This window comes from Microbispora rosea (genome assembly GCF_044460045.1).
Classification (GTDB): domain Bacteria; phylum Actinomycetota; class Actinomycetes; order Streptosporangiales; family Streptosporangiaceae; genus Microbispora; species Microbispora rosea.
In genome coordinates this window covers 283,012-337,557 of sequence record NZ_JBITJO010000005.1, presented here as the reverse complement: position 1 = coordinate 337,557, position 54,546 = coordinate 283,012, and the positions used below count along the sequence as shown (strand labels likewise).

The window sequence follows — 54,546 nt, the reverse complement described above, 5'->3', positions numbered from 1 at the left end:
GCGCGCAGATAGCGGTAGCCGGCCTCGCGGCCGATGAAGTCGACCGTGTCCGGGCGGCGGAACGTCCAGTCGTCGTAGGCCAGGCCGTCCTCGCGCAGCATCTCGACCTCGATGCCGGACAGCTGCTGGTGCAGCCGCGCGAAGGCCAGCTTCATGCCCGACCCCTCCGGCCCCGGATGCCCGGCGGCGAGTTGCTCGCGCAGCCGTAAGGCGGTCAGCCGCATGACCTCCGAGTCGACCCACAGCGCGAGCAGCCGCTGGTGCAGGTCATGGGTGCGCAGCTCGGGGCGGGAGCGCCAGGTCTCGGCGACGACGCCCATCATCGTGCGCCGGCTCGGCGTGCCGCCGATGGCGACCCGCTCGTTCATCAGCGTGGTCTGCGCGACCCGCCAGCCGTCGCCCACCTCGCCCAGCCGCAGCGCGTCGGGCAGCCGCACCCCGGTGAGGAAGACCTCGTTGAACTCGGCCTCACCGGTGATCTGGCGCAGCGGGCGCACCTCGACGCCGGGCGCGTGCATGTCGCACACGAAGTAGGTCAGCCCTCGGTGCTTGGGCACGTCCGGGTCGGTGCGGGCCACGAGGATGGCCCAGCGCGCGGTGTGCGCGCTCGACGTCCACACCTTCTGGCCGTCCACCACCCACTCGTCGCCCTCGCGTACGGCCCGGGTGGCGAGCGTGGCGAGGTCGGACCCGGCCCCGGGCTCGCTGAACAGCTGGCACCACACCTCCTCGCCCGTCCACAGCGGCCGCAGGAAGCGCTTCTTCTGCTCCTCGGTGCCGAACGCGAGGATCGTCGGGGCGGCCATGCCGAGGCCGATGCCGATCCGGCCCGGCTGGTTGTCGGGCGTGCCCTTCAGCTCCCGGTCGGCCACGGCCTGCAGTTCCCTGGACGCGCCGAGCCCGCCGAGGCCCTCGGGGAAGTGCACCCAGGCCAGCCCGGCGTCGAACCGGGCTCGCAGGAACTCCAGGCGGTCCGTGGCCGCCGGGTCGTGCTCCGCGAGAAAGGCTCTGGCGCGCTCGGCGACCGACGCCTCATCCCATGTCACCCGCACATCACCCCATGTATTTCTTGAGTTCGCGATAGGCCAGCGACCGCTTGTGGACCTCGTCGGGGCCGTCGGCGAACCGCAGCGACCGCGCGCCCGCCCACAGCGCCGCCAACGGGAAGTCCTGGCTGATCCCGCCGGCGCCGTGCGCCTGGATGGCCTTGTCCAGGATCCACTCCACCGTCGCCGGACCGGCGATCTTGATGGCCTGGATCTCCGTGTGCGCGCCCTTGTTGCCGACCGTGTCCATCAGCCACGCCGTCTTCAGCACCAGCAGGCGCAGTTGCTCGATGCGCACCCGCGACTCGGCGATCCAGTCCTGGATCACTCCCTGCCGGGCCAGCGGCTTGCCGAACGCCTCCCGTGTCAGCACCCGGCGGCACATCAGCTCGACCGCCCGCTCGGCCATGCCGATGAGCCGCATGCAGTGGTGGATGCGGCCCGGCCCGAGCCGTGCCTGGGCGATGGCGAACCCGCCGCCCTCCTCGCCGATGAGGTTGTCCACCGGCACCCGTACGTCCTCGAACACCACCTCGGCGTGCCCGCCGTGGTCGGCGTCGTCGTAGCCGAAGACCGTCATGCCGCGCCGTACGGTGAGACCGGGGGTGTCCCTCGGGACGAGCACCATGCTCTGCCGGCGATGCTTGGGCGCCTCGGGATCGGTCTTGCCCATCACGATGAAGATCTTGCAGTTCGGGTTCATCGCGCCGGTGATGAACCACTTGCGGCCGTTGACGACGTACTCCCCGCCGTCCCTCCTGATGGAGGTCGCGATGTTCGTCGCGTCGGAGGAGGCGACGTCGGGCTCGGTCATCGCGAAGGCCGACCTGATCTCTCCGGCCAGCAGCGGCTCCAGATACTCCTTGCGCTGCCACTCGCTGCCGAACTCCGCCAGCAGCTCCATGTTGCCGGTGTCGGGGGCGGCGCAGTTGGTGGCGGACGGCGCGATGGCGGGCGACCTGCCCATGACCTCCGCGAGCGGGGCGTACTGGATGTTGGTCAGTCCGGCGCCGTGGACACCCGGGAGGAAGAGGTTCCACAGGCCGCGTGAGCGGGCCTCGGCCTTGAGATCCTCCAGCATCGGCGGCGGGCCCCAGGCGCGCTGGGTCGCCTGCATCTGGGCCGCCTGTTCGTGGAAGGCGTGCTCGGCCGGGTAGACGCACTCGTCCATGAAATCGAGCAACCGGTCGCGATAGCGGTTCGTGGTCGCGTCGAACCCGAAGTCCATCAGACCTCCATCAGCCCGCGGGCGACGATCGGGGCGACCTGGTCGCCGACCTCGGCGAAGCCCTCCCCCACCGTGAGCCCCTTCGTGTATCGGAAATGGATGCCCTCGGCGATCACCGCGAGCTTGAAGCAGGCGAGGCCGACGTACCAGCCGAGCCGGGACAGGTCGCGGCCGGACGCCTCCCCGTAGTGGGCGGCGAGCTCGGAGCCGGGCGGCACCTCCCCGGCCGCGCCCCGGTCGAGCGAGGAGACCTCGCCGTAGAGGAGGAACAGCGCGAGGTCGGTGAGCGGGTCTCCGAGCGTGGACATCTCCCAGTCGAGCACGGCCCGCACCTCGCCGCCCGCGATGAGCGTGTTGCCGAGCTTGAAGTCGCCGTGCACGATCGCGGGCGGGCCGGAGGCGGGCACGTCGCGGGCGAGCCGCTCGTAGAGGTCGTCGATGCCGGGCACCTCGCGGCTGCGCGAGGCGTCGAGCTGCCGCTTCCACCGGGCGACCTGCCGCTCGAGGAAGCCGTCGGGCCTGCCGAAGTCGCCGAGGCCCACGCTCTCGGGGATGATCGAGTGCAGCGCGGCCAGCACGTCCACCAGCCCGTGGGCGAGGTCGGGGGTGAGCGGCGGCTGCCCGCCCTCGACATGCTCCATGACGTAGAAGGGCGCGCCGACGACCTCGGAGTCCCGGCAGAGGTGGTAGGTGCGGGGCACCGGGACGCCGGTGTCCTGGAGCGCGCTCATGACCCGATGTTCACGGCCCATGTCGTGCGCCGTCGCCAGGACGTGCCCGAGCGGCGGCCGCCGCACGACGTACGTGCGCGTGCCGTCCCTGACGACGTACGTCAGATTGGACTTGCCGCCGACGATCAGCTCCGCCGTGAGCGGCCCTTCGGTCAGGCCCTCGCGCTGGAGGTGCTCGGCGAGGCGGGTGAGATCGAGGCCGGGCGGGTCAGGAGTCACGCCGTCAGCGTACCGACCAGACGGTATGTGTGTCGACACGGTCACCCCGAAGTGGTCCTCGCCGTTCCGCCCGAAGTGGCCATCCGCTCGCCCGCCGGACCGGCGCTAACGTCGGGCGCATGACCGCGAAGATGCCCACGCCGGCCGTGCTCGACGGCCACGTCGTACGCCTTGAGCCGCTCGCCCCCGGCCACGCGCCCGACCTGTTCCTCGCAGCCCAGGACGAGGAGGTCTGGCGTCACCGGCCGGAACCCATGCCGCATACCGAGGACGACACGCGCCGCCTGGTGGACACGCTGCTCGCCGACCCGCGCACCACCCAGTTCGCGGTGGTCCTCAAGGAGACCGGCCGGGCGATCGGCTCGACCGGCTACTGGGACGTCGGCGGCTTCGACGAAAGCGTGGAGATCGGCTCCACGTGGTACGGCAGGGCCTACTGGCGCACCGCCGTCAACACCGAGTGCAAGGTCCTGCTGCTCGACCACGCCTTCGCCCTGGGGTTCGTCCGCGTGGTGCTGAAGACCGACATCCGCAATCTGCGGTCGCAGGCGGCCATCGAGCGCATCGGCGGCGTCCGGGAGGGCGTGCTCCGGCGGCAGTACCGCCGCGCGGACGGCACCTGGCGCGACAGCCCTCTGTATTCGATCCTCGACGACGAGTGGCCGGCCCACCGCGCCCGCCTCCTGGCCACCCGGCGGTGACACCCTCTGCGCCTGTCGATCCGGCGGCCTGTCGTTCGTGTAGGGGGTGAGACCGACGGACGACGGTGAAGGAGACACGGCATGGGCAAGGTCATCGCGATCGAGCACCTGACGCTTGACGGTGTGATGCAGGCGCCCGGAAACCCCGAGGAGGACCTGCGCGGAGGCTTCCGGCACGGCGGCTGGGCGAGCCGGCACCAGGACCCGGCCATGCAGGAGGTCATGGGCCGCCACATGACGAGCGCGTGGTCCCTGCTGGCCGGCCGGACGACCTACGAGCAGTTCGCGGGCTACTGGCCCAAGCAGCCGCCGAACCCGTTCAGCGAGGCTCTCGGCCGCGCCCGGAAGTACGTGGCGTCCACCACCCTGACCGAACCCCTCGCCTGGGAGAACTCCGTGCTCCTCGGAGGCGACGCCGCTGACGCGGTGAGCCGTCTGAAGGAGGAACTGCCGGAGAACCTGGTGGTGTTCGGCAGCGGGGTCCTGGTCCGGTCGCTGCTGTCGCGCGACCTCGTCGACACACTGCTCCTTCTCGTCTACCCGCTTGTGCTCGACTCCGGCCGCCGGTTGTTCCCGGACTCGGGCTCGAACCTGCCGGCCTTCCGGCTGGTCGAGTCGACGGCGACCGGGTCGGGAGTGATCATCACCGTGTACCGGCCTGCCGGACGGTGACCCCGGGTATCCGCGCGATCGCTTTGGGGGCGACCGGCGGCCGGCAGCCGGACGCTTCGGCGAGGCCGCCAGGGCTCACCGGCCGGAGACGACCCGGAGCAGTTCCCGGAAGGCGGCGCCGAGTTCGTCGAGGGTCGGCACGTCCCCCGCCCCCACGATCGCGTCGAACAGCATCCCTTCGACGTAGGCGACCATCTGCCGCCCGTGCCGCACCGGATCGGGCGAGCCGGCGGCGGCCAGCACCGCGGCGGCCAGCTCCCGGAACCGGCGCCCCACCTCGTCGTAGATCTTGCGCAGCTCGGGGCGCCGGGTCGCCTCCAGCGCCAACTCGTACCGCGCGATCGTGGTCTCCCGGTGCACGGTGATCGCCGCGTGGATCGCCCTCGCCAGGAGATCCGCCAGCCGGGCCACCTCGCCCGCGCCCTCGGGCATCCCGCCGTCCGGTGGCGTCGCGGCGGTGAACACTGCCTCCTCGCGCTCGGCGAGCCGGGCCAGCGTGAGCTCCAGCAGCGCCGCCCGGGTGCGCGCGTGGTTCGAGGTGGAGCCCGGCGGCAGCCCCGCGGCCTCGTCCACCGCCCGATGGGTGAGGCCGCGCATCCCCCGCTCGGCCAGGATCGCGATGGCCGCGTCCGCGACGACGACCGCACGCTGACTGCTCACCCCCTCATCGTAGGGGCGGACTACAGCTGTAGTACGCTCACTACAGGTGTAGTAACAGGAGGCGGGCATGGCGCACGCGGTGGTGGTGGGAGCGGGCATCGGCGGACTGACGGCGGCCCTCGCGCTGGCGCACAAGGGCTGGGAGGTGACGGTCCTGGAACGGGCGGCCTCGATCGAGCCGGTGGGCGCCGGGCTGGCGGTCGCGCCCAACGCGCTGCGGGCGCTCGACGTGATCGGCGTCGGGGACGAGGTGAGGAAGCTCTCCGCCATCCAGGGCCGGGGCGGCATCCGGCTGCCGGACGGCCGATGGCTGGCGCGGACCACCGCCGAGGACGCCGCCGCCCGGTATGGCGACCCCATCGTGCTGCTCACCCGCGCGGCACTGGTCGGCATCCTCGCCGGACGCCTGCCGCAGGGCGCGCTGCGGGTGAACAGCCGGGTCGAGTCCGTCGACCCCGCGACCGGCCGCGTCGCCGTGCGGGGGACGGCGGAGACGATCGAGGCCGACCTTGTCGTGGCTGCCGACGGGATCCGGTCCCGCACCCGCTCCGCGCTGTTCCCCGGGCATCCCGAACCGGTCTACGCGGGCGTGACGAGCTGGCGGGCGATCGTGCCGCTGGCCGGAGAGACCGGCGCGTCCGAGACTGTGTTCGCCTCCGAAACCTGGGGACGCGGGCTGATCTTCGGGGTCATGCCGCTCGCGGGCGGTCAGGTGTACTGCTACGCCACCGCGGCGGTCCCGCCGGGCCTGCGCGCGGCGGACGAGAGGGACGAACTGCTCCGGTTGTTCGGCCGCTGGCACGACCCGATCCCGGCGCTGCTGGACGCCGCCGACCCCGCGGCCGTGCTCCGCCACGACATCCACAGCCTCGACACCCCGCTGCCCGCCTTCCACGCGGGACGGGTCGCGCTGCTGGGCGACGCGGCCCACCCCATGACGCCCAACCTCGGGCAGGGCGCCTGCCAGGCCATGGAGGACGCCGTCGTGCTCGCCGACCGCGTCTCCCCCGGCGACCCGGCCGCGGGGCTCGCCGTCTACAGCAGGGAACGGCTGGCGCGGACGACGCCGATCGTGCGGCGGTCGCGGTCGATCGGCCGGCTCACCCGGTGGCGCAACCCGCTTGCGGTCGCCCTGCGCGACGGCGCGATGCGGGCGGTGGGCCGGTTGGGGCCCGACGTCGCGTCGCGTCAGGGCGACCGGGTCTTCGCCTGGTCGCCCCGGAGTTGAGGAGGTCAGGCCGCCTCGGACGCGACCACCGAGCCGCCGATCCTGTCCGGCTCGGCCGGTACGGCGGCAGGCTTGGACTGGTCGGGGGTGAGGCGGCCGAGCGTGACCGTCCCGGCGATGAGCAGCCCGGCGGCGAGCAGCGCGGGGACCGCCTTGCCCGCTTCGGTGGGCAGCGACTCGCCCAGCAGCACCGCTCCGGCGGTCACCGAGGTGATGGGGTCGACGACCTGGACCCCGGCGTAGGCGATGCCGAAGTAGCCCACGGCGTACGACTTCTGCAGCAGCACCACGGCGCAGACCAGCAGCACCGGGATGGCCAGGGTGAACCAGTGGAGGAGGTGGCCGAGGTCTCCTTGGAGCCCTCCGCCGACGACCCGGACGAAGGTGGACACGGTAGCGGTGACCGCTCCGGCGCCGACCGCCATCAGCAGCGCCTTCGCCGGGCCCTTCAGCCGGCGGGCCGCGGTGAACGTGACGGCGACCACGAGCGCGACACAGCCGATCAGCTCCAGGGCGTGCGCGTCGGACAGGACCGGGGTCACGTTGTGCGCCGGGACCAACAGCATCAGGCCGAGCAGGCCGACCGCCACCGCGATCGACCCGGCGATCTCGGCCCGGCGCGGACGCCTGCCGTGCAGCGTCGCGGCGAGCGGCACCGCGAACACGAGGGTCGCCACGCTCACGGGCTGGACGACGACCAGCGGAGCCAGGCTGAGCGCCACCGCGTGCAGGGACGCCCCGGTGAAACCGATGACCCCGCCGATCCACCAGCGGGGCCTTCTGACGAGAGCGAGGGTCGCCCCCTCGCTCACCGCTTCGAACTGCTGCAGCGCCGCGCCCAGGGCGTATCCCAGCGCGCCGACCAGGGCGATGGCCACTCCCACCCAGGTCATGCGCGCCCGCCGGTGTGTCGAGAAATCACCACGCAAGCTTAGTGGGACGCGGCACGCGCCCCGGGAGCCCGCGACATAAGTGGGGCTTTACGGGCACCCCACTGGTGATCCTCTGACCGGGGTCCGCTCCCTGCCGTCACACCGGCTTCAGGACCTCTCGGGGCACACGCAGAAAAGGTGGCCCTCCGGGTCGGCGAGCACCACCCAGTCGCCCGGCTGGAACTCCGGCTTGGTCGCCCCGAGGGCGATGTACTCCTCCACCGCCTTGGCCACGTCGGGCACCCGGAAGTCGAGGTGGAACTGCTTGTCGGGGCCGGGCCAGGAGGGGGCCTTCCGGTCGGGCACGCGCTGGAAGTAGATGCTCGTCGCGCCGTCGCCGATCCCGGCGTACTCCTCCTCGGCGTACTGCACGGGGAATCCGGTGACCTGGGAGTAGAACTCGGCGAGCTTCTTCGGCTCGGCACAGTCGATGGTCACGGCGATGAGCTTCGCGGTCGTTGTCATGAACCCCATCGTGTCGCGTATACCTGTCAGGGAGTGTCAGGTAGCCCCTCGCGGAAATCGACGCCGATAGTGGGACCATGAACCGGGCATGTGGAACCAGTCCGGCAAGCGAGTCGTTGGAGCGGATGTGGCACGGGTAGGCGAATGGATCAGGCGGTTTCTGGACAAACCAGGAAGCGTCGATCTGGCCCCCTTCCAGCGGGTCGTGGCCGCGGCGGGCGAGCTGGAGAGCGAGGTCACCCGGCGCGCCGATCTTCGCCCCGCCGCCGTCGATCCCGGCTGGGTCGGCTCCGCCGACTTCTGTGCGGTGATGCGGGAGGCCGCCCACCGGGCGCTCGGCCAGCGGCCGTACGACGTGCAGCTCGTGGGCATGCTCGCCATGCTGGAGGGCCACGTCGTGCAGATGGCCACCGGCGAGGGCAAGACGCTCGTCGGCGCGCTGACGGCGGCCGGGTTCGCGTTGCGCGGCGTCCGGGTCCACGCGGTCTCGGTCAACGACTACCTCGCCCGCCGGGACGCCGAGTGGATGGGCCCGCTGTACGAGACGCTCGGCCTCACGGCCGGGTGGATCGCCGAGACCTCGGCTCCCGAGGAGCGCAGGGCGGCGTACGCCTGCGACGTCACGTACGGAGCCGTCAGCGAGCTGGGGTTCGACGTGCTGCGCGACCGCCTGCGCACCGACCCGGCCGAACTGGTCGTGCCCGCCCCCGAGGTCGCACTGGTCGACGAGGCCGACTCGGTCCTGGTGGACGAGGCCCGCGTGCCGCTCGTGCTGGCCGGCGCGGCCGACCCCGGCACGGCGCTGCCCGAGATGGCGGCCCTCGTGCGGCGGCTGTCGCGCGGCTACCACTACACGATCGACGAGGAGGGCCGCAGCGTCTTCCTCACCCCCAAGGGCACCGACACGGTCGAGAAGGCCCTCGGGATCGATCTCTACGAGCACCCCGGCGTGGTGACCCAGGTCAACCTCGCCCTGCACGCCCACGCGCTGCTGACCAGGGACGTCGACTACATCGTGAGGGACGGCCGGGTCCATCTGATCAACACCTCGCGCGGCCGGGTCGCCGTGCTGCAGCGCTGGCCGGACGGGCTGCAGGCGGCCGTCGAGGCCAAGGAGCACCTGCCGGCGTCGGAGACGGGCGAGATCCTCGACTCGCTCACCGTGCAGAGCCTCATCCGCCGCTATCCGCGCGTGTGCGGCATGACCGGCACCGCCATCGCCGTCGCCGAGCAGCTGCGCGAGTTCTACGACCTCAGGGTCGCGGTCATCCCGCCCAACAAGCCGTGCGTACGGGTGGACGAGCCCGACCGGATCTTCGCCACGCTGGAGGACAAGGAGCGGGCGCTGCTGGAGGAGATCGAGACCCGGCACGCCACCGGGCAGCCGATCCTCGTCGGCACGCTCGACGTCGCCGAGTCCGAGCGCCTGGCCGAGTCCCTGGAGGCCAGGGGGCTGAGCGCGGCCGTGCTCAACGCGAAGAACGACGCCGAGGAGGCGCAGATCATCGCGAAGGCCGGCCGGCGCGGCGTGATCACGGTCTCCACCCAGATGGCCGGGCGCGGCACCGACATCCGGCTCGGCGCGGGCGACCCGGACGAGGAGCAGGACGTCGCCGCGCTCGGCGGGCTCTACGTCATCGGCACCGGCAAGCACGAGAGCAGCAGGCTGGACGACCAGCTGCGGGGCCGTGCCGGGCGGCAGGGCGACCCCGGCGGCTCGGTGTTCTTCGTCAGCGGCGAGGACACGCTCCTCACCGCGTACGCACCGGACCAGTCGCTGCCCGCGGCCGGCCGCGACGGCGTGGTGCGGGACGCGAACGCCGCCGGGCTGGTGGCGCACGCCCAGCGCGTGGCCGAGGGCGTCAACCTGGAGATCCACCGCAACACCTGGCGCTACACCCGGCTGCAGGAGCGCCAGCGGGCGGAGGTGCTGGATCAGCGCGCCCGCGTCCTGTACGGCGACACCGGGGCACGTGCCCTGGAGCAGGCCTGCCGGGAGCGTTACCGCGAGCTGTGCGAGACGGCGGGCGAGGAGGTGGTCGAGCGGGCAGCCCGGCAGATCGTGCTGTATCACCTCGATCGCTGCTGGACCGAGCACCTCGGCTTCCTCGCCGACCTCCGCGAGGGCATCCACCTGCGGGCCCTCGGGCGGTTGAACCCGCTCGACGAGTTCAACCGCGAGGCCGTTCCGGCCTATCGGGCGATGCTCGACGAGGTCGAGCGGCGTTCCAAGGAGACCTTCGAGAAGGCCGACGTCACCCGGGACCTCGCGGAGCAGGGCCTCAAGAGGCCCACGGCCACCTGGACCTATCTGGTGCAGGACAACCCGTTCGGCTCGGAGTGGGACCGCGTGCTCAAGCGGGTGGCCGGAGCGCTCAAGCGCCGCAAGCGGTAAAGGTCCGCGGGCCCCGCGGGGGGAGCTCCGGCCCTCGTGAGGCCGCACCGCTCCCCCTGGCCGCCCTCGGCGTGGCGGGGCGGCCGGAGTCCCTACGACTTGCGGTGGCGGCCCGGCTGGTGCGCGGCGGCGTGGGCGGGACGGCTCAGCGCGGCCTTGGCGCCCACGGCGACGAGCGCGCAGACCACGATCGCGACCGAGAAGGCGGGAACGGCCGCCTCATCCGGCTGTCCGTCCACGGCCGACGCGGGGGTGAACGCCGGGGAGGCCAGCACCTCGCCGGACCTCGCCGCCTTCGCGGTCCCCGTGCCGGTCTTCTGAGCGGCCCCGGGGGCGGCCTTGGTGGCGGCCTTCGGGGCGGTCTCGGCGGTCGCGGCGGCGGTCGCCCGTGCCGTATCCGAGAGCGGGAACATCTGGGCCGCCGCCGCCTCGGCCTGCGCGCCCGGCGAGGCAGGCGTGGTAGGCGGGGCGGGCGCCTCGGAGGGCGAAGCCACGGGGGCCTGGCTCTCCTGGTCCCCGGTGGCCGGAGCAGCGTCCTGCGGCGCGGCCGGAGCGGCGGAGGGAGCGGGAGCCGCGGTGGGGCAGGGCGGCGGGGGCTTCGGGTGGTCCTTGACCCCGTACGCGCCCGTCGAGAACGGCTTGGGCGCGCCGGTCTTGCCGAGACCCTTGCCCCACTCGGTGATCACGTACTTCACCGGGATGTGGCCGAGCCCGCTCGCGTCCTCGACGGTGAGCGAGTCGTGGTCCCAGGAGCCGCCGGTCAGTTCGGCGAACGTCTTGCCGTCGAGGTCGAGCATGACCCCGCTGCTCGAGGGAACGCCGGGGCCGCGGTCACCGACGAAGAAGTCGGCCTTCTTCCCCTGGTAGACCACGTAGCCCTTGGTGCCCATCGGCCAGCTCGGGCTGGCGGCCAGGCCCTTCTGCATCGGCTTGCCCGACGCGGGGGCGCCGGTGTCGCCGTTGACGCCCGACCCGTCGTCCCAGAAGTACGACGCGGTCGTCTTGCCGGAGTAAAGGACGGTCTTGCCTTCGGCGGTCGGGCAGCCGACGTGGGGAACGACGGGCGCGGTGGCCTCGTCGGCGCCGTCGGCGGGGATGTGCTGGGAGCCCGCCGGGACGGGGCGGGCGGGGGCGTCCTGCCGTTGCTGGGGCACGGCGGCCGCGTGGTGCGTCTCGCCCACTGCCGGGCTTGCCTGCTCCCGGAGGGCGTTGCTGGGGTCCGCGTAGCTGGAAATGGGGGATCTCCTGACTGGTCACGGCTGGGTAACCGGACACTAAGCCAAGAACACCCCAAATCTCGACATCTCGGACGAAAATTTTACTTTTTGGACTAACCGCCCATGAGGTGGCAAAGTCAGAGGTGACGAGCCCCCCTTCCCAGGGGGGCTGAAGGGAAGGAGGGCACGCCACGTTTCGGGATCAGGACGACAGCAGGCGAGCCCGCAGCCCGGCGCCGAAGGCGGTCGGGGTGCCGTTGTAGTCGCTGATCAGGGACGGACCGGTGGAGCAGTCCCAGGCGTTCCAGGTCCAGCCGAGGTAGGACGCGCCCTTCGCGTCGAACCAGTTCATGACCTGGTCGATGAACCCGTGCGAGCAGGTGTTCTCACCGATCTCCCCGGCCACCAGCGGGACCTGGGCGGCAACCGGCGCGAGCTGGCTGTCCCAGCACGAGGTGCTGACGCAGGAGTTGAAGTTGTACACGTGCCACGCCGCGGCCAGGTTGTTCCGCGAGTCCGCGGGCTTGTACTGCAGCCACTGCGACAGGTCGTTGGAGTAGGCCAGGCCGCCCAGCATGATGATGTTGGTCGCGCCGGTGGCCCGCACCGCGTTCACCAGCGACTGGAAGCCCGCCACCTGATAGGGGATGCCCGAGCAGGTGCCTCCGTCGCGCCAGCAGGCCCACCCGGAGGCGGCGCTGCCGGTCGCGCGCTCCGGATAGGGCTCGTTGAACAGGTCGAACACGACCTCGTCACGGCCCTTGAACGCGTTCGCCACCCCCGTCCAGAACTGCGGGGCGTACTGCGCGTCCGGCATCGGCTTCTGGCAGGAGGCGTGGACGTCGGAGCAGCCCGAGGAGTTGCCGGTGTACTGGCCGTAGTTCCAGTGCATCTCGACGATCGGGGTGATGCCCTTGGCGACCAGCCGGTCAACGTACGCCTTGACCTCGGTCTGGTAGGCGGCGCCGCCGTACGAGGACTGGATGTTGCTCAGGCCGAGCCAGCACTCCTCGTTCAGCGGGACGCGGACCGCCCGGACGTTCCACGCCTTCATCGCGTCGATCGCCGCGTTGTCGACCGGGCCGTCCCAGATGCCACGGCCCTGGACGCACATGAACTCGCCGCCCGACCGGTTCACGCCCAGCAGCCGGTACGGCGTGCCGGTCGCGGCGTTCACGATCCTGTTGCCCGACACCTTCAGCTTCGGGGCCGCTGCCGCCCCCGTGGACGGGCTGGGCGACGTCGAGGGCGAAGGGCTCGGCGACGGGCTCCGTGAAGGGCTCGACGAGGGGGAAGGCGAGGGCGAGCGCGAGGGGGAAGGCGACGGGGACTGCGACGGCGTGCTGCCGTTGCAGGCGACGCCGTTCAGCGCGAAGTCGGCCGGCGCCGGGTTGGCTCCTGACCAGGATCCGTTGAAGCCGATGCTCGTCGAGCCGCCGGTGGACAGGGACTTGTTCCAGTCCATCGCCGTCGCGGTCACGGTGCTGCCCGACTGGCTCCAGGTGGCCGACCACCCCTGGGTGACCTTCTGACCGCTGTCGGGGAACGTGAACGTGAGCGTCCAGTTGTTCAGGGCGTCGCCCAGGTTCTGGATGCTCAGGTTGGCGGACATGCCGCCCTGCCACTGACTGGCCGTGTAGGTGATCTTGCACGCCACCGCGGCCTGGGCCGCCGGCGTGTTGCCCAAGGCGAGTCCGCCTGCGGCCAGCAGCCCCAGTGCGGTGAGGATCGCGCCTCTCCGTCGCATGCTCCGTCCTTCCATAGAAGACCGGAGCGAAGCGTCGTGAACTATACCGGTTAAGTCAACGGCGTGCCGCGCGTCACCCCCGCTGAGCTGGGCGCACCCGCCGCGGACAGGTGAAATTTTCAGCTCCGCGCCCTGCTCGCCGCCAGGCGGCTATGCGTGGTCACCGCGCAGGACGGCGGCGGGGATCGGGATGGCCGGGAAGGGATTGTCCGGCAGGAGGATCAGCCGGCGCGGCGCGGCGGCGCGCTCCGTGGCGTCCAGGTGCAGCAGGGCCGTCCCGATGCCGGCGGCTCCCACCATGTATCCGGTGTCGGCCGTGACCTCTCCGGGACGGAGCCGCCGATACGCCTGATACCAGCGGAAGCCGGCCTCGTCGCCCGCGGTCGCCCGCCCGATCAGGTCGATCGCGAGCGTGCGCGCGAAGCCGAGGTACGGCTCGTGCCCCGTGGCGGCGTACAGGCCCACGAAACACTCGATCAGCCCGGCGGTGCCGCAGCACAGGCAGGCCACGTCCCAGTGCCCCGAGGGCCGCGCCCCGGGCACACCGCTCTGCATGATTCCGTGCGCGAGCCGTTCCATCCAGTCGAGATCGCCCGGGTCTCCGGTGACCCGGTGCAGCTCGTGGAACATGCGGGCCACCCCGGCGGAGCCGGAGCAGAAGCCGAGGTAGTTGAGCCGCCGCCCCTGCGGGATGTGGTGCGGCACGAGCGCGCATCTGTCGGTGACCACGCTGACCGTGCGGACGAAGTCGGCCCCCCTGCGGGCCCCCGCGAGGAACCGGGGGTCGCGGGTCACGCCGTAGAGGCGGGCGAGCAGGAACGCGGTGCCCGCCGTTCCGGACAGGAACCCGGGCGTGACGGCGTCCACGGGCAGGTCGGGGGCGGCGTCGCCGCCGAAGCGGTGCCCGGGGACGGCGAGAGCCGCGATGCGCTCCCCCGCCTCGATCGCCACCTCCTCGTACGCCGGGACGCCGAGGATGCCGGCCGCGTGCAGCAGCGCGAGCACGATCCCCCCGTCGCCGCGCTGCGCGGGGTCGCCGGTCCAGCCGATGCCGTCGCCCAGGGGGCGGGCGGCGCGGACGAGGCGGTCGGCGGCGGCGCGGGCCGCCCCGAAGACCTCCTCGTCGCCCGTCGCCCACCCCGTCTCCGCCATCGCGAAGACCAGACCGGCGAGCCCGTGGTAGAAGGTCGGGTCGCGCTGCTCGGGCCAGGTGACGGCGAGCCTGCGGGCGCCCGCGAGCGCGTCCTCCAGGTACACCTCGTGACCGGTGGCGGCCGCGAGTTCGAGGAAGAACAGCACGACGCCGGCCGCACCGGCGTAGAGGGACGAGGCGTCACCGGCTCCGGCCGACCGCCCCCGGGGATCGGGGTTGGCCCGCCATCGCCGTCCCAGCTCGTCGTCGGCCGCCGCCGACCGCACCCAGCGCGCGGCCGCGACGGCGGCGGTGACCGGTGTCTCGCGGGGCCAGGCGCTCATCACCCCAGTCTCCCACATATCTGGTAGGAAATTAAGGCTAACGTTCTTCCACTCGGAAGCCTACGGGCAGTCGCGTACCGATCACACCGTCCGGGCGGGAACGTCCGGGTGACGCGCCCCGGAGACCGGGGCCGGCGGCGGCGCGGACCGGAGTCCGAGCAGTGTCCTGGCGTGGGCGATCGCGGCCGGCGTGTCCGGGAAGACGAGCCCGTCACGGCGGAGGTGATCGGCCACTCCCAGCCCGTCGAGGACCTCGTCGTGGCCCGGCCGGATGCCCGACAGCAGCACGGTGATCCCCTTTCCCTCCAGCCGCGTGATCGCGTCGCCGAGGACGCCCGCGCCGGTGGCGTCGATCGTGGACACCCGCGACATCCGCAGGATGACCACCCGCACGTCGGCGACCTCCGACAGCTCCAGCAGGAAGCGGTGGGCCGCGCCGAAGAACAGCGGGCCGTCGAACCGGTAGGCCACGATGTGCTCGGCCAGCAGGCGCCGTTCCTCGTCGCCGTGATCGCCGGTCTCCAGCGGGACCTGCTCGATCTGCGCGCTGCGCGCGACGGCCCGCAGGGCGAGCACGATCGCGACGCCGACGCCGACCGCGACCGCGGTGACGAGGTCGAAGGCGACGGTGACGGCGAAGGTGAGGACCATCACCGCGGCGTCGCCCCGGGTGGCGCGGGCGATGGCGCGCAGCGAGCCGACCTCGACCATGCGGACCGTCGTGGCCAGCAGCACGCCGGCCAGCGCGGCCAGCGGGATCCGCCCGACGAGGCCGCTCGCGCCGAACACGATGACGGCCAGCACGACGGCGTGCGCGAGGGCGGCCAGGCGGGACCGCGCGCCCGAGCGGACGTTCACCGCCGTACGGGCGATCGCGGCGGTGGCGGGGATGCCGCCGAAGAGCGGGGAGACGACGTTCGCCAGGCCCTGCCCGAACAGCTCGCGGTCGGGGTCGTGCCGCTCCCCCACGCTCATGCCGTCGGCGACGGAGGCGCACAGCAGGCTCTCCAGCGCCCCGAGGGCGGCCACGGCGAGGGCCGCGGGGAGAAGCGAGGTGACGGCGCCCGGATCGAGGAAGCTCACCGACGGCGCGGGCAGCCCGGCCGGCAGGGTTCCGATGCGGGCGACGTCCAGCCCGGCGGCCTCGGCCACGACCGTTGCGGCCACGACCGTGAGGAACGAGAACGGCACCGCGGGCCGCCACCGCGCGCCCAGCAGCATGGCCCCGGCGACCACGAGCGCCATCGCGATCGGCACCGGACTCGGGTCTCGCGCGAAGTTCGCCACCGCGTTCCCGGCCGCCTGCCACACCCGCTCCCCCTCGCCGGTCACGCCGAGCGCGGCGGGCACCTGCTGGAGCGCGATGACGACGGCGATGCCCGCCGTGAAGCCCTCGATGACGGGAGTCGGCATATAGCGGGCGTACCTGCCGACCCGGGCCAGCGCGAGGACGACGAGCACGATGCCGGCGAGCAGGCCGACCGCGAGCACCCCACTCGGGCCGTGGCTGTGCACGATCGGCACGAGGACGACGGTCATGGCCCCAGTGGGGCCCGACACCTGGAGGTTGCTGCCGCCGAAGACCGCGGCGATCGCGCCCGCGACGACGGCGGTCGCCAGGCCGGCCTGCGCGCCCAGCCCTGAGCCGACCCCGAAGGCCAGCGCGAGCGGCAGGGCCACCACCGCGACCGTGAGCCCGGCGATCAGGTCACGGCCCGGGCTGCGGCGGGCCGGTCGCCAGTCGGCGGGCGAGGGCAGCAGCCCCGCGACCCGGCCGTACAACTGCCTGGCCACGCCGGTCACTCGGCCGCCTCCGCCTGGAGCTCGGCCAGCAGCTCACCCTGGCCGGTGATCATGTCGGTGAGGATCCGCCGGGCCGCCGCGAGCAGGTCCACGATGTCGGGGGTGGCGAGGGAGTAGACCACCGAGCCGCCCTCCCTGACCGCGCTGACGAGGCCGGTTCGGCGCAGCACGGCGAGCTGCTGGGACAGGTTCGACGCCTCTACCTCGATCTCGTTGAGTAATTCGCGGACCGGGCGGGGGCCGTCCCGCAGAAGTTCGAGCACGCGGATGCGCACCGGATGTCCCAGGGTGCGGAAGAAGTCGGCCTTGGCCTGATAGAGCGGGACGGGCATCGGGCTCACTCCGCCTCTCCCGCCGTCTCCGGGCTGATCCCGTGGTCGGCGGCCAGGCGGTTCAGGTTGTCCAGACGGCCCAGGGCGACCTGGACGCCATGCTCGTCACCGCTCTCCCGCGCTCGCCGTAGCTCCTCGCGCGCCTCCGCGAGCCGGGTGCGCAGCTCCGCCGTGAACTCGTGCATGTCGTACCTCTCCTCCGTCGGCGGAGCCAGCATATTCGCAATATGAAAAATTCTTCAATTCAACAGGTCACAGGCGCGTGGCGCGGCCGGAGCCGGGCTCAGGCGGGGCGCGGCGTGAAGGAGCGGTGGTCGCGCCGCAGCGGGTGGCCCTCGGGGATCTCGACCAGCACGATCGGCAGCCCGTCGGGATCCTCGATCCACATCTCCATCAGCCCCCACGGCTCCAGCCTGGGCGGCCGGGACACCCGTACCCCGGCCTCCACCAGCCGGTCGTGCTCCCTCTGGACGTCGCGCACCTGCAACCAGAGCGCCGCGCCCTCCTGTTCGGCGCCGGAGGCACGCGGGGAGACCTCGAGGAGCCCCTGCCCCAGGAAGAACACCACCCCAGGGTCCTCGGCCGGCCCGAACTCCCTGCTCACGGCCAGCCCCAGGACGTCGCGGTAGAAGCGGCGGCTCGCGGCCCGGTCGGCCGATCGCAGGAGTATGCGGCTGCTCAGCACTTCCATGTGACGTGCGTGCCCATTCGGGGCATGCGGCTAAAGGATGGATTACGGCAAGCGGCGGCCAAGGCTTCCCGGGCCCTTAGTCCCTCCGTTGTGCGACGGACGTCGGTGCCGCCGGAGGGACGGGGACGGCAGACTGATCGCCGATGCCCTTGACGATCATTGTGGAGGTCCGAATGACCGAAGACACGGCTCCCGCCGGCATGCCGCGCCTGGAGAAGCTCGACCACGAGGAGTGCCTGCGGCTGATCTCCCCGGGCGGCGTGGGCAGGGTCGCCTTCAACAATCCGACCGGGCCCGTGATCCTGCCGGTCAACTACACGATCGAGCAGGGCGCCGTCTTGTTCCGCACCGCTCTCGGCGGCCCGATGGACGCCGACCTGCGCACGGGGATCGAGGGGGCCGACTTCATGGTGGCCTTCGAGGTGGACCACATCGACGAGAGCACGCGGGAGGGCTGGAGCGTGCTCGTGCGCGGCGGGGCCCACCACATCACCGGCGACGTGAACAAGACCGCCGTGGAGTCGTGGCCGGGCGGCGACCGTCCGCTCTACATCCGGATCTCGCCCATCGAGATCAGCGGCCGGCGCATCCGGCACGCGTGATGGACGCCTGGGTCGTGGCCCGGCCGGGACCGGTCGCGACGCGGCCGCTGGAGCGGGCCGTGCTGCCGGACCCCGTGCCCGGGCCGGGGGAACTGCTGGTCCGCGTCGAGGCGTGCGCGGTCTGCCGCACCGACCTGCACCTCGCCGAGGGCGACCTCCCCCCGAGGCGTCCCCGTACGGTTCCCGGGCACGAGGTCGTGGGACGCGTGGCCCGGCTCGGCCCGGACACGCCGGGGCCGCCGGTCGGCGCCCGCGTGGGGGTGGCCTGGCTGCGCTCGACCTGCGGCCGGTGCCGCTACTGCCTGCGCGGCGCGGAGAACCTGTGCCCGGCGTCCACCTACACGGGCTGGGACGCCGACGGCGGGTACGCGGAACTGCTGACCGCCCCCGCCGCGTACGTCTACCCGCTGCCCGAGGACACCCCGGCCGAGACGCTCGCCCCGCTGCTGTGCGCGGGGATCATCGGCTACCGCGCGCTGGTCCGCGCCGACCTGCCCCCGGGCGGTCGGCTCGGCATCTACGGGTTCGGCGCCTCGGCCCATCTGACCGCCCAGGTCGCGATCGCCGAGGGCGCGACCGTGCACGTGATGACGAGGTCGGCGGCGGCCAGGGAGCTCGCGCTCCGGCTGGGCGCGGCCTCCGCGGCGGGCAGCGCCGACCCGCCGCCCGAGCCCCTGGACGCGGCCATCCTGTTCGCCCCGGTCGGCGATCTCGTGCCGGTCGCGCTGGCCGCGCTCGACCGGGGCGGCACGCTCGCGGTGGCGGGGATCCACCTCACCGACATCCCGGTGCTGAACTACCAGCGCCACCTGTTCCAGGAGCGGACGCTGCGCAGCGTCACGGCCAACACCCGCGACGACGGACGGGAGTTCCTGCGGCTGGCGGCCCTCCACCACCCGCGGGTCACGACGACGCCCTATTCCTTCGGCGCCGCCGACCAGGCGCTGGCCGACCTGGCGGCCGACCGCGTCGAGGGGGCCGCCGTCCTGCTCATGGACGGGTGACGGCGCTCATGGTCTCGGCGCTCATTGGCCCTCCCCGCTCTCAACCGGGCCGGTCCGCCGGGGCGCGCCCGCGGAGACGGCCCGGTCCACGTCGTCCGTCTCGAACGTGATGGAGGAGTCGACGTCCACCACGCCGTCCACCTGCCAGACCTCCTCGATCATGGCGAAGAGCTGTGAACGCCGCGCCACGCCGCCGACGAGGTGGACGATCCCGTCCTCGACGCGTACGGCGCAGCGCCGGGAGTAGCGCGACACCACCTCGACGACGTCGTCGCGGATGTCCTCCGGGGGCCGGCAGAAGGCTCTGATCAGGTCCGACTGTTTGACCAGCCCGGTGATGCGGCCGGTCTCGCCGTCCACGACCGGCAGCTCCTTGATCCTGTTGCGGTGCATCAGACTGGCCGCCCGCCGCAGCGTGGTGTCCTCGGTGACCGTGATCGCGGGGCTGCTCATGATCTGGGCGGCGGTGCGGCCGCTCGCCTTCCTGCGCTCCCTGCGCCGGGACGGCCCCTCGATGATCACATCGCCGGGCCGCCTGTCGAGGTCCTTGAGCAGCAGGTCGCTGTCGCTCACCATGCCGATGACGCGCCGCTCCCCGTCCACGACGGGGACGGCCCCGACATGGAACCGGCACATCGCGGTGACCACGTCGGCGAACGAGGCCGTCGCCTCGACGGCGACGACGAACCTGTTCATGACGTCGCGTACGGTCATCGGCATGGCGGCCTCCCTCGTCTCCCCCAGCCTTCGCCACGACCGGCCACGGGGGCGACCGGCGAACGTCCCCCCGCGGTGGGACCTATGTCCCGGGGGTGCCGATCAGCGAAGACCCGCCAGTACGGTGTGAGTTGTGCAGAATGCCGCGATCCTCACCGTCGACGACGACCCTTCCGTCTCCCGGGCCGTGGCTCGTGACATCCGCCGCCGATACGGCGACCGCTACCGGGTGATCCGAGCCGAGTCCGGCCCCAGCGCGCTCGACGCGCTGCGCGAGATCAAGCTGCGCGGCGAGCAGGTCGCCGTCCTCCTGGCCGATTACCGGATGCCGCAGATGAACGGCATCGAGTTTCTCGAAGCGGCCATGGACGTCTTCCCGCTGGCGCGCAGAGTGCTGCTCACCGCGTACGCCGACACCGACGCGGCCATCAGCGCGATCAACATCGTCGATCTCGACCACTACCTGCTCAAGCCGTGGAACCCGCCGGAGGAGAAGCTCTACCCGGTGCTGGACTCGCTGCTGGAGGCGTGGCTCGCCACCCCCGCGGTGACGATGCCGGAGACCAAGGTCGTGGGTCATCGCTGGTCGGCGCACTCGTTCACGGTGCGCGACTTCCTCGCCCGCAACCTCGTGCCGTACCGCTGGCTGCGGGCCGACGAGTCCGAGGGCGTGCGCCTGCTGACCGCCGCCGGCATGAGCGAGGCGGACGTGCCGGTGGTGATCACCACGGACGGCAAGGCCCTGGCACGACCCACGGAGGCCGACCTCGCCGCGCACGTCGGCATGGCCACCACCCCCGCCTCGGATGTCTACGACCTCGCCGTGATCGGCGCGGGACCCGCCGGCCTCGGCGCCGCCGTGTACGGCGCGTCCGAGGGGCTGCGCACCCTGCTCGTGGAGCAGCGGGCCACCGGCGGCCAGGCCGGCCAGAGCAGCCGGATCGAAAACTACCTGGGCTTCCCCGACGGGGTCTCCGGCGCCCAGCTCACCGACCGCGCCCGCAGACAGGCGCTGAAGTTCAACACCGAACTGCTCACCACCCGGGAGGTCGTCGGCCTCGAACGGAGCGGCTCGGCCACCCTGCTGCACTTCGGCGACGGCACCGCCGTGACGGCGCACACGGTCGTGCTGGCGACCGGCGTGTCCTACCGGCTCCTGGACGCGCCCGGCCTGGCCGACCTGACCGGCCGGGGCGTCTTCTACGGCGCGGCCGCCACCGAGGCCCCGAGCTGCGCCGGAGAAGAGGTCTACATCGTCGGCGGGGCGAACTCGGCCGGACAGGCGGCGGTGTACTTCTCCCGCTATGCCAGCAAGGTGCACGTCCTCATCCGGGGAGAGGACCTCACCCGGTCGATGTCGCGGTATTTGATCGATCAGATCGAGGCCATTCCCTCGATCGAGGTCCATCCGCGCACGCAGGTGGTCGGCGGCGAGGGCTGCGACCACCTGGAGCGCCTGGTCCTGTGCGACGGAAGGACCGGCCGGACGACCGCCGTACCGGCGTCGTGGCTGTTCGTCTTCATCGGGGCGGAGCCGCGCACCGACTGGCTCGGCGACGTGGTCGCCCGCGACGGAGGCGGCTACGTGCTGACCGGCTCCGACCTGCTCGCCGACGGCCGCCGCCCGGCCGGGTGGGCACTGTCCAGGGACCCCTATCACCTGGAGTCGAGCATGCCCGGCGTCTTCGCGGCGGGCGACGTGCGGGCCGGGTCGGTCAAGCGCGTCGCCTCGGCCGTGGGCGAGGGCGCCATGGCGGTCTCGCTCGTCCACCGTTATCTGGAGGCTCCATGACCGACCATCCCCATGAGCCGACGCTGCCCCCCGACGAGCTGCGCACGCTGTTCCTGTTCGAGTCGCTGAACGACGCGCAGCTCGCCCGGCTGTCGGAGGCGGGACGGGTGGAGCGGCGGCTCGCCGGGACCCGTGTCTACGAGGAGGGCGACCCCGCCACCTGTTTCTTCGTGCTACTGAGCGGCACGGTCGCGATGAGCAGGCGGGTGCAGGGCGACGACGTCGAGGTGAGCCGCACCGGCCAGCGCGGCGTGTACGGCGGCGCCACGCAGGCGTACATCACCGGCGAGTTCTCCCAGCTCTACATGAACACGCTGACCGCGGTCACCGAGGCCGAGTTCTTCGTGGTGCCGGCCGAGGTGATCGCCACGTGCGTACGCGAGTGGTTCCCGATGGCGATGCACCTGCTGGAGGGGTTGTTCCTCGGCATGCGCGCCACCCAGACGATCGTCGGCGAACGGGAGCGGCTGCTCGCGCTCGGCTCGCTGTCGGCCGGCCTGACGCACGAGCTGAACAACCCGGCGGCCGCAGCCGTACGGGCGACGTCGGCGCTGCGCGAGCGGGTGGCGGGCATGCGGCACAAGCTCGCGATGATCGCCGACGGGCGGCTGGACGGCAGCCAGCTGCACGACCTCGTGGAGCTCCAGGAGGACGCGGTCAAGCGGTCGGCCTCCGCCCCCGACCTGACGCCGCTGGCGCGCTCCGATGCCGAGGACGCGGTCGCCGACTGGCTGGACGACCACGACATCGTCGGCGGCTGGGAACTCGCGGCGACGCTGGTGGCCGGCGGCCTCGACGCGTGCTGGCTCGACCAGATCGCCGGGGCGGTGGGCGAGGAGAACCTGGAGTCCGCGGTCCGATGGCTCACCTACACGGTGGACACCGAGCTGCTGATGTGCGAGATCGACGACGCGGTCAACCGGATCTCCGGCCTGGTCGCCGCCGCCAAGCAGTACTCCCAGCTCGACCGCGCCCCGCACCAGACGGTCGACGTGCACGACCTGCTCGACGCCACGCTGACGATGATGCAGGGCAAGATGCCCGCGGGCGTCCGGACGGTCAAGGAGTACGACCGGTCGCTGCCGCCCATCCCCGCGTACGCGGCCGAGCTGAACCAGGTGTGGACCAACCTCATCGACAACGCGCTCGGCGCGATGGACGGCACGGGCACGCTGACCCTCCGCACCCGGCGGAAGGACGGCCACGTGATCGTCGAGGTCGGCGACACCGGCACCGGCATCCCGCCCGAGGTCCGTCCCCGCATCTTCGAGCCGTTCTTCACCACCAAGCCCGTCGGCGAGGGCACCGGCCTGGGCCTGGACATCTCCTATCGGATAGTGGTCAACAAGCACCACGGGGACATCCGGGTGGATTCACGTCCCGGCGACACCCGGTTCCGGGTCTACCTTCCCGTGGACCAGGCGGCCCCGGAGGCCGTTCGATAAAGCCGCCCGTACGGCCTGGCCGTACAGTGTGGACATGGGCATGGTCAGCACCGTGGGTCTCGTCCTGCACCCGCAACGCGACTCCAAAGAGGCGATCGACACGATCGTCGAGTGGGCGCGCAAGCGGGACTGCACGGTGCTGGGACTGCCCGACGAGGTCGGGCGCATCGACTGCAGCGCCATCGCGGTGGACGCCCAGACCCTGGTGAGGCGGGCCGACCTCCTCGTCAGCCTCGGCGGCGACGGCACGATGCTGCGCACGATGCGCCTGATCGCCGGGCGGCCGACCCCCGTCCTCGGGGTCAACCTCGGACGGCTCGGCTTCCTCGCGGAGATCGACGTGGACGAGCTGGCGCCCGCGCTGTCCGCGATCGACGAGCACAGATACACGGTCGAACCGCGCATGGCGGTCCGGGCGACCAGCCACGACGGCCGGATGGTGACCGCGTTCAACGACATCGCCCTCGTCCGCATCCCCGGCGACGGGCTCGCCGCCGTGTCCGTCTCGGTCTACGGCGAGCCGTTCGTCCGCTTCGCCGCCGACGCCGTGATCGTCTCCACGGCCACGGGGTCCACCGCGTACAACTTCTCGGCGGGCGGCCCGATCGTCTCCCCCACGGTCGAGGGCTTCCTCGTCGTCCCGGCCGCCGCCCACTCGGCGTTCAACCGGGCGCTGGTCCTGTCGGCCGACGAGGAGGTGACGCTCGACGTGCTCCCGACCAGCGGCCAGCTCGCGCTGGAGGTCGACGGCACCATCGGCGGTCACCTGTGTCCCGGCGACCGGCTCACGATCACCGCGCTGCGCGCCGCCGCCCGCGTGGTGCGGCTCGGCACGACGACCTTCTACGAGCGGGCCCGCCGCAAGCTCCGCGTGAACGGCAGCGCCGAGGTCGACTGAGGAGTTCCGGCGCCGCCTGAACCCGCCCTCGGGTCAGGCGGGCACCGCGCCGAAGAGAGGGCCGGAGAGAGGGCCGGCGAGAGGGCTACAGCAGGTTCTCGATCTCGGCCGTCTCCTCGGCGGTGAGCGCCGGTGCGTCCAGGGCCGCCACGTTCTGTTCGAGCTGCCCGACCGAGCTCGCCCCGATCAGCACGGACGTGACCCTCCGGTCGCGCAGGATCCACGCCAGCGCGAGCTGCGCGAGTGACTGGCCGCGCTCCTGGGCGATCTTGTCGAGGCCGCGCAGGGTCTCCAGCAGATCGGGGGTGAGCCGGTCGCGCTTCAGGAAGTGGCCGATCGCCATCCGGGAGTCGGCCGGCACCTCGCCGCCGAGGTAGCGACCGGTGAGCAGGCCCTGCGCGAGCGGCGAGTAGGCGATGCACCCCGCTCCGGCCCGCTCCAGCACGTCCAGCAGGCCGTCCTCCTCCACCCAGCGGTCCAGCATGGAGTAACGCGGCTGGTGGATCAGGAGCGGCGTGCCCAGCTCGCGCAGCACGGCGGCGGCCCGCTCGGTCTGCTCGGCCGAGTAGTTCGAGATGCCCACGTAGAGCGCCTTGCCGGAGCGCACCGCTGTGTCGAGGGCGCCCATCGTCTCCTCGATCGGGGTGTCCGGGTCGGGCCGGTGGGAGTAGAAGACGTCGACGTAGTCGAGGCCCATCCGGCTCAGCGACCGGTCGAGGCTCGCCAGCAGATACTTGCGCGACCCCCACTCGCCGTACGGCCCGGGCCACATGTCGTAACCCGCCTTCGTCGAGATGAACAACTCGTCGCGGTAGGGGCGGAAGTCCGCGCGCAGATGGTGGCCGAAGTTCTCCTCGGCGGAGCCGTACGGCGGGCCGTAGTTGTTGGCCAGGTCGAAGTGGGTGATGCCGAGGTCGAAGGCCCGGCGCAGGACGGCGCGCTGCACGTCGAGCGGGTGGCCGTCGCCGAAGTTGTGCCACAGCCCGAGGGAGATCTCGGGGAGCAGCACGCCACTCCTTCCGCTGCGCCGATACCGCATGTCGTCGTATCGAGCGGGGGCGGGGACGTAGGGGTGCGGGATCATCCGTGGCCTTTCTTGCGCGACTGGGCCGGTCCTTTGCCGCGGCCTTACTCAAGGACTACCAGCAAACCGCACTTGCCTACGGTCCGCCCACCCGCCTCCGCCCGATGCGTGCACAGGTGCTCAGCGCACGCCTCGCGGACGGAACTGGACGCTGATGCGGGCGCCGGTCACCTTGGCCGACTTGGGGATCGCGTGCTCCCAGGTGCGCTGGCAGCTCCCGCCCATGACGATGAGGTCGCCGTGGCCCAGCTCGTGCCGCAGCGCCGGGCCTCCCCCGCCGCGGGGGCGCAGCAGCAGCGGGCGCGGGGTGCCGACCGACACGATCGCGACCATCGTGTCGTGCGTGCTCCCCCGCCCGATGGTGTCGCCGTGCCAGGCGACGCTGTCCCTGCCGTCGCGGTAGAGGCACATCCCGGCCGTGCGGAACGGCTCGCCGAGCTCCTCCTCATAGTGGGCGTTGAGCGCGTCCCTCGCCTGGGCCAGCACCGGGTCGGGAAGCTCCTCGTCCTCGTCGTAGAACTTCAGCAGGCGCGGCACGTCCACGACCCGGTCGTACATGTGCCTGCGCTCGGCGTGCCAGGGCACCGTCCCAAGCAGACGGTCGAAGAGCGCGTCGGCCCCCTCGATCCAGTGCGGCCGCACGTCGATCCAGGCGCCGCGCTCCAGGGAAGTGCGCCGCACCGACGAACCGAGCGGGCCGACGCGGACATCCTCGGCCCAGTCGAGTAGCGAAGCCTGAAAAGCCGTCATGCCGCCATCATATTAGAACAACTATTCGATCATGTCCGACTCCGTCGTCTGTCCGGATGGCCGTCCGAGCTCGTCACCGCACGTCGAGGGCGAGGCCCGGCGGCAGCCCTGTGACGGTGGCGTGGCCCGCCGCGTCGACGGCGACGCTCACCTCCGCGCCCGCCACCCGCAGCCCACGGGCCGACAGCGCGCCGAGGGGCGCCCCGGCCATGGGCCGCAGCAGCACCCGCCCCGCCGGAACGTCGGGATACAGGCCCAGCGCCGCGTGCGCGATCGCCACCGCCGCGGCGGCCGACCACGCCTGGGGACGGCAGGCCGCCGGGTAGGGCATGGGCCTGCCGACGCCCGGATGCGGGCCGGCGCCGTCCCCCGCGTACAGCTCGGGCAGCCGGTAGCCGAACGCCTCCCCGGCGGCGAGCAGCCCTTCGGCGAGCCCGGCCGCCTGCGCGGCGAACCCGGCCCTGGCCAGTCCGCCGAGCACGATCGCGGTGTCGTGCGCCCAGACCGAGCCGCAGTGGTAGGACAGCGGGCTGAAGCCGGCGTCGCCGGACGACATCGTGCGCAGCCCGTAGCCGCCGCTCATCATCGGGGCGGCCAGCAGTCTCGCGACCTGGGCCGACTCCGCCTCCGACAGCAGGCCGGTGCCGAGGAGGTGGCCGATGTTGCTGGTCAGCGCGTCCACCGGCCGCTTGTCGGTGTCGAGGGCGAGCGCGGGGAAGCGTCCGTGCGGGCCGTCCACCCAGAACCGGGCGCGGAACCGCTCGGCCAGCGCGTCGGCGTGCGCGTTCCATCGCTCGGCGCCGGGGCGGCCGAACGCGTCGAGCAGCGACGCCGCGTTCCTGGCCGCCTCGTACGCGTAGCCCTGCACCTCGACGAGCGCGATCGGCGGCTTGGCCTGGCTCCCGTCGTGGAACCGGATGGAGTCGCCGGAGTCCTTCCAGCCCTGGTTGGCCAGGCCGCGGTCGGAGGTGTCGATGTACTCCACGAACCCGTCGCCGTCGGGGTCGGCGTAGTCCGCGAGCCAGCCGAGCGCGGCCTCCATGTGCGGCAGCAGCGCCGCCACCTCGCGCTCGGGCATCCCCCACCGCCAGGCGTCGTGCAGGAGGCTGATCCACAGGGGGGTGGCGTCGATCGTGCCGTAGTAGGCCGCGGGCAGCCGCAGTCCGTTGCCCTCGACGGTGAACTCGCGCCGCCGCAGCTCGTGCATGATCTTCCCCGGCGCCTCGCCCGAGGCCGGGTCCACCCGCGTGCCCTGCCGCCGGGCGAGCACCCGCAGCGTGCCCGCGGCGAGGTCGGTGCCGAGCGGCAGCAGCATCCGGGCGGCCCACAGGCTGTCGCGCCCGAAGAGTGTGAGGAACCACGGCACCCCCGCGCCGAGGAAGGTGCCCTCGGGATCGCCGGTCTCCGCGAGCCGCAGTGACCGCAGGTCCTCCAGCGACTGGTGCAGCAGCCGAGTCAGCCGCCGGTCGGCGGCGGTGACCTCGGGCTTGCTCCACTCCAGCGTCCTGGCCGGCGCGACGACGACGGCGGCGGGGTCGTCCACGACGACCTCCCAGCGCAGCGTCGCGGTCCCGCCCGGGGGCAGGAACAGGTCCCAGCGCAACCGGGCGCCGCCGCCGGTCTCCGCCCGGGCGTCCTCGCCCATGGCCGTGACCCGGATGCCGCCGCTCCGCCACGACAGGCCGCCGGGACCCGGATCGGGACCGCCGGGCTCGGCCGGGACGGTGTCGCCGCCCGACTTGACCACCTCGATCGGCGCGAAGTCGCAGCTCAGCTCGACGGTGACCGATGCGGTCACGGCCACAGAGGCGGTTGAGATGATCTCCACGTGCTCGCTCATGCCGCGCGCGCCGACCACGCGGACGCGTTCGAGCCGCACGGTGGGGTCGGGGTGGGGGTCGCCGAGCCAGCGGGCGAGCGAGACGAACCGGGTGCGCCCGGCCTCCTCGTGAACGTGGCCGATGGCCTCGGGCTCGCGGCCGTTCACGAGCAGCGTCGCCTGCGACAGCGCCCGATGGTCGGCGTGGAAGAGCCCCTGGACGCCGAAGGGGCGGATCTGGCCGTCAGCGCCGCTCAGCGCTCCGGTCGGCGCCATGACGGTGCTGACCAGCTCGTGCAGTGGCGGTTGCAGGCGGTACGCCGCGCCGGCGGCGAACTCGCCGCCCGGACCGGGCGTGGCTCCGACGAGCACCGATGGGCCCTCCTGGATCGAATCGTCCCGGCCTTGACCTTGACATGTGGTCGCCGGGGGTGCACATTGCGAAACATTCAGTTTATTTTGATCGATCTAATCATGCCTTACTCCTCCTTGAACGTTCAAACCCCCAGAAGGGCGGATCATGACCGAAAAGGTGACAATCGCCGACGTGGCCCGGCTCGCCGGCGTATCACGCCAGACGGTCTCGAACGCCCTGAACAGCCCGGACGTCGTCCGCGAGGAGACCAGGCAGCGGGTGCTGCGGGCGGTCGAGGAACTCGGCTACCGGGTCAACCAGGCCGCCCGCCAGATGCGTACGGGCCGGTCCCGGCTGATCGCCATCCGGATCGAGCCCGACCGCGACGGCATCAACGGCTCGGTGCTCGACCGCTTCCTACACGGCCTGACCGAGTCGGCCGCGCGGTCCGGCTACCGGGTGCTGCTCTACACGGCGGACGACGACCAGGCCGAGGTCGACACGTTCGAGGACCTGCTCGGCGCGTACGAGCCGGACGCGTTCGTGCTGACCAGCACCCACCATGGCGACCTGCGCACCGCCTGGCTGCTGGACCACAAGGTGCCGTTCGTCACCTTCGGACGCCCCTGGAGCGCGGACTCCGCGAGTGCTTCGCATGCGTGGGTGGACGTGGACGGAGCGGCCGGCACGGCCGCGGCCACCCGTCACCTGCTCGACGCGGGCCATCGCGTGATCGGCTTCCTCGGCTGGCCGTCCGGCTCCGGGGTCGGCGACGACCGCCGCGAGGGCTGGGCGCGCACGCTCGCCGCGGCGGGCGTCGACCCCGCCGGCCTGGGCCGGGCCACCAGCGACGGGGTGGCCGACGGCGAGAAGGCCGCCCACGACCTGCTGCGGTCGGACCTCGGGGTGACCGCGCTCGTCTGCGTCAGCGACTCGCTCGCGCTCGGCGCGCTGCACGCCGCCCGCTCCCCCGGCCTCGCCTGGCAGCCCGGCAGGGGGCCCGGGGGCGGCGCGGCGGAACGGCCGGTCGCGGTGATCGGCTTCGACGACACGCCGGTGGCCAAGGCCGTCGGCCTGACCAGCCTGAGCCAGCCGCTGGCACAGGCCGCCGCGCACTGCGTGGCGCTCCTCACCACACTCCTCGACGGCCAGGCGGACCCCGGCGAACCGCCGGCGAACGTGCTGCTCGAACCCTCGCTGGTCGTCCGCCAGTCGGCGTGAACCGGCGCGTCCTTCCCCTCAACGAAGATCGGGAATGCTCATGAAGAACAGAACCGTGCGGACGGCGGTGCTCGGCGCCGCCTGCGCCGCGCTCCTTTCCTCGGCCGCCTGCGGCAGCGGTTTCGACGACGACAAGGCGTCCGCTCCCGCCCAGCAGAGCGGCGGCCCGGCCCACCTGCAGATCCTCATCGGCTCCTCGGGCGACGCGGAGACCACCGCGGTGAAGGACGCCGCCGCGGCCTGGGCGAAGAAGTCCGGCTCGACGGCGACCGTGACTCCGGCGCAGGACCTCGCCCAGCAGCTCGGCCAGGCGTTCGCGGGCGACAACCCGCCCGACGTGTTCTACGTGGACGCCTCCCGGTTCGCCGACTACGCGAGCGTGGGCGCGCTGGAGCCGTACGCCGACAAGCTGTCGGGGGCGTCGGACTTCTACCCGAGCCTGCGTACCACGTTCACCTACGACGGCACGTTCTACTGCGCGCCGAAGGACTTCTCCACCCTCGCCCTGGTGATCAACGACGACCTGTGGGCCAAGGCCGGGCTGGGCGAGGGCGACGTGCCGACGACCTGGGACCAGCTCACCTCGGTGAGCGAGAAGCTCAAGGCCGAGGGCGTCACGCCGCTCGCGATCGCCGACACCCGCGACCGGGTCGGCGCGTTCCTGGTGCAGGCGGGCGGCTGGATCACCAGCCCCGACGGCAAGCAGGCGACGGCGGACAGCCCGGAGAACCTCAAGGCCCTGCAGTACGTCCAGTCGCTGCTCAAGGACAAGCTCGCCCAGTTCCCGAGCCAGCTCGACGCGGGCTGGGGCGGAGAGGCCTTCGGCAAGGGCAAGGCCGCGATGACCGTCGAGGGCAACTGGATCAAGGGCGCGCTGAAGGCCGACTTCCCCGACGTGAAGTACAGCGTGCACGAGCTTCCGGCCGGCCCCAAGGGCAAGGGCACCCTGTCGTTCACCAACTGCTGGGGCATCTCGTCGAAGAGCAAGTACAAGCAGCAGGCGATCGACTTCGTCGAGGCGATGACCACGGTCGACCAGCAGATGACCTTCGCCCGGGCCTTCGGGGTCATGCCCTCGCGGCAGTCGGCGAAGGACGTCTACACGAAGGAGTTCCCCGCTGACGGCCCGTTCGTGAACGGCGCCGACTACGCCCAGGGCCCGGTCAACGCGCCGAAGATGGACAGCGTCCTGGCCGACTTCGACACCGGCATCCAGAAGCTCGCCTCCAGTGACCCGAAGGCGCTGCTGGAGCGCGTGCAGAAGAACACCCAGGCCGCCCTCGGGTGACGCGAGACGGTGCGGGTCCCGGCCGGTCAGGGCCGGGGCCCCGCCGACCGGAAGGAGTGACCGTGGCCGACACCGCACCCGCCCCCGTCTCCCCACGGACCGCGCGGCCGGGGCCCCGGCTGAGCGCGGCCGTACGGGAGAACATCGCGGGCTGGCTGTTCGTGGCACCGGTGGTGGTGATCCTGGGCCTGTTCCTGCTGCTGCCGATCCTGATGGCGATGTGGGTCAGCCTCACCGACTGGAACGGCCAGGGCAGCCCGTTCCGCTCGGGCGTGCCGTTCGTGGGGCTGGACAACTACACCCGGCTGTTCACCGAGGACGGCCTGGCCCGCCAGGACTTCATGACCAGCGTGCGGAACAACTTCTACTACGTCGCGATCGTCGTGCCCGCCCAGACGGTGCTGGCGCTGGGCCTCGCCGTGATCGTGAACAACAGGATGCTGAAGGGGAAGACGTTCTTCCGCGCCGCGTTCTTCTTCCCCTCGGTCACCAGCTCGGTCGCGATCAGCGTGGTGTTCCTGTTCATCTTCGCCAACTCGGGCGCGGTGACCAGCCTGCTGAAGCTGTTCGGGATCGACGGCCCGCAGTGGTTCTCCGACTCGCGGGGCGTGCTCCACCTGCTGCTCGGAGGGCTCGGCCTGGTCGATCCCGCCGATCCGCCGGCGGCGCTGACGGGCGGCGGGCCGTTCGGGCTCTCGTGGTGGGAGTGGCTGTCCGGGCCCAGCGTGGCGATGTGCACGATCATCATGCTGGTCGTCTGGACGACGTCGGGAACGTTCATGTTGATGTTCCTGGCCGCGCTCCAGGACATCCCGGTGACGCTGGAGGAGGCCGGCATGCTCGACGGCGCCGGGCGCTGGCAGCGGTTCCGGCACATCACGCTCCCGCTGCTGAAGCCCACGCTGTTCCTGGTGCTGACGCTCGGCCTCATCGCGACCTGGCAGGTCTTCGACCAGGTCTACGTGATGAGCCAGGGCAACCCCGCCAAGACCACCCTCACCCCGGCCTTCCTGTCGTACCAGACGGCCTTCCGGAGCTTCGAGTACGGCTCGGGGACGGCCATCTCGTTCGTGCTGTTCGCCATCATCGTCGTGCTCGCGCTGCTCCAGCGGTGGATCATGCGCGACCGCGACCCCGCCCGCCGTACGAGGAGGTCGTGACCGTGAAACGCCGGGACTCCCGCTCGCTCGCCTCCACCTTCGCGGGCTACTTCGTGCTGGTCTTCTTCGCGCTGGTCTTCCTCTATCCGTTCGTGATCCAGGTCGCGAACTCGTTGAAGACCGAGCCGGACGCCGCCGCGAACGCGCTGTCGCCCATCCCTCATCCCTTCACGACCGGCGGCTACGAGAAGGTCTTCCTCAACACCGACCTGCCGCTCTGGCTGGGCAACTCGATGCTGGTGACGATCCTGGTCACCGCCGGGCGGGTGCTGCTGTGCTCGATGGCCGGGTACGCGCTAGCACGGATCCGCTTCCGCGGCCGCAAGGCGCTGTTCTCCGCCGTCATCGGGGTCATGGCCGTGCCGCCCGTGGTGCTGTTCGTGCCGAAGTTCCTGGTGCTCAACCAGTTCGGCATATACGACAGCTACACGGCGCTGGTCCTGCCCCTGATCGTGGACGCCGCGGGCGTCTTCATCATGAAGCAGTTCTTCGAGTCGGTCCCGGTGAGCGTGGAGGAGGCCGCGCGCATCGACGGCGCGGGGGTGTGGCGGACGTTCTGGTCGGTGGTGCTGCCGATGGCGCGACCGGCCCTGATCACCCTGACGATCATCTCCTTCCAGGGCAGCTGGAACGAGTTCGCGCACACACTCGTGGCGGTGCAGAGCCCGGAGCTGTTCACGCTGCCGCGAGGGATCGCCGACCTGGTCAGCGGCTCGCTCGGCAAGGGCACGCAGTATCCGCTCAAGCTCGGCGCCGCCGTGCTCGCCACGATCCCGGTGGCGGTCATCTTCGTGGTGTTCCAGCGCTACTTCGTACGCGGCGCCAACGAGGGCGCGGAGAAGGGCTGACGGACCGGCCCTTCACGGGCCGGTCCGGTGACCTCCTTCAGCGGCCGTCCAGCAGGCGGACCCGGCAGCCCAGCTCGGCGCCCACCCGGTCGAGCAGCACGGCGAAGCCGTCGCGCGTCCGCGGCCCGAGCCCCCGGAAGAACCCGTTGACGAGGGGCACTCCCCAGCGCAGGCTCTCGGCCACGTTGCGGACCTGGTGGACCAGCAGCGTGCCGGCCGGATCGGGCGCGAGGCGGTACTCGCCGCGGTACCACCAGCCGCCCTGCGCGGCCAGCAGGTCCCGGCCCACCTCCACCGTCATCGCGTGGCCGGGCGCGGCCAGGACGAAGCGGTCCGGCCCGCCCGTGAGCGTCCCGCCGTGGTCGGCGAACGGGAAGCAGTTGTCCCGGCCCACCGGCCCCGGCCGTACGCGCAGGAGCAGGCCGGCCACGCGCTCGACCGGAGCCTCGACGACGCCGCGCACCTCGCACAGGAGGGTTCCCGCGGACGTCACGGCGTGCCGATCCGCGTGTTGTGGAACGACGCGAAGTGCCAGCCGTCGCCCTCCCTGACCGCGGTGAACGTCATGATCGAGTCGCGGCCGGGGTCGGCCGTGCCGCCCGGCAGGCCCGAGCCCCCGGTGGTCACGACCAGTGCCACGTCCGGGCTCAGCGAGCGGATCTTCCGCAGCGGCGGCGCGGCGGCCGGTGCGCCCAGCCGAGATCCCTTCAGCGCTCCCTCGAACAGCGCCCGGTGGCTGTCCTCGATGGCCTGCCGGCCCTCCATGCGGGCCCCGAAGTACGTCACGTAGTCGGCGTCCTCCGTGAACAGGTTGGCGAAGGCGGCGGCGTCTCCGTCGTTCCAGGCAGCGGTCAGCGTGTCGAGCAGGCGGTGGATGTCGTCGGACATGTCGTGCGGCTCCTCTCGGATGACCGCGAAGCCGCCTATCCTCTGGGGTGCGAGTCCTGATCGGCCGCTTCGCGGTGGTCGGGTCCGGCGCCGGCCGGATGTTGGCGCATCCGGCCGGCGCGTCACTGTCGGTCGAGCTGCCCGGCGTTCGAATCGACGCTCCAGGAGACCTGGCCGGACCGGATCTCGGCGAGAGTCGCGCGGACCCACTCCAGTTCGGCCGCCTTCATCGCCCGGTCGTACTCCACTTCGAGGACCAGCACGCGCGGCAGGCCGGAGCCGGCGAGCGCCGCGATGTGCGCGTCCGCGGAGACGATGGCGCCCTCCAGCGTGGCGACGCGGGTGCTCAGCGCCCGCTCCACCTCGGGGACCGGAAGGCATCCCATCAGCGACACCGCGGCCAGGAAGACCTTGGTGTCGCCGTCCGGCTGCTCGAGGAGGCGGCGAAGCCGGCTGCTCAGCTCGGCCCGCCCCTCCTCGGTCACGCGGTAGACCGTACGCTCCGGCCGCCGGCCCTCCCTGCTGGTCTCCGCGGGGGCGATGAGCTCCTCGCGGGCCAGCCGGTCGACCGCGTGGTAGAGGCTGCGCGGCAGGCCGCCGATGTAGTCCTTGTGCGTGTCGATGACGAACCGGTGCAGCTCATAGGGGTGTGCGGGCCGTACGGACAGCAGGGCGAGCACCGTCAGCCCGACCAGATCCCTGTCCGCTCGTCCCCGCGCCATCGCTCCCCCATCGCTTTATTGCACTTTGCACTATAGCGATGTGCATCCAAAGCGGAAAGCCCCTACGCGCTGATCACGCACGCGGGCGACATGCCCCGCGGGGCGCCGACCGCCGTGGCGGGACGCCCGGGCTCACGAGGCACGACGCCTCGGGCTCGCCCGCCGGAGAGCCGGCACCGAGGGGCCTCTCACATTCATCTTCGGCGAGACATTTCTAAACAAAGCGCCATATAGCCGAAATGGCCTACATCGCCATTTGTTGCTGAACAGATATTCACAGCGGTAACCATTCGGGGACGGAAACGCGTCCAACACCGTTACAGCCGAGACCACAAGACGGCCCTAGCCGCAGCGAGAGAAGGCGCATCCGATGAGCGACCAGACGTCCGAGGCCCTCGTCGCACCCGAGGCGACCCCAGCCGCCACCAGGGATGACAACGACGCACGCGGGGTCCGCAAGGCATCAGCGCCACGGACCATGCCGAAATGGGAATCCGAGGCGCGCAATCGGATTCGCACGGCGATCCGCCGGTACGGAAAACCGCTCAGCGACCTCGTCGCGCGCGACGCCAACGAGGGCGACACCCGGCTGCTCGTCACCGATTTCCTCTGCGAAGGACTGGGATACGACAAATACGAAGACCTCACGACCGAATATCAGGTCAAAGGGGAATTCGCCGACTACGGCATCCGGGTGGACAAGCAGCTCGCGGCGTTCATCGAGGTCAAGCGGTGCACGCAGAAACTGGGCGTCAAGCACCTGCGGCAGGTGCAGATGTACGCGGTGAACGAGGGCGTCGAATGGATGGTGCTGACGAACGGGCAGGTGTGGCAGGTCTACCACCTCACCGGCGGCCTTCCCGTCGTCGTCGACCTGGCCCTTCAGGTCGATCTCCTGGACGACGGCGGGCTGACCGGGAAGGCCGACGCGCTCTTCTACCTCAGCAAGGAGGCGTTCAAGCGCCGCCTGATAGACGACCTGTGGAAGGCCCGCGCGGCGACGGCCCCGAAGTCCCTCGTACGAGTCCTCCTCACGCCGGTGATTCTCGACGCCGTTCGGAAGGAGCTGCGGCGGCAGACGGGACACAACGCGGACGAGAAGGAGATCGAGCACATCCTCCAGGCGGAGGTCCTTCGCCCCGATCTCCTCGCCTGAGCGGCGAGGGGTAGGCGAATCGACGCGCAGGCACCGGCAACGGCGCCTGCGCGGTTCACGTCGCCGACTCCGTCAAGGACCGTCTCCGGTGCGGGCGCCGACCGCACCGGCGGCCCCCGGTCACCCGGCGGCGGCGGGGTCGGCGGCGAAGGTGGCGGTCAACTCGGCCTGCGCGGCAAGAGCGGCGTCGAGGGCCTCGGGATCGTCGGCGTCGAGCGTCATCGCGCATCCCATGCGGATCGCTTCGAGGTCTACCGGCCCGCGCCTGGTCGCCCACCAGCGGCCGACGTCCGACCGCCAGATGATCCAGCCGGTATGGACCCGTGCGATGTCCTCCAACGTGGTCATGTCACCCATCTCCAACGGCTGCTCGCGGAAGTGGGCCAAGCTAAGCGCTTATGAAGCGGTTGGAGTATCAGCCAGAGGACGTCCAATCACAGCCAGTAGCCGCACGAACACAGAATCTCCCGTAGTGTCAGCGTGTCACGCTGACACAGCGTGCTTGCGGTCGTGCGAGGAGGGGTGCGACATGCCGGCCAACCACCGCCATCCGCCGAACCGCCGGCTCGCGTGGGAACGCCTGCAACGCGGGTGGTCCTACGAGGAGCTGTGCGAGCGCATCCGCGCGTCCATGCGGTCGTGCGACGAGAAGGACACCGGCCTGACGGCCAACACCGTTCGACGGTGGGAGACCGGTGAGCGGTGGCCGGATCCGCGCTACCGCAAGCACATCGTGACGATTTTCGACAAGCCCGCGAGCGAGCTGGGACTGCTCACCCCCGACGAGATGGCCATGCGGCCGGTCACGGAGGTGGTGGACGAGATACGGAGGCTGCTGAGCATGATCGTCGCAGAAGGCATCGACCGCTCCACGTTCCTGCGGGGGCTTCTCGGCGCGGGCGTGCTCGCTCCGCTCCTCGGCGAGGGCGGCGAGCGTCTTCCCGCGGCGGTGGAACGCGGGCGCGGGGTCGACGCCGAGTCGGCCGAGGCGTTCGCCCGGGTCGTCGACAAGCAGGCCGCCCTCTACTGGACCTCGCCGCCGGACGACATCTTCCAGGCGTCGGTCGCGCACACCCGGCTCGGGATGAGCCTGCTGCGGGCGGCGCCGGAGGGTGCGGTCAGGCAGACGCTGGCCGAGGCGGCCGCGCGCTCGGCCCTGCTGTCGGGCCGGGTCGCCTTCTTCGACCTCGACGACGGCCCCACCGCGGCGCGGCTGTACCGGATGGCCCTGTCGGCCACCCGGGAGTGCGGCGACCATCCGCTCGCCGCCGCCGTGCTCGCCCACGCGGCGTTCGTGCCGGGGTTCGAGGGCAACCGTACGGACGCCCTGGGTCTGCTGGACGCGGCGTTCGCGCACGCCTGGCACGGCGTCGGCCCGCTCACCAGGGCCTGGCTGCACTGCGTGGCGTCGGAGATCTCGGCCCGCTGCGGCGAGCCGAAGGAGTGCATGCGCCACATCGACCGCGCCGACCAGATGGTGGACGCGGGCGGCGACGACCCCGCGTGGCTGGACTTCTTCGAGCGGGCGAGGCTCGACGGGTTCGCCGGCTACAGCGCGCTGACGGCGGGCAACCACGAGGAGGCGACCCGCCGGCTGCGCAAGGCGCTCGACGACCTGGGCCCGAACGGCGGCAAGCAGCGCTCGGTGCTGCTCGCCGACCTCGCCGCCGCCCACGCCCCCACCGACGGCGACCAGGCCGCCGAACACCTCAAGCAGGCGGTCGACGCGCTCGACGACCAGTGGTACGCGATCGGGCACGACCGCGTACGCCGCGTGCTGAAGGTCCTGCCGCCCGCCGCCCAGACGCGGGCGCTGGACGAACGGCTGACCGACCTCGGCCGGTCCAGGCACCCCGAGCTCACGATGTGACGAGGGTGGCGTTTATACGACCGGTCGTATACTGATCGTATGGGACGGACCAGCGATGCCAAGGAGAAGATCCTCGGCGCTGCCCGGACACTCATCGAGCTGCGCGGTTACTCCGCCCTGGGCGTGGCGGAGATCTGCAAGTCGGCCGGCGTGCCCAAGGGCAGCTTTTACTACTTCTTCGACACCAAGGAAGCCCTCGCCCTGGCGGTCATCGACGAGCACTGGGCCGACCAGGAGCGGACCTGGAAGCGGATCCTGTCCGGCGAGGGGGAGCCGCTGGACCGCCTGCGCCGGCTGTTCGAGGCGACCCAGGCCGTCCAACGTGCCGGGCAGCGGGACTGCGGCACCGTCTCGGGCTGCCTGTTCGGGAATCTCACGCTGGAGATGAGCAACCAGACCGAAGCCATCCGCGGACGGCTGCAGGAGATCTTCGACGCGCAGGTCGACATGATCGACGCGGTCGTCGTCGAGGCTCTGGCGCGCGGGGATGTCACCGTGGCCGACACCAGGGAAGCCGCGCGGTCGGTGGTGGCCCAGCTGGAGGGGCACGTTCTGTTCGCCAAGCTCTACAACGACACGCAGCGACTCGGCCCCCTGTGGGCCAACTGCCTGGCGCTGCTCGGTGCCCGCGCAGAGATGGCCGGCGGTCTCTGAGACCTGCCTTGATGGCCGGGCTGGTAGGCGCAACCTCTCACCGGCCTAGCATGGCGAGTGTGGAGCTGCGCCAGCTGCGGTACTTCGTCGCGGTCGCCGAGGAACTGAACTTCGGCAGCGCCGCCAGGCGTCTGCTGATCGCCGGTCCTTCCCTGTCCCAGCAGATCAAGGCGCTGGAGCGCGACCTGGGCGTGCGCCTGTTCGACCGGGACCGCCGCTCGGTGTCCCTCACACCGGCCGGTTTCGCCCTGCTTCCCGACGCCCGTGCCCTGCTGGAACGCGCCGACGACCTCCGGCACCGGGCCCGCCGGCTGGCCGGATCGGAACCGGTCCGGCTCGGCTACGTCAACTGGATGCCACCGGACCTGATCGCCCGTACGGCGGCGGTGGCGCAGGTCCATGTCGACGCCTGGGTCGCGCCTTCGCACACCCAGGCCGCCCGGGTCGCCGAAGGCGGCCTGGACCTCGCGATCTGCTGGCTGCGCACCGGCGATCTGGAGCGACTCCGCCTGGACGCTCAGCTCATCGGCGCCGACCGCCTCTACGCCGTGGCCACCGGCCGTGACACCACCCCGGTTCCCGCCCGCGAGACCGGCGTACTCCTCGACGGCGACGCCACCTCCTGGTCGTCCTGGAACGCGTACGCCGAGGAGCTGGCCGACCAGACCGGGGCCGGCGCGGTCCGCATCTCCGACGGCGGCATCACCGGCCCGGCGTTCTTCGACCACGTGCGCCGCTGCCGACGTCCGATCATCAACTCGCCGAAGGGCCAGACCACCCCGCTGCCGCCGGACCTCGTCCGGCGACCGGTCATCGCGCCGGAGATCTACTGGACCTGGTCTCTGGTGTGGCGCCGCGGCGAGGTCCGCACCTCGGTGCTCGCCGTCGTCGAGGCGCTCCGCGCCGACGGCCACTTCGGGATCCACGGCCCGGACGCCTGGCTGCCCGAGGGCGATCCGCACCGTCGCTGATCCAGCTGCCGGAACTGTAGGAGTTTTCTCCTACCAGCTGAGAGCATTCCAGTTCCGGATGATGCCCGGTCAGCCTTTGACTGCACCTCTCCAGTGGGCCTACGTTCATAAAGAAATAGACGACCGGTTGACTAGTAAGTCGACCGGCTCCCACTGGAGAAGGATCATCATGAGCATTCAGCAGCAGAAGGTCGCCCTCGTCACCGGTGCCTCGCAGGGCATCGGCGCCGCGCTGGTCGAGGCCTACCGCAAGCTGGGCTACGCCGTCGTCGCCGTCTCGCGCACCATCACGCCCTCCGACGACCCCTACGTCCTCACCGTCCAGGGCGACGTCGCCGACCCCGCCACCGCCGAACGCGCGATCGCCGCGGCCGTCGAGCGGTTCGGCCGGGTGGACACCCTGGTCAACAACGCGGGCATCTTCGTCGCCAAGCCGTTCACCGACTACACCCTCGACGACTACAGCGCGGTGACCAGGGTCAACCTCGACGGCTTCTTCCACCTCACCCAGCTCGCCATCGCGCGCATGCTGACGCAGGGGCGCGGCCACGTCGTCACCATCACCACCAGCCTGGTCGACAACGCCGACTCCCGGGTCCCGTCCGTGCTGGCCTCGCTGACCAAGGGCGGCCTGCAGTCCGCGACCAAGTCGCTCGCCATCGAGTACGCCACGCGCGGCATCCGCGTCAACGCCGTCTCACCGGGCTCCATCAAGACCCCCATGCACCCCGAGGAGACCCACGAGGCCCTCGCAGCGCTGCACCCGGTACGCCGGATGGGCGAGCTGAGCGACGTCGCGGACGCGGTCGTCTACCTGGAGAACGCCCCCTTCATCACCGGCGAGATCCTCCACGTCGACGGCGGCATGAGCGCCGGCCACTGATCCGCACACCCCGGCCCCACCGGCAGGAGACGCCTGATGACCAGCGACAAGGACAGAGAAACGATCCTGAGGGACGTCCTCGACCGGTGGAAGGCCGGGATCGACGCCCATCGACCGCAGCAGGTCGCAGCCCTGTTCACGGAGGACGCGATCTTCCAGGGGCTGCGCCCCTACACGGTCGGGAGGCCGGGTGTGGCGGCCTACTACGACTCCCAGCCACCCGGACTGACGGCCGCGTACCGCATTGTGGAGACCGCGGCACCCGCTGACGGCCTCGTCCTCGGTTACCTGGCCGTCGACTTCTCCTTCGCCGATCGCCCCACTCTGAACGTCTACCTCAGTGTGCTGGTGAAGCGGACGGAGGAGGGCTGGCGCATCGGCCACTACCAGGTCTCCCGCCTCTGATCCCCGAGACGGGGTGATCGCCGGCCCGCCACACCGCGCGCAGCGCCTCGATCTCGGCCGGGGAGCTCTCGCGGGCGATGAACGGGATGTCCAACAGGTGGCGCGTCGCGGCGGCGGACAGGCGCTCGCGCACTACGGCGGAGTCGTCGAGCACCTGGCGGTAGAGCGACGCCCCGTCCATGCAGAACACGTCGATGAGCACGATCCTCCCGTCCACCGCCCGGCGGACGTTGCCGCTGTTGAGGTCGATCCCGTCCCACCACGGCATCCGTGCCCGCCATTCCTCGTCCACGGCGTGGGCGGTGGTCCGCACGGCGTCGAACGCCTCGTCGCCCGTCCCCTCGCGCCACCGCCGGGCGACCGCCGCCGCCTCGGCCTCCTCGACGGGGGCCAGGAACTCCAGGACCGTGAGCGAGCCGCCGCCGTCGAGCGCCTCGGTGAGCGACACCCGCGGCAGGTACGGGTTGCCGGGGCAGCGGCGGCACAACTCCAGGAATGCCGGGTACGCAGGGTCGAAGGGGCATATCCGCGCCGCAAGCAGGCCCCGCGGCGAACGCAGCCCGACGGCCCAGTCGCCCACCCCGCACGGCGTCCAGCCGAGCCTGACGATCTCGGCCAGCGCATCCCGGTGGTCCACCGTTTCCCATGCCCGGCCGAGCAGCGGCACGAGATCGATGTCGTGATCAGCCGTCACCCGGGCAACTCTAGAGGCTCGTCGCCCGGCTGAGCTTCTCCCAGCGGTCGAGGTCGGCGCGGAGCGTCTCGTGGTGGGCGCGGACGGCGTCCACCGCGTCGTCGCCCAGGGCGAGCCGCAGCGGAGGGTCGGCGTGGCCGAGGACCTGCAGGATCGCCTGCGCCGCCTTGGCCGGGTCTCCCGGCTGGGTGCCGTCCATCTGGTCCACCACCGCCCGGGTCGCGCCCGCCGACGCCTGGTAGGCGTCGATGGGCTCCGAGCGGTGCATGCGGTGGCCGCCGAACTCGGTGCGGAACGCGCCCGGCTCCACGATCAGCACTCGTACGCCGAAGGGCGCGACCTCGGCGGCGAGCGCCTCCGACAGTCCCTCCAGGGCGAACTTGGCGGCGCAGTAGGCGCCGAACCCCGGCATGCTGAGCTGCCCGCCCATCGAGCTCATCTGCACGATCGTCGCGCTCCCCTGCCTGCGCAGATGCGGCAGGACGGCCTTGGTCACGGCCGCCGCCCCGAAGAACATGACCTCCATCAGCGCCCGCAGGTCGGCCATGTCGAGTTCTTCGACGGCCCCCACCGACCCGTGGCCGGCGTTGTTCACCGCGACGTCGATCCGGCCGAAGGCCGACAGGGTCTCGGCCACCGCGACGTCGATCGACGAGGCGTCGATGACGTCCAGCCGCGCCACGCGCACGCGGTCACCACCCGTTTCCACCAGGTCCGCCAGCGTCTCGGGCCGTCGCGCGGTCGCCATCACCCGGTCCCCCGCAGCCAGAGCGGCCTCGGCCAGCTCCCTGCCGAAGCCCGCCGAGCATCCGGTGATCAACCACACCCGTCCGGTCATGGTCCACTCCTCGTGTTCCCGTGATCAGTGCGACCACTCTCCCCGGAGCGTGCCCCGCGCGGCCAACACACGTTCCCTGCGGGGTTACAGTCGGATCCTGTGACCCCAGAGCTGCGTCATCTGCGGTATTTCGTCGCCGTGGCCGAGCAACTGAGCTTCACCGTCGCCGCGCGGGAGCTGCACATCGCCCAGCAGTCGCTGTCGCAGCAGATCGCGGCGCTCGAACACGCCCTCGGCACACGGCTGTTCGACCGCGACACCCGGGGCACGCGGCTGACCGAGGTCGGCCGCGTGTTCCTGCCCGAGGCGCGGGCCGTTCTGACGCACGCGGACGCGGCCCTGGAGACCGCCCGCAGGGCGGTGCGCGGTGAGGTCGGCAGGCTTCGGGTGGCCTTCCTCGTCTCCACCGCGAACTACATGATGCCGCCGGTCGTCCGCGCGTTCCGCGAACGGTATCCGGACGTCGAGCTGCTCGCCGAGGCCGTCGCGATCGCCGACCTCGTGGCGGGCCTGCGCGAGGACCGGTATGACGCCGCCTTCACCCGGCCACCGCTGGTCGACGACCTGGTGACCGCGACGCTGGTCGCCGAGCCCGTCTGCGCGGTCCTGCCGGCGGGCCACCCGCTCGCCGGGCGGGCCAAGCTGCGGCTCGCGGATCTGGCCGGCGAGCCGTGGGTGCTCACCCCGCGCGGCTCGTGGGAGCCGTGGCATCGCAAGTACGACGAGGACTTCCGGGCGGCGGGCTTCGAGCCGCGGGTGGTGCAGCGGGCCGACGGCGTGCCGAGCCTGCTCGGCCTGGTCGCCGCCGGTGTCGGCGTCACGCGGCTCGCCCGGTCCGCGCACAGCCTCCGGCGCAGCGGGGTCGCCTTCGTGCCGCTCGCCGGCGAACAGGCGAAGACCGTCATGGCCTGGCACCCCGCCCGCGACCGGCAGGCCGTACGCAACCTGCTCGACGTGGCGGCGGGCCTGGCCGCCTCGATCGACCTCACCGAGGCCGGCTGAGCGATCAGTCGCCGTTGTGCTTGCGGATCAGGGCGGGCAGCTCGGCCAGCGAGTCGACGTGGAACAGGCACGCCCGGGCCGCCTGCTCGTCGCGGAGGATGTGACCCCAGGGACCCCGCCGTACGAGGGCGGTGCACAGCCCGGCCTTCTGAGCGGGCCGGATGTCGTTGTCGAGGCGGTCGCCCACGTAGAGGACGGACTCCGCCGGGCAGCCGGCCTCCGTCACCACCCGGTCGAAGAACGACGCGTCCGGTTTCTCCACGCCCCAGCCGTCGGAGGTGCCGATCACGTCCACGGGCAGGTCGAGGGCGCGCAGGATGGTCTCGGCGCGGGCGGTCTGGTTGCCCGCGAGGCCGACGCGCAGCCCCATCTCCCGCAACTCGGCCATGCAGGGGCGGGCGTCGGGGTAGAGGTTCTCCTCGCCGAACGTCTCGGCCTGGCCTTCCCCGGCCCGGCGCTCCCGCTCGGTGTCGAGGTCGAACCCGGGCCGGAAGTGCTGGAAGGTGTCCCGGTAGTCGCCGCCGCGTGCGATCACGGCGCCGAAGACGGCGGAGAAGGTGTGCCGCGGGACCCCCAGCCAGTCGGCCCAGGTGCCGTACTCGCGGGTCTCGTCCACCAGGGTCTCTCCGACATCGAAGAAGACCGCCTCCAGCCGCATCGGTACCTCCTGACTCTCGCGTTGCCTGCACCTTACGCGGATTCGGTCGGGCTCCACTGCCCCATTGGACAGGACCGAACCCACGAGAAGACCGAAAACGATTCGGTTTCGCCATGGACAGGAGACGGTGCCGGAGACAGGCTGGACGGGTACGCCTCACGAGCCTGGGAGCCGCGATGAGCCTGTCCGACCTGCAGCCGGTGCCCGCCGACCAGCTCGCCTTCCGGCTGCCGCCGACGTTCGAGACCGTGGAGGAGGAGCGGCTCCACCGCAAGGAGCGGCTCACGGCGGCGCTGCGCCTGTTCGGGAGGTTCGGCTTCGAGGAGGGCGTGGCGGGGCACATCACGGCCCGGGACCCGGAGCACACCGATCACTTCTGGGTGAACCCGTTCGGGATGTCGTTCAAGCAGATCACGGTCAGCGACCTGATCCTGGTCAACCACGAGGGCCAGGTGGTGGAGGGCCGCTATCACGTCAACCAGGCGGCGTTCGCCATCCACTCGATGGTCCATCAGGCCAGGCCCGACGTGGTCGCGGCCGCTCACTCCCACTCCGTGTACGGCAAGGCCCTGTCGGCGCTGGGCACGCTGCTCGAACCGCTGACGCAGGACGCGTGCGCGTTCTACGAGGACCACGCCCTGTTCGATGACTACACCGGGGTGGTGGTGGAGACCGAGGAGGGCCGCCGCATCGCGCAGGCGCTGGGCTCGCACAAGGCGGTGATCCTGCGCAACCACGGGCTGCTGACCGTGGGCGACAGCGTGGAGGCGGCGGCCTGGTGGTTCATCACGATGGAACGAAGCTGCCAGGCGCAGCTCGCGGCCAAGGCCGCCGGGCCGACGGTGCCCATCTCGCACGAGAACGCCAAGCTCACCCACGGCCAGATCGGCAACGACGTCGTCGGCTGGATCAACTTCCAGCCCCTGCTGGACCAGATCCTCGCCTCCGACCCCGACCTGCTCGGCTGACCGGTCCGGGCCCCGGACGCCGGGGCCCGGACGACGTCGGCTACGGCATCGGCACGGTGTCCTTCCACGTGGTGCCGGCGCTCCGGAAGGCGTTCACCCTGCTGGTGATGTCGGCCGGAGCCACGACCTCGTTCTTGCTGAAGTAGAACCAGTCGACCTGCTGGGTGTAGACGCGCGGGGTGGCGCTGCCCAGCAGCCCGCCGCCGATGAACCAGAGGTTGAAGTTCACCGACTGCGGGGTCTCGGGGTAGTAGTCGCCGCCGTGCTCGGCGAACAGCATGCCGTCGATGTAGTAACGGACCGAGCCGCCGGAGACCTGCAGCACGAGGTCGTGCCAGCCGGCGTAGCTCGCCGTCCGCTCGGTGTGCGTGTTGACCGCGAGCCAGGGCTCGTTGCGGTAGGTCTCCCAGGTGGTCGTGTACATGATCGGGCCCTGCGCGCCCCAGCCGCCGTTCGGCAGATACTCGAAGTCCTGCTCGCTGTAGTCCGGATCGAGGTCGTACGCCAGGGGCGTGATGGTGAAGAACGTCTCGACGATGTTGTCGCCGTCCGGGCCGCTGTCGGGGGCGTCGGCGAACTTCACCCGCGCGGCGTACGTGCCTTCGAAGAACTTGCGCTGGTGCAGGAACTCGGCCTGCGAGGTGCCCCCGGCGGTGCCGTCGGTGGCCGCCCGCAGTTGCAGGGCCTTGTTGCTCCCGGTGACGACGGGGAAGCTCACGTTGGACGCCGGCCAGCTCGCTCCGGGGACGCCGGGGCCGCCGCTGTTGGTCCGCACGGTCCAGTTGTGCGCGGTGATCTGCGGATCGGACGAGGAAGCGTAGGCGAAGTCGTCGAAGACGACCCCGCTGCCGCCGCCGGGCCCGCCCGGCGAAGGCGAGGCGGAAGGCGAGGCGGAAGGCGAGGCGGAAGGCGAGGGATCGGTCACGCCCGCGGGCGGGACGCCCCAGACCAGCGTGCCGCCCTGGTAGACCGCGACCTTGTCCCAGTCGCCGTACGTCGTCCGGGCGGGGCCGAAGGAGTAGTCGTCGCTCTGCCGGATCGTCTGCCAGTCGGACCGGTAGAAGCGCAGTTGCATGTCGCCGGTCGAGGCGCCGGCCGCCAGGCTGCCGGAGGTGAAGCCGACCTCCAGGTAGCGGTCGGCGGCGGCCGTGCCCGAGATCGTCTGGAAGGCGCCGGTGACGGTCGAGCAGGAGACGACCGCCCATGAGCAGGCGAAGCGGTACTGCTGGGCCGGCGAATCCGCGGTGAAGTAGTAGCGGATCTTCACGGTGTTCAGCGGCACCGCCGTGGTCCCGCTGTTGACCAGGTCGAACCACGGCTCCACCTGGTCGGCGGTGGCGCCGGTGGCGCTGGTCTTGTAGCGCAGGCGCAGCGACTGGGCCGCCTCCGCGGGCAGGGCCACGACCAGCGCGGCCAGCAGGACGGCCGCGAGACCGCCCCATAAGAGCTTTCGTGACACCGCAGTCTTCCTTTCGTGGGGGGTGGTCACGGAGTCAGGGGATGCCCGGCCCCGGCCGGACGCCCAGGGACTCCAGGTGGGGGGTGAGCCTGTGCAGGAAATCGCGGTAGTCCCCCGCCGTGCCCCACGCCACCTCGGCGAAGGCGCACAGCCGGGGGAAGGCCATCGCCTCGACGTGTTCGGGCGTGGGCATGTATTCGGTCCAGAGCTGGCACTGCACGCCGAGGATCCGGCCGGTGGCCCCCTCCGGGGCCGTGGGCGGCGCGAACCCGTAGACGTCGGCGAGGGGGAGCATCCGCCCGTGCGGCCCGGGGGCGTCGGCGGGATAGTCGAAGTAGGTGCTGGTGTGCGGGGCCAGCACGACGTCGAACCCTTCGAGCGCCGCCCGCGGGCCGCTCTCGTGGTCGAGCCAGGTCATCGCCGTCACGTCGCGAGCCCCTCCGGGCCCGTCGTACCAGTGGATCGGGCGCCGGCCGCGGGAGGTCACGTGGGCGCCGGCGGTGGCGGTGAACCACGCCCGCGCCGCGTCCGGGCCTGCCAGCCCGAGCTCGGCGATCCGCCGCAGCGCCGCCTCGCTGCGCTCCCACTCGTCCGGCGGGCACTCGTCTCCGCCGAGGTGGACGTACTCGCCGGGGAACAGGTCCATGACCTCGTCGAGCACGTCCCGGCAGAAGCCGACGGCGGCCTCCTCCAGGTTGAACACGTGGGGGCTGATCCCCCACGAGTCCCGCACCGGCAGGCGGCGCGACGGCTGGTTGCCGAGCCAGGGGTAGGCGGCGATGGCCGCCTGGGCGTGCCCCGGCATCTCGATCTCGGGCACGATCGTGACGAACCGGTCGGCGGCGTACGACACGATCTCCCGGATGTCCTCCTGGGTGTAGTGCTCCCCGCTGATCTCGGTGAGCCGGGGATAGCGCTTGATCTGCAGCCGCCAGCCCTGGTCGTCGGTCAGGTGCAGGTGCAGCCGGTTGAGCCGGTGCACGGCGAGCAGGTCGATCAGCCGCAGCACGAAGTCCTTCGGCATGAAGTGCCGGGCGACGTCGAGCATCACCCCGCGCCAGGAGTGCGCGGGCCGGTCGGCGATCCGGCACAGCGGCGCCTCGGGGCCGAGCGCCGCCAGGGTGCGCAACCCGTAGAAGCGGCCGGCGGGCCCCCCGGCAGCGAGTTCGGCGCCGTCGGGGGTGACGTCGATCCGATACCCCTCCTCCCCGAGCCGGGGATCGTCGGGCGCGTGCCGTACGAGGCCGTCGTGGAGCGTGACGGTTCCCCCGAGCACGGCCACCTCGCGGGGCCGCGGAATCATCATCTGGGTCATCCCTTCACCGCGCCCGCGATCATCCCGGCGGACACGCGGCGCTGGAGCACGAGGAAGACGAGCAGGACGGGAAGCATGAACAGCGTGGCGGCGGCCATGGTGGCGCCCCAGTCGGTGCCGAAGACGTTGCTGAACCCGGACAGCCAGATCGGCAGCGTACGGTCGCCCTGGTCCTTGATCATGAGGGCGTTGGCGAAGGCGAACTCGTTCCAGGCCGTGATGAACCCGAACAGCGACGTGGACATCAGGCCCGGCGCGAGCAGCGGCAGCACCACCCGGCGGAACGCCTCGGCGCGGCCGCACCCGTCCATCAGGGCGGCCTCCTCCAACTCGGGCGGGACCCCCGCGATGAAGCCGCGCAGCGTCACGATCGTGAACGGCAGCGTCGTGACGAAGTACACGAGCGTCAGCGTCGGCAGCCGGTCGAGCATGTCCGCGTCGCGGGCGATGATGTAGACCGGCACGAGCAGCGCCGACCAGGGGGCGGTCTGGGCGACGAAGACCATCAGGACGAACCCGCGCCGTCCGGACCAGCGCAGCCGGGCCACGGCGAAGGCGGACGGCAGTGCCACGACCAGCGCGAGCAGCACCGCGCTGACGGTGACGGCCAGGCTGTTGCGCCAGAACGTCCAGAACCCCGCGGCCCGTACGGCCGTGGCGAAGTGGTCGAGGGTCGGCCGGGCGGGCCAGAACGCCGGGGTCTCGGTGAGGATGTCGACCGTCGGCTTGAACGCGGTGATCACCATCCAGTAGACGGGGAACACCGACACCGCCAGCACACCCAGGGCGGCAGCGTTCAGTGCGGCCCTGTTCAGCGCGGCCCTGTTCAGCGCGGCCCTGTTCAGCGCGACTCTGTTGAACGCGACCCGCCTCACGCTCCCTCCTCCCGGAACATGCGGCGCAGGTGGACGACCAGCACCGCGAGCAGCATCAGCACGGTGAGCGTGGAGACGGCCGACCCCAGGTCGTACCGGTGCAGCGACTGCGCGATCTGGAACGCGTAGACCGGCAGCGTGGCCGTGGCTCCTCCGGGGCCGCCCTTGCTGATCGCCCAGATCTGCGCGAAGCAGGTGAAGACCCAGATGACCTCCAACGACGTGATCAGGCCGAACAGCGGGCGCAGGATCGGGAACGTGACCCGGCCGAAGACCTGCCAGGGCCCGGCCCCGTCGATCCTGGCCGCCTCGTACAGCTCGCCGGGGATGGTCGTGAGCCCCGCGTAGAGGGTGAGCGCCGCGAAGGGCACCGACTGCCAGACGACCAGCGCGACCAGGATCGCGAACGTCGCAGCGCCGTCGGCGAACCAGGTGTAGTCGTGGAAGGAGTCGAATCCGAGGCGGACCAGCAGCCAGTTGACCACCCCCAGGCGCGACTGGAAGAGCCACTGGAAGATCGTGGTCGCGGCGAGCACCGGCGTGGCCCAGGTGAGCACCATCCCGCTCATGACCGCCAGCCGCATCCGCCGCCCGAGGCGCGGCAGCATCAACGCGACGGCCGTGGCGATCACCATGATGAGCACGACGTTGGCGGCGGTCCACAGGAACGTCCGCCGCACGACCGCCCAGAACTCCGGCCCGCCGAGGGCCTCGGCGTAGTTGGCGAGCCCGGCGAAGTCCGCTCCGCCCCTGATCAGCTCGCCCAGCCGGAAATGCTGGAAGGAGATCACGATGCTGCGGGCCAGCGGGTAGACGAGCAGGCACGCGAAGCCGGCCACGGCCGGGGCCACCAGCAGGTAGGGCCAGAGCGCGCCCTTCCTGCGGGGGCTCGCCTCGATCACGAGAGCGGGACGGGCCGCCGTACGGGCGAGGGTGCGCACCATGTCAGGACGTGGTGTTGAGGATCGTGGTGATCACCTCGGAGGCCGCCTTCGCCTCGGTGGCCGCGTCGCCTCCTGTGAGCACCTTGGTCATGTACTCCTTGATGACGTTCCTGGCCTCCACCGCCGCCCAGTTGGGCGAGTTCGGCGTGGCGTGCCCGGCCGCGGCCCCCGCCGCCATCGCCGCGGTGGCCTCGTCACCGCTCAGCACCCCGGCGTACGAGGTGCGGTTGGGCACGTAGCTCATCTCCTTGGCCATGTCGAGCTGGAACTTCTCCCCGGCCAGGGCCTTGACCACCTCGTACGCCTCGTCCGGGTGGGCGGACGCCTCGGGGACGATCAGGTCGGACCCTCCGGTGAAGACGGCGCCGGGCGTGTCCGCCGTCTTGCCGGGGATCGGGAAGAAGCCGAGCTTGCCCTTGAGGTCCGGGTTGGCCTTCTCGATCGCGACCGCGCCGCCGGGAGCGGAGACGATCTGCGCGACGTCGCCCTTGCCGAACACGTCGGCCTGCGGCGGCCTGGCCTCGTCGGAGTCCTTGGGTCCCTTGCCGAGCGCCTGGAGGCGCCGGTAGAACGCCATCCCGGCGAGCGCCTGCGGCGTGTCGAGCGCGCCCTTCCAGCGGTCGCCCTCCTTGACGGCGAGGTCGCCGCCCTCGTCCCAGATGAATCCGGCGAGGGTGTACCAGTTCTGGCCGGGCAGGTAGATGCCCTGCACGCCGCCCTTGTTCAGTTTGGCGGTGACGTCGATCCACTCGTCGCGGGTCTTCGGCGGGGCCGTGACACCGGCCTTGGCGAACAGGTCCTTGTTGTAGATGACCACCCGGTTGGCGGCGTACCAGGGGATGCCGTACTGCCTGCCGTCGATCTTCCCCGGCTCGGCCAGGCCGGGCAGCCAGTCGGAGCCGCCCAGGTCGGCGACCTTGCCGGTGAGGTCCCTGACCCCGCCGCTCGCGGCGTACTCGGCGACCTGGGTGTTGCCGACCTCGATGACGTCGGGGGCGTCCTTGCTGGCCAGGGCGCTGGTGACCTTCTGCCCGATGCCGTCCCACTCCTGGATCTGGACGTTCAGGGCGATCCCGGGATGCGACCGCCGGAAGTCGTCCGTGAACCGCTTCACGATCGCGTCCGACAGGCTGTCGCGCATGAACCACACGGTCAGCGTGGTCGTGCCGGTCTCTCCGGATGTCCCGGGCTCGGACGCCGAACCGCATCCGGCGAGCACGAGGCTGAACGCGGCCGCCGCGGCGAGGAGGCGGTACCTCATCGGTCCTCCCAGTGGTCAGTTATTGGTAAACCGTTGAGAGGAGAGTGGTCTTAACCAGTTGGACTGTCAAGAGGCGAAATTTCGGGGTATTCCCAGGCACATCGACCGGAGGAGTGGTCAACTACTGGTAAGGTCTAGGACGTGCAGAGACTTCCAGCGGGCCTCAAGCGCGACCGGGTCAGAGACGTCCTGCTCGACCTGATCTCCGACAAGGAGCCCGGCACCGCCATCCCCTCGGAACGCGACCTGTCGCGGGAGCTCGGGGTCTCCCGCCCGACCCTCCGTGCGGCGATCGACGTGCTCGTACGGCAGGGCATGCTCGTGCGGGAGCACGGGCGGGGGACGTTCACCGGCCGCCGTAAGGTCACCCAGCCCCTCGCGGCCGGCGACGACTCCTTCCACGCCCCCGCCGCCGAGGGGAACTGGCTCAGCCGCATCCTCGAGTTCGACTCTGCCCCGGCCACCGCCCGGCTCGCGCACCGCCTGCAGGTCTCCCCCGCCGACCCGGTCCTGCGCGTCGTGCGGCTCCGCCTGGTGGACGACGAGCCGATGGCGATCGAGCGCATCCACCTGCCGCACCGCCTGGTCGAGTCCCTGCGGCCCGACGACATGGTGTCCGGCTCGTTCTACCGGTTCCTGCGCACGAGGTTCGGCATCGACGTCCGCCGCGCCACCCAGAGCATCGAGCCGACCGTCACCGACGAGACCGAGGCCGAACTGCTCGGCGTCCCCCAGCACGCTCCGGCCCTGCTCATCGAACGCACGGCCCGCGAGGCCGGCGGCCGGGTCGTGGAGTTCACCCGGTCCATCTATCGCGGCGACCGCTACCGCATCACCTCAGAGCTCCACTTCGACGACACCTCCGGCTGACGCGGCATGGCCGTCCCGGAGAGCGCGGAGCCCGTCCCCGCGGGGACGCGGGTTCGCTGAGAGCGTGGGCACGGACTCTTGCCGGGGTCTCGGCGCGCTCCGTACGGTCCGGGCATGGCCACTCTTCCTTCGACCGAGCCGGCGCAGGCGGTGGTGCGGGCCGCCACCGCCGACGAGAGGCAGGTGCTGGAGGCGTTCCTCGACTTCCTCCGCGCGATGGTCGTCCGCAAGGCCCAAGGGCTGTCCGAGCAGGACGTGCGCCGGCGTCACGTGCCGTCGTCGACGACGCTGGCCGGGCTGGTCAGGCACCTGACCGTGGTGGAGCGGAACTGGTTCGGCCGGGTGCTGACGCAGGATCAGGCCACGGCGCCGCCCACGGAGGAGGACGCCGAAAGGAGCTTCGCGGTCGGCGACGACGACACCATCGAGTCCCTGATCGCGGCGTACGAGCAGGCGTGCGCCGAGTCGCGGCGCATCGCAGCCCGGTTGCCGCTCGACCACGAGGTGCCGCACGAGGAGATCGCCGCACTCTCGTTGCGCTGGATCTACATCCACATGATCGAGGAGACCGCGCGGCACGCCGGGCACGCGGACATCCTCCGGGAGCTCACCGACGGCGCCACCGGATCCGTCGTCTGAGCACCCCCCGTCACGCGGGCGGCGACTCAGCCAGCGGAAAGACATGCCCGGTCCGGGAGGGCGCCAGGTCCCAGGTGCAGGGTCCCAGGTGCGGGGTCCCAGGTGTGGGGTTCCGTCAACCTCCTCCCTCCGCGAGCTTCCGGCGTACGTCGAGGACGGCCCGGTCGGCGGCGGCCCGGCCGGAGATGCAGCCATCCCGGTTGCTGACCGCGCCCGCGCCGACCAGGGTCAGCGTCGGGAAGAGCTCCTCGACCCTCGCCTCGACGGCCTGTTCCCTGGCCGCCAGCACCGGCAGCAGGCCGCTCCCGGCATCAGCGGCCGCTTCCCGCATCGCTTCCCGCATCGCTTCCCGCACCGCCTCTCCCGTCGCCTCCCGCAGCCGCTCGCCGATCCGCTGGGCGTACGCCGCGAGGAACGACTGCCGGAACGACCGCGTGCGGGAACGGCCCAAGCCGTCCCGGCGGGATCCGGCCAGCCTCATCGCGGTCGTGGCCTGCACCAGCAGGGAGGTGAACAGCACCTCCACCGCGGCCAGGTCCGGGGGGAACCCGAGCACGGTGGCGAACCCGAAATGCCGGCTCCACACCGAGCGGCAGTGGTTGGCCGAGGCGATGACGTCCAGCAGCATCGCCTTCGGGCCCTCGTAGGGCGCGTCGACTCCCAGCCGCCGCCCCTCCGGACGGCCGGCTCCTCCCGGGCCGGACGCCCGTGAGGCGAGCAGCGCGGCGTCGATGCTGTGCCGGGCCATCAGCGCCTGCGCCGCCGCGGTGAACGTCTCGGCCTCCGCCTCGAACTCGGTCGACTCGGCCTTGGCCAGCAGGGCCCGCACCCGGGCGAGCGTCCGTTCGTCGACGGCGCCGCCCCGGGCGCCGGGCGTACGGCGGGCCGTTCCCGGCACGGGGCACAGCCGCTCCAGCGGCGGCAGCGTGGCCAGCAGATGGATCACCCGGAGCGCGCAGGCGACCATCGCGGTCCTGTCGCCGTCGTCACGGAGGTACTCCTCGTCGCGGCCCCACCACACCGTCGCGCCGACGGCGTCGAGCTGGTCGAGCCAGCGGTCGTCCACGGTCGCCGCGGCGTAGGCGCGCATCTCGGCCGCGACGGCGTCGGTCACGAGGCGGACGTGCCGGGCCTCCAGCCGCCGGCCCGCCAGCCGGACGACGTCGGCGGGCTGCCAGCCGCCGTGCCAGGCGAGCGTCACATGCCGGTTCAGGGCGTCGAGCAGGGTGCGGTCCACGACCTCGCGCAGCCCCTGGCCCTGCGCGAGGATCTTCACGCATCGCCGGAACTCGATCTCGTCGTGACGGCGCCGCGCCTCCAGCGCCGTGGACAGCAGACCGGCCACCAGCTCCTCCGCCGCCTGGCCCGCAGAGCCCGACGACGACCAGGGAAAGCTCCAGGCGGCTCCGCCCGGCGGCCCGAGGCTCCACCGCCGCCGCGCGCCCTCCCGCTCTCCGCCGCTCATTCGCTCGCCCTCCCCCGATCGGTCGTGCGAGCGATTCTGTCAGCCCCGGCCGCCGCCGCCGTGACGTTATCCACAGGCGGGCGGGAACGGTGGTCAGAGGAGACCGAGCAGGCGGAAGCGTTCGGCCACGATCGGCGTGTCGTCGTCGATCACCGGCGGTCCGCCCAGGACTGCGGACATCTCCGGGCCGGTCCAGAAGCGCTCGTGCGCGGCCCGCCACTGGGCGACGGTCTCGTACCCCTCGCCCTCGTCACGGGCGAACGCCTCGTCGATTTCTCGGATCGGCACCACCCGCACCTGCGTCGTCTCCAGCAGCGCCACCCGCCGCCCGGCGGAGTCGGCCAGCGCCGTCCAGCGGCCGGCGACCGGGAGGGGATCGCCGCAGTGCTCGTAGTCCGCGAGCAGGCCCGCGGTGGCCGTCTTGTCGCCGTTCAGGATCGCGGCCACGAGGCGGTCGCGCAGCGGCCCGGGAAAGGCGAACTCGGCCACCGGCGGCTCCCCCAGGGGGAAGAAGCCCTCCGCTCTCCAGCCCTCGCCGTCGAAGACCCGCAGCGTCACACCGCCGGCGAACGTCGTCATGGGCAGCCCTGCCGCCAGGTCCGCGGCGAGCCCGGCCGCGGCCTCGCCGTCGAGGCTCTCCGCGACCGTGAGGTGCGGCACGATGTCGCCGAACCGGCCCCTGTACGGCGGCGCCTCCGGCCGGCAGGCCGTCACCGCCTCTGTGAGCTCCCGCAGTGGGCCGTCCGGTTCGGGTGCGAGGTAGAGCGCGCCCGGGAAGCGGCCGACTCCCCCGAACACGACCTCGAACGGCCGCCGCGCCGCGAACAGGTCACGCAGCGCGCGGAGCACACCGTCGTCGAGTCGTTCGCGCGGAAGGAACGGATACAGGACGGTGACGTGCGCGGGCATGCCGTACGCCGCCGAGGGGTCGTAGCGTTCCCGCAGGCCCCGGACCAGGGGCTCGGCCGAGGGGACCTCCACCACCAGGGCGGTCTCACCGATCTCGAAGGGTGCCATGACCGACATCCTCCCGCGAGATGGTCACGCATACGACCGGACGCCACTGCACTGGGTGACGTACCGCTCTGGCCATTTACATGGGGGATTCAGCCAGATTAAATCTTTATTTCCAGATACAAGTGATCTGGGCCACATGGTGCCGTGCCTGAACGTGCGAGGAGTGGTGCCCGATGCTGTTCTCGCTGGCGAAGCGGATGATCTTCGCCCTTGGACGGGGATTCGTACGGCTCGGGCGGTATTGGGCCGCCCAGTTCGGCGTCGCCTACGCGCTGACCTGGGGTCCCGACGCGCCCGATCCGGCGCGCGAGCAGGAGGAGGAGACCGAGCACTGGGACTGGTCGATCCCCTACCACTGGTACGAGATCTCCCGCTGACGCCGGCGGCGCCGCTCAGCCCGCCAGGATCACCGTACGGGCCGGCCGGGCGGCCACGCCGTCGCCCAGCGGCGCGTGGCCGATCAGCA

The 54,546-nt window shown here is 71.8% G+C and carries 56 protein-coding genes (2 of these 56 cut by a window edge); 24 read left to right on the top strand and 32 right to left on the bottom strand.

Going from position 1 to position 54,546, the window contains the following annotated elements; genetic code table 11:
- The 3 genes in view from ACIBK1_RS23550 to ACIBK1_RS23540 are tightly spaced (at most 7 nt apart) and all read right to left on the bottom strand, a layout consistent with a single transcriptional unit that may run on beyond the window.
- A protein-coding gene (locus ACIBK1_RS23550) for an acyl-CoA dehydrogenase family protein (protein ID WP_030505905.1) crosses the window boundary here: on the bottom strand, positions 1-1,046 show its 5' portion. Its footprint begins 127 nt before the window's first position; only the first 1,046 of its 1,173 coding nucleotides appear in the window; it begins with the start codon at positions 1,044-1,046; the stop codon falls past the left edge of the window.
- Positions 1,047-1,053: 7 nt separating this feature from the next.
- Complete coding sequence (locus ACIBK1_RS23545) at positions 1,054-2,274, bottom strand: acyl-CoA dehydrogenase family protein (protein ID WP_030505906.1); 1,221 nt, start codon at positions 2,272-2,274, stop codon at positions 1,054-1,056.
- On the bottom strand, positions 2,274-3,224 hold the full coding sequence (locus tag ACIBK1_RS23540; protein ID WP_396737654.1) for a phosphotransferase: 951 nt from the start codon (positions 3,222-3,224) through the stop codon (positions 2,274-2,276). The genes ACIBK1_RS23545 and ACIBK1_RS23540 overlap by 1 nt, the downstream gene beginning before the upstream one ends.
- A gap of 119 nt (positions 3,225-3,343) precedes the next feature.
- Between ACIBK1_RS23540 and ACIBK1_RS23535 the strand changes: the two genes are divergently transcribed.
- Both ACIBK1_RS23535 and ACIBK1_RS23530 read left to right on the top strand, forming a co-directional pair.
- Positions 3,344-3,925 carry a GNAT family N-acetyltransferase gene (locus ACIBK1_RS23535; RefSeq protein ID WP_396737651.1) on the top strand — a complete coding sequence of 194 codons (582 nt, stop codon included), beginning with the start codon at positions 3,344-3,346 and terminating at the stop codon, positions 3,923-3,925.
- 81 nt (positions 3,926-4,006) lie between these two features.
- Positions 4,007-4,597, top strand: a complete 591-nt coding sequence (locus ACIBK1_RS23530; RefSeq protein ID WP_396737648.1) for a dihydrofolate reductase family protein — start codon at positions 4,007-4,009, stop codon at positions 4,595-4,597.
- Between the two features lie 75 nt (positions 4,598-4,672).
- Here ACIBK1_RS23530 and ACIBK1_RS23525 read toward each other — a convergent pair whose 3' ends face one another.
- A complete protein-coding gene (locus tag ACIBK1_RS23525; protein ID WP_396737645.1) occupies positions 4,673-5,257 on the bottom strand; it encodes a TetR/AcrR family transcriptional regulator in 585 nt (194 codons plus the stop codon).
- A 67-nt stretch (positions 5,258-5,324) separates the two neighbouring features.
- Here ACIBK1_RS23525 and ACIBK1_RS23520 point away from each other — a divergent pair, with 67 nt between their 5' ends.
- Positions 5,325-6,485 (top strand): FAD-dependent monooxygenase, encoded by a 1,161-nt coding sequence (locus ACIBK1_RS23520; RefSeq protein ID WP_076438878.1) that lies wholly within the window; start codon positions 5,325-5,327, stop codon positions 6,483-6,485.
- 5 nt (positions 6,486-6,490) lie between these two features.
- Here ACIBK1_RS23520 and ACIBK1_RS23515 read toward each other — a convergent pair whose 3' ends face one another.
- Complete coding sequence (locus tag ACIBK1_RS23515) at positions 6,491-7,378, bottom strand: DMT family transporter (RefSeq protein WP_051761282.1); 888 nt, start codon at positions 7,376-7,378, stop codon at positions 6,491-6,493.
- Between the two features lie 147 nt (positions 7,379-7,525).
- The gene (locus ACIBK1_RS23510) at positions 7,526-7,882 is read right to left on the bottom strand and encodes a VOC family protein (protein ID WP_030505913.1); all 357 of its coding nucleotides are present in this window, start codon (positions 7,880-7,882) and stop codon (positions 7,526-7,528) included.
- A gap of 127 nt (positions 7,883-8,009) precedes the next feature.
- On the opposite strand from ACIBK1_RS23510, the gene secA2 reads away from it, so the two are divergent.
- The gene (gene secA2, locus ACIBK1_RS23505; RefSeq protein WP_396737642.1) at positions 8,010-10,277 is read left to right on the top strand and encodes an accessory Sec system translocase SecA2; all 2,268 of its coding nucleotides are present in this window, start codon (positions 8,010-8,012) and stop codon (positions 10,275-10,277) included.
- A 92-nt stretch (positions 10,278-10,369) separates the two neighbouring features.
- Here the strand turns inward: secA2 and ACIBK1_RS23500 are convergent, their stop codons facing one another.
- From ACIBK1_RS23500 to ACIBK1_RS23470, 7 genes are all read right to left on the bottom strand, one after another.
- Positions 10,370-11,458 carry a hypothetical protein gene (locus ACIBK1_RS23500; protein WP_396737640.1) on the bottom strand — a complete coding sequence of 363 codons (1,089 nt, stop codon included), beginning with the start codon at positions 11,456-11,458 and terminating at the stop codon, positions 10,370-10,372.
- Between the two features lie 238 nt (positions 11,459-11,696).
- Entirely contained in the window at positions 11,697-13,241 is a 1,545-nt protein-coding gene (locus tag ACIBK1_RS23495; RefSeq protein ID WP_396737637.1) for a cellulase family glycosylhydrolase, read from the bottom strand.
- A 150-nt stretch (positions 13,242-13,391) separates the two neighbouring features.
- A complete protein-coding gene (locus tag ACIBK1_RS23490; protein ID WP_396737634.1) occupies positions 13,392-14,717 on the bottom strand; it encodes a lanthionine synthetase LanC family protein in 1,326 nt (441 codons plus the stop codon).
- Positions 14,718-14,798: 81 nt separating this feature from the next.
- The gene (locus tag ACIBK1_RS23485; RefSeq protein WP_396737631.1) at positions 14,799-16,520 is read right to left on the bottom strand and encodes a SulP family inorganic anion transporter; all 1,722 of its coding nucleotides are present in this window, start codon (positions 16,518-16,520) and stop codon (positions 14,799-14,801) included.
- Positions 16,517-16,852 carry an ArsR/SmtB family transcription factor gene (locus ACIBK1_RS23480; protein ID WP_030505919.1) on the bottom strand — a complete coding sequence of 112 codons (336 nt, stop codon included), beginning with the start codon at positions 16,850-16,852 and terminating at the stop codon, positions 16,517-16,519. The genes ACIBK1_RS23485 and ACIBK1_RS23480 overlap by 4 nt, the downstream gene beginning before the upstream one ends.
- Positions 16,853-16,857: 5 nt before the next feature.
- Positions 16,858-17,070: a hypothetical protein gene (locus tag ACIBK1_RS23475; protein ID WP_396737627.1), complete on the bottom strand. Its 213-nt coding sequence runs from the start codon at positions 17,068-17,070 to the stop codon at positions 16,858-16,860.
- Between the two features lie 65 nt (positions 17,071-17,135).
- Positions 17,136-17,543, bottom strand: a complete 408-nt coding sequence (locus ACIBK1_RS23470; protein ID WP_030505921.1) for a VOC family protein — start codon at positions 17,541-17,543, stop codon at positions 17,136-17,138.
- Positions 17,544-17,716: 173 nt separating this feature from the next.
- On the opposite strand from ACIBK1_RS23470, the gene ACIBK1_RS23465 reads away from it, so the two are divergent.
- Together ACIBK1_RS23465 and ACIBK1_RS23460 are read left to right on the top strand one after the other, a co-directional pair.
- Positions 17,717-18,145: a pyridoxamine 5'-phosphate oxidase family protein gene (locus ACIBK1_RS23465; RefSeq protein ID WP_063754548.1), complete on the top strand. Its 429-nt coding sequence runs from the start codon at positions 17,717-17,719 to the stop codon at positions 18,143-18,145.
- The gene (locus ACIBK1_RS23460; RefSeq protein ID WP_030505923.1) at positions 18,145-19,149 is read left to right on the top strand and encodes a zinc-binding alcohol dehydrogenase family protein; all 1,005 of its coding nucleotides are present in this window, start codon (positions 18,145-18,147) and stop codon (positions 19,147-19,149) included. The genes ACIBK1_RS23465 and ACIBK1_RS23460 overlap by 1 nt, the downstream gene beginning before the upstream one ends.
- A gap of 21 nt (positions 19,150-19,170) precedes the next feature.
- Here ACIBK1_RS23460 and ACIBK1_RS23455 read toward each other — a convergent pair whose 3' ends face one another.
- A complete protein-coding gene (locus tag ACIBK1_RS23455) occupies positions 19,171-19,869 on the bottom strand; it encodes a CBS domain-containing protein (protein WP_387072825.1) in 699 nt (232 codons plus the stop codon).
- Positions 19,870-19,999: 130 nt separating this feature from the next.
- Here ACIBK1_RS23455 and ACIBK1_RS23450 point away from each other — a divergent pair, with 130 nt between their 5' ends.
- From ACIBK1_RS23450 to ACIBK1_RS23440, 3 genes are read left to right on the top strand one after another with little or no spacing between them, the layout of a single operon-like run.
- A complete protein-coding gene (locus tag ACIBK1_RS23450) occupies positions 20,000-21,658 on the top strand; it encodes an FAD-dependent oxidoreductase (protein ID WP_030505925.1) in 1,659 nt (552 codons plus the stop codon).
- Entirely contained in the window at positions 21,655-23,103 is a 1,449-nt protein-coding gene (locus ACIBK1_RS23445) for an ATP-binding protein (protein ID WP_076438906.1), read from the top strand. The genes ACIBK1_RS23450 and ACIBK1_RS23445 overlap by 4 nt, the downstream gene beginning before the upstream one ends.
- A gap of 34 nt (positions 23,104-23,137) precedes the next feature.
- On the top strand, positions 23,138-24,001 hold the full coding sequence (locus ACIBK1_RS23440; protein WP_030505927.1) for an NAD(+)/NADH kinase: 864 nt from the start codon (positions 23,138-23,140) through the stop codon (positions 23,999-24,001).
- Positions 24,002-24,086: 85 nt separating this feature from the next.
- On the opposite strand, the gene mgrA is transcribed toward ACIBK1_RS23440, so the two are convergent.
- From mgrA to ACIBK1_RS23425, 3 genes are all read right to left on the bottom strand, one after another.
- A complete protein-coding gene (gene mgrA, locus ACIBK1_RS23435) occupies positions 24,087-25,085 on the bottom strand; it encodes an L-glyceraldehyde 3-phosphate reductase (RefSeq protein ID WP_030505928.1) in 999 nt (332 codons plus the stop codon).
- 120 nt (positions 25,086-25,205) lie between these two features.
- The gene (locus ACIBK1_RS23430) at positions 25,206-25,835 is read right to left on the bottom strand and encodes an alpha-ketoglutarate-dependent dioxygenase AlkB (RefSeq protein ID WP_357315247.1); all 630 of its coding nucleotides are present in this window, start codon (positions 25,833-25,835) and stop codon (positions 25,206-25,208) included.
- A gap of 73 nt (positions 25,836-25,908) precedes the next feature.
- Positions 25,909-28,026 carry an amylo-alpha-1,6-glucosidase gene (locus ACIBK1_RS23425; protein ID WP_396737623.1) on the bottom strand — a complete coding sequence of 706 codons (2,118 nt, stop codon included), beginning with the start codon at positions 28,024-28,026 and terminating at the stop codon, positions 25,909-25,911.
- A 148-nt stretch (positions 28,027-28,174) separates the two neighbouring features.
- Here ACIBK1_RS23425 and ACIBK1_RS23420 point away from each other — a divergent pair, with 148 nt between their 5' ends.
- From ACIBK1_RS23420 to ACIBK1_RS23405, 4 genes are all read left to right on the top strand, one after another.
- Complete coding sequence (locus ACIBK1_RS23420; protein ID WP_030505931.1) at positions 28,175-29,230, top strand: LacI family DNA-binding transcriptional regulator; 1,056 nt, start codon at positions 28,175-28,177, stop codon at positions 29,228-29,230.
- Between the two features lie 40 nt (positions 29,231-29,270).
- Positions 29,271-30,518 carry an extracellular solute-binding protein gene (locus ACIBK1_RS23415; RefSeq protein ID WP_030505932.1) on the top strand — a complete coding sequence of 416 codons (1,248 nt, stop codon included), beginning with the start codon at positions 29,271-29,273 and terminating at the stop codon, positions 30,516-30,518.
- A gap of 62 nt (positions 30,519-30,580) precedes the next feature.
- Positions 30,581-31,678 (top strand): carbohydrate ABC transporter permease, encoded by a 1,098-nt coding sequence (locus ACIBK1_RS23410; RefSeq protein WP_231513734.1) that lies wholly within the window; start codon positions 30,581-30,583, stop codon positions 31,676-31,678.
- Positions 31,675-32,526, top strand: coding sequence for a carbohydrate ABC transporter permease (locus tag ACIBK1_RS23405; protein WP_030505934.1), 852 nt, complete (start codon positions 31,675-31,677; stop codon positions 32,524-32,526). The genes ACIBK1_RS23410 and ACIBK1_RS23405 overlap by 4 nt, the downstream gene beginning before the upstream one ends.
- Before the next feature lie 37 nt (positions 32,527-32,563).
- On the opposite strand, the gene ACIBK1_RS23400 is transcribed toward ACIBK1_RS23405, so the two are convergent.
- The 3 genes from ACIBK1_RS23400 to ACIBK1_RS23390 form a co-directional block, all read right to left on the bottom strand.
- A complete protein-coding gene (locus tag ACIBK1_RS23400) occupies positions 32,564-33,019 on the bottom strand; it encodes a hypothetical protein (RefSeq protein ID WP_396737618.1) in 456 nt (151 codons plus the stop codon).
- The gene (locus ACIBK1_RS23395) at positions 33,016-33,414 is read right to left on the bottom strand and encodes an SgcJ/EcaC family oxidoreductase (protein WP_396737616.1); all 399 of its coding nucleotides are present in this window, start codon (positions 33,412-33,414) and stop codon (positions 33,016-33,018) included. The genes ACIBK1_RS23400 and ACIBK1_RS23395 overlap by 4 nt, the downstream gene beginning before the upstream one ends.
- Before the next feature lie 122 nt (positions 33,415-33,536).
- A complete protein-coding gene (locus tag ACIBK1_RS23390) occupies positions 33,537-34,136 on the bottom strand; it encodes a PadR family transcriptional regulator (protein ID WP_036405067.1) in 600 nt (199 codons plus the stop codon).
- A 370-nt stretch (positions 34,137-34,506) separates the two neighbouring features.
- On the opposite strand from ACIBK1_RS23390, the gene ACIBK1_RS23385 reads away from it, so the two are divergent.
- Entirely contained in the window at positions 34,507-35,292 is a 786-nt protein-coding gene (locus tag ACIBK1_RS23385) for a type I restriction enzyme HsdR N-terminal domain-containing protein (protein ID WP_396724101.1), read from the top strand.
- Positions 35,293-35,412: 120 nt separating this feature from the next.
- On the opposite strand, the gene ACIBK1_RS23380 is transcribed toward ACIBK1_RS23385, so the two are convergent.
- The gene (locus ACIBK1_RS23380) at positions 35,413-35,640 is read right to left on the bottom strand and encodes a hypothetical protein (RefSeq protein ID WP_030505938.1); all 228 of its coding nucleotides are present in this window, start codon (positions 35,638-35,640) and stop codon (positions 35,413-35,415) included.
- Positions 35,641-35,821: 181 nt separating this feature from the next.
- On the opposite strand from ACIBK1_RS23380, the gene ACIBK1_RS23375 reads away from it, so the two are divergent.
- The 5 genes from ACIBK1_RS23375 to ACIBK1_RS23355 all read left to right on the top strand — a co-directional run bounded on the left by ACIBK1_RS23375 (position 35,822) and on the right by ACIBK1_RS23355 (position 40,075).
- The gene (locus ACIBK1_RS23375) at positions 35,822-37,162 is read left to right on the top strand and encodes a helix-turn-helix domain-containing protein (RefSeq protein WP_036405069.1); all 1,341 of its coding nucleotides are present in this window, start codon (positions 35,822-35,824) and stop codon (positions 37,160-37,162) included.
- Positions 37,163-37,201: 39 nt separating this feature from the next.
- Positions 37,202-37,816: a TetR/AcrR family transcriptional regulator gene (locus ACIBK1_RS23370; protein ID WP_030505940.1), complete on the top strand. Its 615-nt coding sequence runs from the start codon at positions 37,202-37,204 to the stop codon at positions 37,814-37,816.
- Between the two features lie 59 nt (positions 37,817-37,875).
- Positions 37,876-38,787: a LysR family transcriptional regulator gene (locus tag ACIBK1_RS23365; protein ID WP_197042431.1), complete on the top strand. Its 912-nt coding sequence runs from the start codon at positions 37,876-37,878 to the stop codon at positions 38,785-38,787.
- Positions 38,788-38,956: 169 nt separating this feature from the next.
- On the top strand, positions 38,957-39,670 hold the full coding sequence (locus ACIBK1_RS23360; protein WP_030505942.1) for an SDR family NAD(P)-dependent oxidoreductase: 714 nt from the start codon (positions 38,957-38,959) through the stop codon (positions 39,668-39,670).
- Between the two features lie 36 nt (positions 39,671-39,706).
- On the top strand, positions 39,707-40,075 hold the full coding sequence (locus ACIBK1_RS23355) for a YybH family protein (protein ID WP_363417907.1): 369 nt from the start codon (positions 39,707-39,709) through the stop codon (positions 40,073-40,075).
- On the opposite strand, the gene ACIBK1_RS23350 is transcribed toward ACIBK1_RS23355, so the two are convergent.
- Positions 40,008-40,769, bottom strand: a complete 762-nt coding sequence (locus ACIBK1_RS23350) for a hypothetical protein (RefSeq protein WP_396737611.1) — start codon at positions 40,767-40,769, stop codon at positions 40,008-40,010. The genes ACIBK1_RS23355 and ACIBK1_RS23350 overlap by 68 nt on opposite strands.
- Before the next feature lie 10 nt (positions 40,770-40,779).
- Positions 40,780-41,607 (bottom strand): oxidoreductase, encoded by an 828-nt coding sequence (locus ACIBK1_RS23345; protein ID WP_396737608.1) that lies wholly within the window; start codon positions 41,605-41,607, stop codon positions 40,780-40,782.
- Between the two features lie 99 nt (positions 41,608-41,706).
- On the opposite strand from ACIBK1_RS23345, the gene ACIBK1_RS23340 reads away from it, so the two are divergent.
- Complete coding sequence (locus ACIBK1_RS23340) at positions 41,707-42,609, top strand: LysR substrate-binding domain-containing protein (protein WP_396737605.1); 903 nt, start codon at positions 41,707-41,709, stop codon at positions 42,607-42,609.
- Positions 42,610-42,613: 4 nt separating this feature from the next.
- On the opposite strand, the gene ACIBK1_RS23335 is transcribed toward ACIBK1_RS23340, so the two are convergent.
- On the bottom strand, positions 42,614-43,267 hold the full coding sequence (locus ACIBK1_RS23335; RefSeq protein ID WP_030505947.1) for an HAD family hydrolase: 654 nt from the start codon (positions 43,265-43,267) through the stop codon (positions 42,614-42,616).
- A 176-nt stretch (positions 43,268-43,443) separates the two neighbouring features.
- On the opposite strand from ACIBK1_RS23335, the gene ACIBK1_RS23330 reads away from it, so the two are divergent.
- Positions 43,444-44,235 carry a class II aldolase/adducin family protein gene (locus tag ACIBK1_RS23330; RefSeq protein WP_396737602.1) on the top strand — a complete coding sequence of 264 codons (792 nt, stop codon included), beginning with the start codon at positions 43,444-43,446 and terminating at the stop codon, positions 44,233-44,235.
- 40 nt (positions 44,236-44,275) lie between these two features.
- Here ACIBK1_RS23330 and ACIBK1_RS23325 read toward each other — a convergent pair whose 3' ends face one another.
- From ACIBK1_RS23325 to ACIBK1_RS23305, 5 genes are read right to left on the bottom strand one after another with little or no spacing between them, the layout of a single operon-like run.
- Positions 44,276-45,694 (bottom strand): cellulose binding domain-containing protein, encoded by a 1,419-nt coding sequence (locus tag ACIBK1_RS23325; protein ID WP_396737599.1) that lies wholly within the window; start codon positions 45,692-45,694, stop codon positions 44,276-44,278.
- Positions 45,695-45,728: 34 nt separating this feature from the next.
- Positions 45,729-47,000 carry a beta-N-acetylhexosaminidase gene (locus tag ACIBK1_RS23320; RefSeq protein WP_396737596.1) on the bottom strand — a complete coding sequence of 424 codons (1,272 nt, stop codon included), beginning with the start codon at positions 46,998-47,000 and terminating at the stop codon, positions 45,729-45,731.
- Between the two features lie 5 nt (positions 47,001-47,005).
- The gene (locus ACIBK1_RS23315) at positions 47,006-47,884 is read right to left on the bottom strand and encodes a carbohydrate ABC transporter permease (RefSeq protein ID WP_396737593.1); all 879 of its coding nucleotides are present in this window, start codon (positions 47,882-47,884) and stop codon (positions 47,006-47,008) included.
- The gene (locus tag ACIBK1_RS23310) at positions 47,881-48,828 is read right to left on the bottom strand and encodes a carbohydrate ABC transporter permease (RefSeq protein WP_396737590.1); all 948 of its coding nucleotides are present in this window, start codon (positions 48,826-48,828) and stop codon (positions 47,881-47,883) included. Before ACIBK1_RS23310 ends, ACIBK1_RS23315 begins: the two co-directional genes overlap by 4 nt.
- A gap of 1 nt (position 48,829) precedes the next feature.
- Complete coding sequence (locus ACIBK1_RS23305) at positions 48,830-50,089, bottom strand: sugar ABC transporter substrate-binding protein (protein WP_030505953.1); 1,260 nt, start codon at positions 50,087-50,089, stop codon at positions 48,830-48,832.
- A gap of 141 nt (positions 50,090-50,230) precedes the next feature.
- Here ACIBK1_RS23305 and ACIBK1_RS23300 point away from each other — a divergent pair, with 141 nt between their 5' ends.
- Positions 50,231-50,959: a GntR family transcriptional regulator gene (locus tag ACIBK1_RS23300; protein WP_030505954.1), complete on the top strand. Its 729-nt coding sequence runs from the start codon at positions 50,231-50,233 to the stop codon at positions 50,957-50,959.
- 114 nt (positions 50,960-51,073) lie between these two features.
- Positions 51,074-51,598, top strand: a complete 525-nt coding sequence (locus ACIBK1_RS23295) for a DinB family protein (protein ID WP_076438946.1) — start codon at positions 51,074-51,076, stop codon at positions 51,596-51,598.
- A gap of 115 nt (positions 51,599-51,713) precedes the next feature.
- On the opposite strand, the gene ACIBK1_RS23290 is transcribed toward ACIBK1_RS23295, so the two are convergent.
- Positions 51,714-53,063, bottom strand: a complete 1,350-nt coding sequence (locus ACIBK1_RS23290) for a DUF2786 domain-containing protein (protein ID WP_396737587.1) — start codon at positions 53,061-53,063, stop codon at positions 51,714-51,716.
- A gap of 93 nt (positions 53,064-53,156) precedes the next feature.
- Entirely contained in the window at positions 53,157-54,080 is a 924-nt protein-coding gene (locus ACIBK1_RS23285; RefSeq protein WP_396737584.1) for a 2'-5' RNA ligase family protein, read from the bottom strand.
- 173 nt (positions 54,081-54,253) lie between these two features.
- Here ACIBK1_RS23285 and ACIBK1_RS23280 point away from each other — a divergent pair, with 173 nt between their 5' ends.
- Positions 54,254-54,457, top strand: a complete 204-nt coding sequence (locus ACIBK1_RS23280; protein ID WP_076438950.1) for a hypothetical protein — start codon at positions 54,254-54,256, stop codon at positions 54,455-54,457.
- Between the two features lie 15 nt (positions 54,458-54,472).
- On the opposite strand, the gene ACIBK1_RS23275 is transcribed toward ACIBK1_RS23280, so the two are convergent.
- Positions 54,473-54,546 carry the 3' portion of a hypothetical protein gene (locus ACIBK1_RS23275; protein WP_396737582.1) on the bottom strand. The gene runs 64 nt beyond the window's last position, so the window shows 74 of its 138 coding nt (coding positions 65-138); its start codon lies off the right edge, out of view; the stop codon is at positions 54,473-54,475.

What these genes read in the sequence shown, in the direction of transcription:
- ACIBK1_RS23545 (WP_030505906.1), bottom strand. Translation starts at nt 2,274, where the DNA reads ATGGACTTCGGGTTCGACGCGACCACGAACCGCTATCGCGACCGGTTG.
- ACIBK1_RS23535 (WP_396737651.1), top strand. Translation starts at nt 3,344, where the DNA reads ATGACCGCGAAGATGCCCACGCCGGCCGTGCTCGACGGCCACGTCGTA.
- ACIBK1_RS23530 (WP_396737648.1), top strand. Translation starts at nt 4,007, where the DNA reads ATGGGCAAGGTCATCGCGATCGAGCACCTGACGCTTGACGGTGTGATG.
- ACIBK1_RS23520 (WP_076438878.1), top strand. Translation starts at nt 5,325, where the DNA reads ATGGCGCACGCGGTGGTGGTGGGAGCGGGCATCGGCGGACTGACGGCG.
- ACIBK1_RS23515 (WP_051761282.1), bottom strand. Translation starts at nt 7,378, where the DNA reads ATGACCTGGGTGGGAGTGGCCATCGCCCTGGTCGGCGCGCTGGGATAC.
- ACIBK1_RS23510 (WP_030505913.1), bottom strand. Translation starts at nt 7,882, where the DNA reads ATGACAACGACCGCGAAGCTCATCGCCGTGACCATCGACTGTGCCGAG.
- ACIBK1_RS23495 (WP_396737637.1), bottom strand. Translation starts at nt 13,241, where the DNA reads ATGCGACGGAGAGGCGCGATCCTCACCGCACTGGGGCTGCTGGCCGCA.
- ACIBK1_RS23490 (WP_396737634.1), bottom strand. Translation starts at nt 14,717, where the DNA reads ATGAGCGCCTGGCCCCGCGAGACACCGGTCACCGCCGCCGTCGCGGCC.
- ACIBK1_RS23480 (WP_030505919.1), bottom strand. Translation starts at nt 16,852, where the DNA reads ATGCCCGTCCCGCTCTATCAGGCCAAGGCCGACTTCTTCCGCACCCTG.
- ACIBK1_RS23475 (WP_396737627.1), bottom strand. Translation starts at nt 17,070, where the DNA reads ATGCTGGCTCCGCCGACGGAGGAGAGGTACGACATGCACGAGTTCACG.
- ACIBK1_RS23470 (WP_030505921.1), bottom strand. Translation starts at nt 17,543, where the DNA reads ATGGAAGTGCTGAGCAGCCGCATACTCCTGCGATCGGCCGACCGGGCC.
- ACIBK1_RS23465 (WP_063754548.1), top strand. Translation starts at nt 17,717, where the DNA reads ATGACCGAAGACACGGCTCCCGCCGGCATGCCGCGCCTGGAGAAGCTC.
- ACIBK1_RS23460 (WP_030505923.1), top strand. Translation starts at nt 18,145, where the DNA reads ATGGACGCCTGGGTCGTGGCCCGGCCGGGACCGGTCGCGACGCGGCCG.
- ACIBK1_RS23455 (WP_387072825.1), bottom strand. Translation starts at nt 19,869, where the DNA reads ATGCCGATGACCGTACGCGACGTCATGAACAGGTTCGTCGTCGCCGTC.
- ACIBK1_RS23445 (WP_076438906.1), top strand. Translation starts at nt 21,655, where the DNA reads ATGACCGACCATCCCCATGAGCCGACGCTGCCCCCCGACGAGCTGCGC.
- ACIBK1_RS23440 (WP_030505927.1), top strand. Translation starts at nt 23,138, where the DNA reads ATGGGCATGGTCAGCACCGTGGGTCTCGTCCTGCACCCGCAACGCGAC.
- mgrA (WP_030505928.1), bottom strand. Translation starts at nt 25,085, where the DNA reads ATGATCCCGCACCCCTACGTCCCCGCCCCCGCTCGATACGACGACATG.
- ACIBK1_RS23430 (WP_357315247.1), bottom strand. Translation starts at nt 25,835, where the DNA reads ATGACGGCTTTTCAGGCTTCGCTACTCGACTGGGCCGAGGATGTCCGC.
- ACIBK1_RS23420 (WP_030505931.1), top strand. Translation starts at nt 28,175, where the DNA reads ATGACCGAAAAGGTGACAATCGCCGACGTGGCCCGGCTCGCCGGCGTA.
- ACIBK1_RS23415 (WP_030505932.1), top strand. Translation starts at nt 29,271, where the DNA reads ATGAAGAACAGAACCGTGCGGACGGCGGTGCTCGGCGCCGCCTGCGCC.
- ACIBK1_RS23395 (WP_396737616.1), bottom strand. Translation starts at nt 33,414, where the DNA reads ATGTCCGACGACATCCACCGCCTGCTCGACACGCTGACCGCTGCCTGG.
- ACIBK1_RS23390 (WP_036405067.1), bottom strand. Translation starts at nt 34,136, where the DNA reads ATGGCGCGGGGACGAGCGGACAGGGATCTGGTCGGGCTGACGGTGCTC.
- ACIBK1_RS23385 (WP_396724101.1), top strand. Translation starts at nt 34,507, where the DNA reads ATGAGCGACCAGACGTCCGAGGCCCTCGTCGCACCCGAGGCGACCCCA.
- ACIBK1_RS23380 (WP_030505938.1), bottom strand. Translation starts at nt 35,640, where the DNA reads ATGACCACGTTGGAGGACATCGCACGGGTCCATACCGGCTGGATCATC.
- ACIBK1_RS23375 (WP_036405069.1), top strand. Translation starts at nt 35,822, where the DNA reads ATGCCGGCCAACCACCGCCATCCGCCGAACCGCCGGCTCGCGTGGGAA.
- ACIBK1_RS23370 (WP_030505940.1), top strand. Translation starts at nt 37,202, where the DNA reads ATGGGACGGACCAGCGATGCCAAGGAGAAGATCCTCGGCGCTGCCCGG.
- ACIBK1_RS23360 (WP_030505942.1), top strand. Translation starts at nt 38,957, where the DNA reads ATGAGCATTCAGCAGCAGAAGGTCGCCCTCGTCACCGGTGCCTCGCAG.
- ACIBK1_RS23355 (WP_363417907.1), top strand. Translation starts at nt 39,707, where the DNA reads ATGACCAGCGACAAGGACAGAGAAACGATCCTGAGGGACGTCCTCGAC.
- ACIBK1_RS23345 (WP_396737608.1), bottom strand. Translation starts at nt 41,607, where the DNA reads ATGACCGGACGGGTGTGGTTGATCACCGGATGCTCGGCGGGCTTCGGC.
- ACIBK1_RS23335 (WP_030505947.1), bottom strand. Translation starts at nt 43,267, where the DNA reads ATGCGGCTGGAGGCGGTCTTCTTCGATGTCGGAGAGACCCTGGTGGAC.
- ACIBK1_RS23330 (WP_396737602.1), top strand. Translation starts at nt 43,444, where the DNA reads ATGAGCCTGTCCGACCTGCAGCCGGTGCCCGCCGACCAGCTCGCCTTC.
- ACIBK1_RS23320 (WP_396737596.1), bottom strand. Translation starts at nt 47,000, where the DNA reads ATGATGATTCCGCGGCCCCGCGAGGTGGCCGTGCTCGGGGGAACCGTC.
- ACIBK1_RS23310 (WP_396737590.1), bottom strand. Translation starts at nt 48,828, where the DNA reads ATGGTGCGCACCCTCGCCCGTACGGCGGCCCGTCCCGCTCTCGTGATC.
- ACIBK1_RS23305 (WP_030505953.1), bottom strand. Translation starts at nt 50,089, where the DNA reads ATGAGGTACCGCCTCCTCGCCGCGGCGGCCGCGTTCAGCCTCGTGCTC.
- ACIBK1_RS23295 (WP_076438946.1), top strand. Translation starts at nt 51,074, where the DNA reads ATGGCCACTCTTCCTTCGACCGAGCCGGCGCAGGCGGTGGTGCGGGCC.
- ACIBK1_RS23290 (WP_396737587.1), bottom strand. Translation starts at nt 53,063, where the DNA reads ATGAGCGGCGGAGAGCGGGAGGGCGCGCGGCGGCGGTGGAGCCTCGGG.
- ACIBK1_RS23285 (WP_396737584.1), bottom strand. Translation starts at nt 54,080, where the DNA reads ATGGCACCCTTCGAGATCGGTGAGACCGCCCTGGTGGTGGAGGTCCCC.
- ACIBK1_RS23280 (WP_076438950.1), top strand. Translation starts at nt 54,254, where the DNA reads ATGCTGTTCTCGCTGGCGAAGCGGATGATCTTCGCCCTTGGACGGGGA.